This is a genomic window from Aeromonas bivalvium, assembly GCF_046078285.1.
GTDB lineage: Bacteria > Pseudomonadota > Gammaproteobacteria > Enterobacterales > Aeromonadaceae > Aeromonas > Aeromonas bivalvium.
The window spans coordinates 222,590-277,496 of sequence record NZ_JBGXBV010000005.1; the positions used below are offsets into that span (position 1 = coordinate 222,590).

Here is a 54,907-nt window from a genome sequence, read left to right on the forward strand (position 1 = left end):
GCCGTTGCCGACCACAGGGCCGTCCAGACGCTGCAGGTTGCAGTTGACCACGAACACCAGGTTGTCGAGCTTTTCACGCACGGCAACAGTCAGGGCGCCCTTGGCTTCCGGCTCGTCCATCTCGCCATCGCCCAGGAAGGCGTAGACGGTCTGCTCGGCACAATCCTTGATACCACGGTCGGTCAGGTACTTCAGGAAGCGCGCCTGATAGATGGCGGCGATGGGGCCCAGACCCATGGAGACGGTCGGGAACTGCCAGAATTCCGGCATCAGTTTCGGGTGCGGATAGGAGGGGATACCCTTGCCGTCCACTTCCTGACGGAAGTTGTCCAGCTGCTCTTCGGTCAGACGCCCCTCGACGAAGGCACGGGCGTAGATGCCCGGGGAGATGTGACCCTGGAAGTAGACCAGGTCGCCACCGTCCTTCTCGTTGCGAGCACGGAAGAAGTGGTTGTAGCAGACTTCGTAGATGGTCGCGGAGGAGGCGAAGGAAGACATGTGACCGCCCAGGTCCAGGTCTTTCTTGGAGGCGCGCAGCACTATCATCACGGCATTCCAACGGATGATGGCGCGAATGCGACGCTCCATCTCCAGGTCGCCCGGGTAGGCCGGTTCGTCGCTGGCGGGGATGGTGTTGATGTAGTCGCGATTCGCTTTCTCAGCCACTTCCACACCGCTGACGCGGGCTTTCTCGGCCAGTTGTTCAAGGATGAACTGAGCGCGTTGCGGACCCTCTTCACGCAGCAAGGATTCCAGAGAGGCAAGCCACTCCAGCGTTTCTATCGGGTCCACATCGTTCTTCAGGATATCAGACATGGCTGGTTCCTATTGTTATTGCACGGGATGTAAGTTGCGCAAAATTCGACAATAAAGCCTTGTGGGATTAGTTTTCCTGCTGACGGATCCGACGCATGGATCGCTGGATCCGGCTGTCTTCCCTCTGCATATCCAACAAGGTGTCCTCGATAAAGGCCAGGTGCTCATGACAAGCTGTCCTGGCCCGCTCCGGAGCCCCCGACAGGATAGCCTCGATCAGCGACGCACGATGGCGACGGATCTTGGCGACCACTCCCGGACGGCGATTCAAAATCTCGTTATTTCGCAAAATGTTCTGCTCGAGCATGGGGCCCATGGCCCGCAGCAGGTGCAGCAGCACCACATTGTGGGAGGCCTCGGCCACCGCCAGATAGAACTGGGTGACGGCGCTCGACTCACTCGCAAGGGACCCCTGCTGACCCGCCGCCTCGATCGCCGCCTGGGCGGCGCGGATACGCTCGAAGTCTGCCTCGGTTCCCCGCAACGCAGCATAGTAGGCACAGATGCCTTCCAGGGCGTGGCGAAACTCCAGCAGGTCATACTGGGCTTCCGGGTGGGTGCTGAGCAGCTCGAACAAGGGATCGGCGATCCCCTGGCTCAACCCATTTTGCACATAGGTGCCACCGCCCTGACGACGATACAACAACCCGCGAGCCTCCAGACGCTGGATAGCCTCCCGCAGGGAGGGGCGTGACACCTGAAACTGGATGGCGAGTTCCCGCTCGGGCGGCAACTTCTGGCCAGGCTGCAGGCTGCCCTCCAGGATCATGTGTTCCAGCTCGGCGACGATGGCGTCGGCCAATTTGGGTTGGGTAATTCGACGATAGGGCATGGGGCAGCTTTGTTAAATTGGTATTACCAATTTTATGAATGGAGCGAAAATTAGCAGAGGGGCTGGGAAATGTCCACCCAAAATCTGATCTGTATCAAGAAAGTAAACTGCCCATTTGTGGGTAACAAGAAGAAAATATGATCTCACTCATAGAAAATGGTCTGACCAATATTCATGAGCCAGATCACAGACAACATTCCGGCAACAGCCAGAAAAAATGGCTTGTCGGTGCGACAAGCCATTGATCTTAAAAACACAAAGTAGATTTTAACCAAATCAATTTTTGTTGAGCCTCTGGCGATATCGCCGCCAGTCAAAACTCGCGCCCGGATCCGTCTTGCGCCCCGGCGCTATGTCACAATGACCCACCACCCGATCGGCCAGCACGGCGGGAAAGCGGGCCTGGATGGCACTGGTGAGACGGGTCAGCACCTCATACTGGGCATCGCTGTAGGGCAGCTCATCCGTCCCCTCCAGCTCGATGCCGATGGAGTAATCGTTACAGGCCTCTCTCCCCTCCCAGCAAGAGACGCCAGCGTGCCATGCCCGGGCCAGGAAGGAGACATATTGCACCAGCTCCCCATCGCGGCGGATCAGGCAGTGGGCCGAGACCCGCAACTGATGGATGTCGGCAAAGTAAGGGTGGGCGCCCGGGTCAAGTCGGCCAAGAAACAGATCGTCGATAAAGGGACCGCCAAACTGGCCCGGCGGCAGGCTGATGCCATGGACCACCAGCAGGGAGACGTCTTCCGGCCTGGCCCGCTCGTTGTGATGGGGCGACGGCACCTTGCGGGCCTGCTCGCACCAACCCTCTGAATCAATGGAAAATAGTGTGTTAGGCTGGGTCATGGTCTCTCTTGCTCATGGTATTGATGTGCCCGTTACCGTCCCTCGAAGCGGCTCAGCCAGCCCCAGACTCACGACGCCCCGGCCAGAGGGGAGCGCCTGATGGCTGCCCCCGCAATGGCGCGCTGGTTCTGGCTGCTGGCCTGGCTCTCCCTGATGGGGCTGCTGACCCTCTATTTTCATGACAGATCGCAACCCGGAGTCACCGCCAGCGGCGAGCTGCGGCTGCCGATGGATGCCAGCGGCCACTATCGTCTGGAGGGTGCCATCAACGGCCAACCGGTGCAACTGCTGCTGGACACGGGGGCCACTCGTGTCACCATCCCGGCGCAGGTGGCGGCACGACTGGGGATCCGGGCCATGGGCCAGAGCCAGGTCAATACCGCCGCCGGCGCCATCCTGGTCGGCAATGGCCGGATAGAAACCCTGGCGATGGGTCCGCTGACCTTGTACGATCTGGCCGTCTACATCAACCCAGCCGCCACCGGCGATGAGATCCTGGTCGGGATGAATGCCCTCGGCCGGCTGGAGCTGACCCAAAGAGACAGGCAGTTGCTTCTCCGACCCTTGCAGGAATAAAGGCATGTTACAACAGGACATCAGTCGCGCCGTGCGCGCCGCGTTACTCGAAGATTTGGGGGGCGCGCTGACCGCCCAGAACCAACCGGATGCCAGCGCCGACATCACGGCCCAGCTGATCCCGGCGGATCGCCAGGCCAGCGCCCGCGTCATCACCCGGGAAGCCGGGGTTTTCTGCGGCAAGGCCTGGGTGGATGAAGTGTTCGCCCAGCTCGGCGGCGAGGTGAACGTGGAGTGGAAGGTGCAAGATGGAGACCTGCTCTCCCCCGATCAGGAACTGTTTCGCCTCCACGGCCCGGCCCGGGTGCTGCTGACCGGCGAGCGCAATGCCCTGAACTTCGTGCAGACGCTCAGCGGCGTCGCCACCATCACGGCCCGCTACGTGGCCGAGCTGACCGGCACCCAGTGCCGCCTGCTCGACACCCGCAAGACCCTGCCCGGTCTGCGGGATGCCCAGAAATACGCGGTCACCTGCGGCGGCGGCAAGAACCATCGCATCGGCCTGTATGACGCCTACCTTATCAAGGAGAACCACATCCTGGCCTGTGGCGGCATAGTGAAAGCGGTGGACGAGGCCCGTCGTCTCAACCCGGGCAAACCGGTCGAGGTCGAGGTCGAGTCCCTGGCCGAGCTGAGTCAGGCCCTCGATGCCGGCGCCGACATCATCATGCTGGACAACTTCGATGTGCCCATGATGGGCGAGGCGGTGGCCTTGAATGCCGGGCGCGGCGAGCGCCGGGCCAGGCTGGAGGTTTCCGGCAACGTGACCCTGGCCACCCTGGCCGAGTTCGCCGCCACCGGGGTGGACTACATCTCGGTCGGCGCCCTGACCAAGCATGTTCGGGCGCTGGATCTCTCCATGCGCTTTATCTGACCCCCAGCCCCCCGCTTCCCCCACTGACAGGGGGAAGCCCCCTCCTTGCTCCCACCGTCAAAGACACGCCAATCCCAACAGCACCACCTCGTTAGGCGCACGCCAGAGAAAAGTGCATCCCTGATGGCTCCCACTGTCCAAGACACATCAATCTCAACAGCATCACCTCGTTAGGCGCACGCCAGAGAAAAGTGCATCCCTGATGGCTCCCGCCGTCCAAGACACATCAATCTCAACAGCATCACCTTGTTAGGCGCACGCCAGAGAAAAGTGCATCCCTGATGGCTCCCGCCGTCCAAGACACATCAATCTCAACAGCATCACCTTGTTAGGCGCACGCCAGAGAAAAGTGCATCCCTGATGGCTCCCGACGTGCAGAAGACACCCAAGCAGCGCCAATCCCGGCAGCATCCTGTTCTTAGGGCCGTTTCAGGGGAAAGTGGATCCCTGCTGGATCCTGACTTGCAAAAGACGCCATTGGCGCCTTTTCTTTAGGCAAGACCCACCCAAGGCAAAAGGAGCAAGCTGACAGGCCGACTGCATGACAGGGAACCAAAGGAGACTTCTAACCTCCTGATTTTTATCCATTTGCATCACTATTTTGAGACACGTCAACTAATCTGCATGACGCTGTTGCCAAGTACGATGCCTTGACTAAGCTGCCAACAGCGGTGAGGTCACCGCCAGCGTTATCAGGACCCATTTGAAATAAGGACATTGAAGATGAGAAAGCAAACCGGCTTTACCCTGATCGAACTGATGATAGTCGTGGCCATCGTCGCCATTCTCGCCGCCATCGCCCTGCCGGCGTATCAGACCTATACCAAGCGCGCCAAATTTTCGGAGGTAATTGCAGCCACAGGACCAGCCAAGACGGCTGTCGAAGTCTGTGTTCAAGGTTCCACGGATACAGTCAACTCAGCCCTTATGGGTACGTGCGCCTCAGCTGGTAATGCCGCCGTCTCAGGCGCTTTTAATACAACGAATGTTGCTTCAGTCAGCTCCGCAACAAATACCGCAAGCGGCGCTGTCGGCGTCACCATCACCGCCACGGGAACGACAGCGACCTTTGGCTCATCTACCACATATGAGTTAATTGGCAGTGCAAACACAACTACTAGGCAGGTTTTGTGGGCCATATCAGGATCTTGCAAAACAGATGGCCTCTGCTAATCCATGACCTCTAGCCCCCATAGCGGCCTGGCCCTGAGCCTGGCCGCTTCCTCCCTGATCAGTGAGTCCGACTCACACCACTACCTGAGCCAGGCCCGCGCCCAGCGCAAACCCCTGGTCACCTACCTTATCGAGAACCAGATCCTCGCCAGCAAGACGCTGGCCGAGTTCTGCGAGCTGGAGTATGGGGTACCTCTGCTGGATCTTGCCGCCTTCGATCTGGCCGAGATCCCGCAGAAGTACCTCAATCAGAAGCTGATCGAAAAGCATCATGTGCTGCCCATCTACACCCAGGGCCATACCCTCTACATCGCCATGTCCGACCCCACCAATGTGGCGGCGCTGGAGGATTTCGGCTTCAGCTTCGGCCTGCACACCGAGGCCCTGCTGGTCGAAGAGGACAAGTTGAGCCAGGCCATCGCCAAACTGCTGGAGAGCGAGCACGATGCCCTGGGCATGGATGACATCGACGAGGCCGAGATCTCGGCCCTCGAGGTGGCCGACGAGGCCAGCCGCCTCGACGAGCACGTCAATACCGCCGACGACGATGCCCCCATCGTCAAATACATCAACAAGATACTGATGGATGCCATCCGGCAGGGGGCATCGGATCTGCACTTCGAGCCCTATGAGTTCAAGTACCGCATCCGCTTTCGCATCGACGGCATACTGCACGAGGCCGCCACCCCGCCGGTCAACCTGGCCAGCCGCTTCGCCGCCCGCCTCAAGGTGATGGCCAGACTCGATATCGCCGAGCGGCGCCTGCCCCAGGATGGCCGTATCAAGCTCAAACTGTCGCGCAACCGCTCCATGGACATGCGGGTCAACACCCTGCCCACCATGTGGGGCGAGAAGGTGGTCATCCGCCTGCTCGACTCCTCGGCGGCGCGCCTCAACATCGACCAGCTCGGCTTCGATGAGGCCCAGAAGCAGCAATACCTGACCGCCCTTGCCAAGCCCCAGGGCATGATACTGGTGACCGGCCCCACGGGGTCCGGCAAGACGGTCTCCCTCTATACCGGCCTCAACATCCTCAACACCCAGGAGGTCAACATCTCCACCGCGGAAGATCCGGTGGAGATCAACCTGCCCGGGGTCAATCAGGTGCAGGTCAACCCCAAGGCGGGGCTCACCTTCGCCAGCGCATTGCGCTCCTTCCTGCGCCAGGATCCGGACATCGTCATGGTGGGGGAGATACGGGATCTGGAAACCGCCGAGATCGCCATCAAGGCGGCCCAGACCGGCCACCTGGTGCTCTCCACCCTGCACACCAACTCGGCGGCCGAGACCCTGACCCGGATGATGAACATGGGGGTGCCCGCGTTCAACATCGCCTCCTCGGTGACCCTCATCATGGCCCAGCGCCTCGCCCGCAAGCTGTGCGATCACTGCAAGGAGCCCGAGGTCATTCCGGAAGCCGAGCTGTTTACACTGGGGTTCAGCTCCCGGCAGGTCGCCGCCGGGATCCGGCTGTTCAAGCCCAAGGGTTGCAAGGAGTGTACCGGGGGCTACAAGGGGCGGGTCGGCATCTATGAAATCCTGCTGATGTCGGAAAACATTGCCAAGCTCATCATGCAGGGGGCGAATTCGTTGCAGATCGCCGCCATCGCCCAGGAGGAGGGGATGCACACCCTGCGACTATCGGGCCTGGAGAAAGCTCGCCTCGGCGTGACCAGCCTGAGCGAGATCAACCGGATCACCACCAACTAACCCATCACGCCGCCCGCCTGGCGGCCCCATTGCAAGGATGCAAGGATGGCGACCCTATCGAAGAAGCGCAACGTCCCCGCCAAGGTACACACCTTCCGCTGGAAAGGGGTCAACCGCAAAGGCAAGGAGATCTCGGGAGAACTCCAGGCCGAACACGTCAACATGGTCAAGGCCGAGCTGCGCAAGCAGGGAGTCAGCGTCTCGCGGATCAACAAGAAGAGCAACGGCCTCTTCTCCAGGGGCGGTGCCAGCATCAAGCCCATGGACATCGCCGTGGTGAGCCGTCAGCTCGCCACCATGCTCAGTGCCGGTGTGCCCCTGGTGCAGAGCCTGCAAATCATCGCCCGCAGCCATGAAAAATCGAGCATGCGCGATCTGATGGGCCAGATAGCCAGCGACGTCGAGACCGGCACCCCCATGTCGGAGGCCCTGCGCCAGCACCCCAGGCACTTCGACGACCTCTACTGCGATCTGGTGGAGGCAGGTGAGCAATCCGGGGCGCTCGAGACCATCTATGATCGCATCGCCACCTACCGGGAGAAGGCCGAAGCGCTCAAGTCGAAGATCAAGAAGGCCATGTTCTACCCCGCCATGGTGATCCTGGTGGCCATCGTCGTCACCTCCATCCTGCTGCTGTTCGTCATTCCCCAGTTCGAGGACATCTTCAAGAGCTTCGGCGCCGAGCTGCCCATCTTTACCCAGTTCGTCATCGGCATTTCACGCTTCATGCAGGATTGGTGGTATGTCATATTCGGGGGTATCGCCCTCGCCATCTTCCTCTATGTGCGAGCCTGGCGCCGTTATCAGAAGGTGCGTGACAACACCGACAAGTTCATCCTCACCATCCCTGTGGTCGGCATGATACTGCACAAGGCCGCCATGGCCCGCTTCGCCCGCACCCTCTCCACCACCTTCAGCGCCGGCATCCCCCTGGTCGATGCCCTGGTCTCGGCGGCAGGAGCCTCGGGCAACTATGTCTATCGCACCGCCATCCTGGCCATTCGCAACGAGGTGATGGCCGGCATGCAGATCAACGTCGCCATGCGCACCGTGGATCTCTTCCCCGACATGGTGATCCAGATGGTGATGATAGGGGAGGAGTCCGGCGCCATCGACGACATGCTCTCCAAGGTAGCCACCATCTTCGAGCAGGAGGTGGACGATCTGGTGGACGGCCTCACCAGCCTGCTCGAGCCCATCATCATGGTGGTGCTGGGGGTGCTGGTGGGTGGCATGGTGGTCGCCATGTACCTGCCCATCTTCAAGCTGGGCTCCGTCATACACTGACCCCCGACCGACGAGCCTCCCTCGTCGGCCGGATTGCCATGATATACTCGCTCCCCCTGACTAGAGACTCGATACAATCCATGACTGAACTGGCAACTGCCCTGCCCTGGCTCTACCTTGCCCTTGTGTTTCTGTTCTCCCTGACCATAGGCAGCTTCCTCAATGTGGTGATTCACCGCCTGCCCATCATGCTGGAGCGAGACTGGCGGGCCGAGTATCAGGGCTACTTCGAGCCAGAGAAGGCTGCGCCGCCCCAGGCCCCCTACAACCTGATGGTGCCCCGCTCCTGCTGCCCCCATTGCGGCCATGCCATCGGCGCCCTGGAGAACATCCCGCTGCTGAGCTGGCTCTGGCTCAGGGGGCGTTGCCGCGCCTGCGCCGCCCCCATCTCGGCGCGCTATCCCCTGGTGGAGCTGCTGACCGCCCTGCTCTCCGTGGTGGTGGCAAGCCGCCTGCCCGCCGAGCCCGTGCTGCTGGCCTACCTGCTGCTGACCTGGGTGCTCGTCGCCCTGACCTTCATCGACCTGGACAAGATGCTGCTGCCAGACCCCCTCACCCTGCCCCTGGCATGGGCCGGTCTGCTGGTCAATCTGCTCTGGCAACGGGTGCCCCTGGCCGATGCGGTGATCGGCGCCATGGCCGGTTATCTGGTGCTGTGGAGCCTCTATTGGGCCTTCAAGCTGCTGACCGGCAAGGAGGGAATGGGCTACGGGGACTTCAAGCTGCTGGCCGCCCTGGGGGCCTGGCTAGGCTGGCAGGCCTTGCCGCTCATTCTGCTGCTCTCTTCCCTGATCGGCGCCCTGGTCGGACTCGGCCTCATCGCCCTGCGCCGCCATCAGCACGGCAATCCCATCCCCTTCGGCCCCTATCTCGCCCTCGCCGGCTGGGTGACGATGCTCTGGGGCAACGAGATCGGCGCCTGGTATCTGCGCATGGTGCTCTGACCCTTTCCTGGGGCACAATGCCAGACAAACCAGCATCACACTTCGACAGGACACGCCAACCCATGTATGTAGTCGCCATCACGGGCGGGATAGGCAGTGGCAAGACCACGGTCGCCAACCAGTTTGCCGAGCTGGGCATAGAGATCATCGATGCCGATGTGATCGCCCGCGAGGTCGTCGAGCCCGGCATGCCGGCCCTGGCGGCCATCCGCCAGCACTTCGGTGCCGGGGTGCTCGACGAGGAGGGCCGCCTGGACAGGCGCAGGCTGCGCGAGCGGGTCTTCAGCGAGCCCGACGCCAAGGGCTGGCTCAATGCCCTGCTCCACCCTCTTATTCGCCAGGAGATGCAGCGCCAGTGCGCGGCGGCACGCTCCCCCTACTGCCTGCTGGTGGTGCCCCTGCTGGTTGAGAACCGGCTCACCGCCATGGCCGACCGGATCCTGGTGGTCGACGTGGATGAAGAGACCCAGATCACCCGCACCTGCCGACGCGACGGGGTCAGTCGCGCGCAGGCCAAGGCCATCGTCGCCGCCCAGGCGAGTCGAATGGCACGCCTGGCCGCCGCCGACGACATCATAGAGAACCGGGATGGCGCCCCCGAGGCGCTGCGGGAGCGAATTTTGGCCCTGCACCAGACATATCTGGCATTTGCCTCTCAACAAGCCAGGCAAGTGTGAGTACACTAGGCCGGTTTATGGCTGGCCAGGATTAGGCATGATTTACGATTTCCCTCTCAACGAAAAAAGCCGGACCTATCTACGTCTGGAAGCCCTGTTCAACCAGATCCACGACAATCTGACCGGCGAACATCCCTGGTCTCATATCGCCTTCTTCAAGGGGTTGTTCGATCTGCAGGAACTGCTCGAGCGGGGAGACCTGCGCTCGGATCTCATCAAGGATCTCGAGCGGTTGAGCCAGCGGCTCGGCCACTGGGCTGAGCTGCCCGGTGTCGACCTGGAGCAGATCCGGCAGATGCAGCAGGAAAGCAGCCAGCTTTCACGCCAGCTGCTGGGGGCAGCACGCCCCGGCTCTCGCCTGAAAGAGGACAAGTTGCTCAGCTCCATTCGCCAGCGCTTCTCCATCCCGGGCGGCCTCTGCGCCTTCGATGTCCCCCAGCTGCACCACTGGCTGACCACGCCGCCCTCCCTGCGCCACCAGCAGATGGAACAGTGGCTGTGCGACATCCAGCTGCTGATGAGCGCCATCGGCCTCCTGCTGCGGCTGTGGCGCGAGGCGGCCAGTTTCAGCGACCGGGTGGCCAGCAATGGTTTCTTCCAGGACACGGCAGAGAATGCGGAGCTGATCCGCATCCGCCTGCCCCACGCCATGGGGTGCTACCCGACCCTGAGCGGCCACAAGAATCGCTTCGCCCTGCGCTTCCTGCCGACCCAGGATCAGCCCATCGGCGATGTCTCCTTCCAGCTCGCCTGCTGCTAAACTGCGGACGGGAGCCCGGCTCCCGCCCGCCCCCTTCATCTTTTGTCCGCCGAGGAGCCCATGGTCACCAAGGTCAACTGCCCAACCTGTCAAACCCAAGTGGAATGGGGGCCCCAGAGCCCGTTTCGTCCCTTCTGCAGCAAACGCTGCCAGCTGATCGACCTCGGTGAGTGGGCCGATGAAGAGAAGCGGATCCCGGGGGAGATCAACCCGGATCTGCTGCCGGATCCGGATGCCGGCGAGGAGTGGCGCTAGGCGCTGCCGACAACAAAAAAGGGCCCATGGCCCTTTTTTGTTTTACCCTCTCGCCGCGCCCTGCAGCCGCGCGACTATGGGGCCGTTGGCATCGGGAAACTGATACTCGGCCAGCTCCGCCAGCGGTACCCAGCGGCACTCCTGGCCCTCCTTACCAAACGGTTCGCCGCGAAAACGGGTCACCTTCCAGATATCCAGCAGTACCTGCTTCTCCGGGTAGTCGTGATGGAGCTCCATGAAGGGGGCGCAATCCTCGACCCGGATGCCGATCTCCTCCCACAGCTCCCTGTCCAGGGCCGCCAGCAGATCCTCTCCCGCTTCCACCTTGCCCCCCGGGAACTCCCAGCGATCCCCCTGATGGCGATCCGAAGAGCGCTTGGCGATGAAGATGTCACCCCGCTCGTTCTCGATGACGCCGACCGCCACCCATATCCGCTTCTTCTGTTCCATCTCAATCCTCAACCTAAACACGACAACCTGGCGATCCAGGGGGCCAGGCGCCGGGCCTGGCGCTCCCCCTGCGCCGTGAACATATCCTGACCCACATGCTCGCTCCCCTCCGGGGCGGGCAGTGGCCATGGCTGGGCCCCAGGGGGGCTGAAGCAGCGATCCTGGACCAGGCTGCTCTGGCGCAGATAGCGCCACAGACAGTCCCGCAGGAACCACTGGTCGATATTGGGCGTCTCCATGACGCCGGGCCGATAGGCCTCGAGCAGGGGCGCCAGGGGCGGCAATACCCCGGCCACCCCGCCCCACATGCCCGCCAGCACCAGATCGGTGTGGCTCCACCAGTCACGCATGATATGAAACCAGCGCCCCGATGCAAGCCAGCCATCGACGGCGACCCGCTCGCGCACACCCGGCACCGAGTCCACATCCCGCACTAGGAAGCGGCCAACCCCGGGATCATTGGCCACCTGAAAACGCCAGCACAGACGCTGGCGCAGGGACTGGCCATGGGGCTGCATCCGGATTTCGGCGCCCTGCTCCTGCAGGCAGGCCAGCAGCTCCGCCGGCACGCTCTCATCCACATAGAAGCGCAGCCGCCAGCCGGGGTAGAGGTAAGGGGCGGCCAGCACGTTGTCGAGGGCCCCTCTCAGGTAGCGGGGGTTTGCCCCCCACAGGGAGAAGGCGATGACGAAGGGTTTGTCCCCCTGTCCGGCCAGCCAGGCATCCGGCCCCTCTGCCGGCAGTGCCCAGCCCGCGACGGCGTGTCCGGCCGCCTCGTCCTTGAGCCACAGCGCCCGGGTCCCGGCCCGCGCCGCCTCGCCGTGGCGTCCGAGCCTGGCGAGGGAGGTGCAGAGCCCGTCCTGGACCAGGGCGTCTGCCGGATCCCGCGCAGCCAGCTCGGTCAGGTGCGCCACCGCCCTCTCGTGCTGACCCGAGCGCGACAGGCAGACGCACAGGTTGCGCAGCACCTCGTCATTGTCGGGGGCGGCCTCATGGGCCAGGGTCAGCACCTGGGCGGCCGAGGCCGGATCCCCGGACAGGAAGAGGTAATAGGCAAACTGCAGTTGCAGGGGCACCGGCTTGAGCGGTCCCCCGTTCAGCCGTGCCAGCACCCGCTGGATCGCCTCCTGGCGATGGCCCCGCAACCAGTCGCCCTGCGCCTCCCCGTCCCATCCCGTCGGCAGCTTGCTCATCCTCAGCCCTCCTCCTTGATGACCCTCAAATGAATGCACCGCCCGGAGGCGGTGCATTCATCAGCATAGCGCGTCAGGTCAACTGACCGTGACAGTGCTTGTACTTCTTGCCGGAGCCACAGGGGCAGGGGTCGTTGCGACCTATCTTCTGCTCGTCACGCACGAAGGTGGTCCTGGCATCGCCCTCCTCGGCCCCCTCCTGCGCCAGTGGATCCTGGGCGTTGGCATGGGTATAGGTGCGGGGAGCGGCTTCCGCCTGCTGGCGCTGCTGCTCTTCCATCGCCTCCACGTCCCGCTCCTGCACCTGGACCCGGCTCAGTATGCTGACCACGTCGCGCTTGAGGGTCTCCAGCATCTGGGTGAACAGATCGAAGGACTCGCGCTTGTACTCCTGCTTGGGGTTCTTCTGGGCGTAGCCGCGCAGATGGATACCCTGACGCAGGTGATCCATGGCGGCCAGATGCTCCTTCCACAGGCCATCCAGGGTCTGCAGCATCACCGCCTTCTCGAAGTTGCGCAGCACCTCGAAGCCGACCAGCTCTTCCTTGCGGGCATAGAGCTTGGCAGCCTCTTCCAGGATGCGCTCGCGCAGCTTCTCTTCATACAGCTTGTCATCCGCCGCCAGCCACTGCTGGATCGGCAGGACCAGGCCAAAGTCAGAGGCCAGGCGGGTCTCCAGGCCCGGCACGTCCCACATCTCTTCCAGGGACTGGGGCGGAATATATTCGTCGATGACGGCGCCATAGACGTCATCGCGAATGATGCGGATGGTCTCGGAGATGTCGTTGGTTTCCAGCAATTCGTTGCGCTGCTCGTAGACCACCTTGCGCTGGTCGTTGGCCACGTCATCGAATTCCAGCAGGTTCTTGCGGATGTCGAAGTTGCGACCCTCCACCTTGCGCTGGGCATTCTCGATGGCCTTGGTCACCCAGGGGTGCTCGATGGCTTCGCCCTCTTCCATGCCCAGCTTCTTCATCATGCCGGTCACGCGGTCGGAGGCGAAGATCCGCATCAGCTGATCTTCCATGGAGAGGTAGAAGCGGGAGGAACCCGGGTCACCCTGACGACCGGAGCGGCCGCGCAGCTGGTTGTCGATCCGGCGGGATTCGTGACGTTCGGTGCCTATGATGTGCAGGCCACCGGCCTCGAGCACGGCGTCATGACGCAGTTTCCAGGCGGCCTTGATCTCGTTGATCTGTGCCTCGCTCGGAGACTCCAGCGCGGCTATCTCCGCCTGCCAGTTGCCCCCCAGCACGATATCGGTACCCCGACCGGCCATGTTGGTGGCGATGGTGACGGCGCCGGTCTGGCCCGCCTGGGCGACGATCTCCGCCTCCATGGCGTGGAACTTGGCGTTCAACACCTTGTGGGGGATGTTCTCCCTGGTCAGGATGCCGGACAGCAGTTCGGAGTTCTCGATGGAGACGGTACCCACCAGCACCGGCTGGCCGCGCTCGACGCAGCCACGGATGTCCTCGACGATGGCGGCATACTTTTCTTGTGCCGTCAGATAGACCAGGTCGCCCATGTCCTTGCGTACCATGGGACGGTTGGTCGGGATGACCACGGTATCCAGGCCGTAGATCTGCTGGAATTCGAAGGCTTCGGTATCCGCAGTACCGGTCATGCCCGCCAGTTTGTCGTACAGACGGAAGTAGTTCTGGAAGGTGATGGAGGCCAGGGTCTGGTTCTCGTTCTGGATCTTGACCCCTTCCTTCGCCTCGACCGCCTGGTGCAGACCGTCTGACCAGCGACGACCCGGCATGGTGCGGCCGGTGTGCTCGTCGACGATGACGATCTCGTCCTTCTGGACTATGTAGTCGACGTTGCGCTCGAACAGGGTATGGGCCCGCAGACCGGCGTTGACGTGGTGCAGCAGACTGATGTTGGTGGCGGAGAAGAGGGAGTCTTCCTCTGCCAGCAGCCCCTCTTTCTTGAGCAGCTCTTCCACGAAGATCTGGCCGTTCTCGGTCAGCAGCGCCTGGCGGTTCTTCTCGTCCACCGTGTAGTGGCCGTCGCCGGTGTACTCTTCCGAATCTTCCTTGTCCTGCTTGACCAGCAGCGGGATCAGCTTGTTGATCTGGATATACATCGCGGAGCTGTCTTCCGCCGGACCCGAGATGATGAGCGGGGTGCGCGCCTCATCGATGAGCACGGAATCCACCTCATCCACCAGGGCGTAGTTGAGCGGGCGCTGCACCCGCTGCTCGGGCGAAAACGCCATGTTGTCGCGCAGGTAGTCGAAACCGAATTCGTTGTTGGTACCGTAGGTGATGTCGGCGGCGTAGGCGTCGCGCTTCTGGGACGCATCCATGCCGGGCACGTTGCAATCCACGGTCAGGCCGAGGAAGGTGAACAGGGGGCGGTTCGCCTCCGCATCACGCTTGGCCAGATAGTCGTTCACCGTCACCACGTGCACGCCGCGACCGGTCAGGGCATTCAGATAGGCCGGCAGGGTCGCGGTGAGGGTCTTGCCTTCGCCCGTCTTCATCTCGGCGATGCGGTTGGAGTTGAGCACCATGCCACCGATCAGCTGGACGTCAAAGTGACGCATGCCAAAGACCCGGCGAGACGCCTCGCGCACCGTGGCGAACGCTTCCGGCAACAACTGTTCAAGCGTCTCCCCCTGCTCCAGACGCTGACGGTACTCGGCCGTCTTGGCCTGCAGCTCGGCATCGGACAGCGCCTCGAACTGAGGCTCCATCGCATTGATCTGTTTTACAATTTTGCGCAAAGCCTTGAGCGTTCTGTCGTTCCGGCTGCCGATAATCTTGGTAAGCAGTGTGCTAATCATGGGTACCAACTATTTCTGGTTATAAGGTTCCGTCACTGGAACTGGAGAGAAAAAAACCTAACCCCGTCTGGCATTGAGAAATCGACTGGGGTTGACCTGACGACCATCTTTCAACACTTCGTAATGCAAATGAACCCCGGTCGCGCGACCGGTACGTCCCATCAGGGCTATCTTCTGACCCTGATCGACTAGCGTGCCCACCTCCACCAGCAGCTTGGAGTTGTGGGCATAACGGGTCACCAGGCCATTGCCGTGGTTGACCTCCACCATGTTGCCAAATTCCGGGTGACGCCCAGCCCAGCTGACGATCCCCTTGCCGGTCGCCAGTATGGGGGTGCCCGGCTTGCCACGAAAATCCACTCCCTTGTGCATCTTGGCGCGGCCGTTGAAAGGATCGACCCGGCCACCAAACCCCGAGCTGATCCAGACTCGCTCCTGCTGCACCGGCGAGCCAGAGATGAACCCCGCGTCAGTGATATGGTGATTGAGCATGAAAGATTCAAGTACCGACAGCTGTTCTTCGCGGCTGCTGAGCTGTTTGCTGAGGTGGGCCATGGAGCTTTGCAGCTCATCCAGGTTCACCTCGAGATCGGCATCATAGGAGGGGCCGCCCATGGGAGGCAGCTCTTTGAAGTTGAATTCGTCCGGATCGAGATCCGCCTGTTCGGTCAGGCGCTCGCCGAGGGCATTGAGCCGACCGAGCTGGCCCTGCATGGTGCCCACCTGAGCCGCCAGCATGGCGAGCTGTTCACGGGCCTGCTCGGTAGTTTGACTCGCCTGCTGCTGCTCTGCTTGAACCAGCGCCAGCTCGAGGGCAGCCATTTTCTGATGCCAGCTCTGCCATAGCAGGACAGACCCTAGCACCAGAATAGAAAGAAAGAGACCGCCGACCCAGGCCAGACGTTGTTTGGGGAAGTGCAGCTTGCGCCGCTGCTTGCCATTGAGGATCAGGGTAATGCTCATAGAAATCTGTCTTCTCGGTCAGGTGAGGCCAGCAGCCTGCACGGGCAATAAAACCGGGAGATAATCGGTATTAAAGGATGGAATAAACAAATGACAGGACGTCGGCGCGGAGAGGAGACCGACGTCCTGTTGCACAGCTATCAGGCCAGAACCAGACCGTTGTCGTAGTAAGCGATCGGCGCTTTGTCGCCCTCACCCTCGAAGGTCACCAGTTCCCATGCCTCCTGCTGGGCCAGCAGGGCACGCAGCAGCTTGTTGTTCAGGGCATGGCCCGTCTTGTAGGCGCGGAATTCGCCGATGATGCTGCGGTTGCACATGTACAGATCACCGATGGCATCCAGCATCTTGTGCTTGACGAACTCGTCTTCGTAGCGCAAACCATCTTCGTTCAGCACCCGATAGTCATCCAGCACCACGGCGTTTTCCAGGCTTCCGCCCAGGGCCAGGTTCTGGGAACGCAGGTATTCGATGTCACGCATGAAACCGAAGGTACGGGCCCGGCTGATCTCTTTGACGAAAGAGGCGCCGGAGAAATCCAGTACACAACGCTGGTTGCGGCCTTCGAACACAGGGTGCTGGAAGTCGATCTCGAGATCCATTTTGAAGCCGTTGCGATAGGGGTGGAATTCCGCCCACTTGTCGCCGTCTTCAACCCGGATGCTCTGCTTGATCCGCACGAATTGCTTGGGCGCATTCTGTTCACGGATCCCGACTTCCTGCAGCAGGTAGATGAAGGGGTGTGCACTGCCGTCCATCACCGGGATTTCGGGGGCATCAACCTCGACGTAGAGGTTGTCGATCCCCATCCCGGCCAGGGCAGCGGAGAGGTGCTCTATGGTGGAGACACGCACACCGGCCTCATTGACCAGAGCGGTACAGAGTACGGTATCGCGCACCTGGTCGGCATTGGCTGGCAGCTCTACCACAGGATTCAGATCGGTACGCAAGTAAACGATCCCTGTGTTCACAGGTGCCGGACGGAACGTCATCGTGACTTTCCGGCCCGAATGCAGGCCCACACCAGTGGCCTGGACACTCGTTTTCAAGGTTCTTTGTCTAATCATGGGCGTATCCACAGCTAAATTCCGGACCAGATGGTCGTTGACGGGCCATCTTAGCACATTCCTTAAACAACAAACAAACCAGCCTCGTTAGAGGCTTAGTCTGCCTGCTTGCGCAGGAAAGCCGGAATATCGAGATAATCCGGTTCGCGACGAGCTTGCGGCTCGGCGTTCACCACCTTGGCCGGGGCCTCTTCCATCACGCGAGACTGCAGGGCTTCGCTGATCAGAGGCTGACGGGCCGGACGCTCCTGGACCATGTTGTTTTTTACGAGCGTGATGTCGCTCTTGCGCTCGGCACCGATGCCGGTCGCGACCACGGTCACCCGCAGCTCGTCCTGCATCTCCGGGTCGATAACGGTACCCACCACCACGGTAGCGTTCTCGGAGGCGAAGGCCTTGACCGCGTTGCCCACGGTCTCGAACTCTTCGATGGTCATGTCCATGCCGGCGGTGATGTTGACCAGGATGCCACGGGCACCGGCCAGATCCACGTCTTCCAGCAGCGGGCTGGAGATGGCCTTCTCGGCCGCTTCCTCGGCACGGTCGTCACCGGAGGCGGAACCCGTCCCCATCATGGCGGTGCCCATCTCGCGCATCACGGTACGCACGTCCGCGAAGTCGACGTTGATGAGGCCAGGACGGGTGATCAGCTCCGCAATGCCCTGTACCGCACCCAGCAGCACGTCGTTGGCCGCCTTGAAGGCGTCCAGCAGGGAGATGCCACGACCCAGCACCTTCAGCAGCTTGTCGTTGGGGATGGTGATCAGGGAGTCGACGTTCTTGGACAGCTCCTCGATACCGTGGGCGGCGAAGCCCATCCGCTTCTTCCCTTCGAAGGAGAACGGCTTGGTCACGACGGCAACGGTCAGAATGCCCATCTCGCGGGCCACTTCGGCCACGATGGGGGCGGCGCCGGTACCGGTACCCCCCCCCATGCCGGCGGCGATGAACACCATGTCTGAACCGGTCAGCAGCTCGCGCAGTGCTTCCCTGTCTTCCATGGCGGCATCGCGACCCACTTCCGGGTTGGCCCCGGCACCCAGACCCTTGGTGATGCCACCGCCGATCTGCAATGTGGTGTTGGCACTGGAGTTGCGCAGTGCCTGGGCGTCGGTGTTGACGGTAATGAACTCAACACCCTCGATGTTTTGACGAACCATGTGTTCGACGGCGTTACCACCGCCGCCACCCACGCCAATCACCTTGATGACGGCTTCGTCCGTGTGGCTATCCATAAATTCAAACATGTTGTCTCTCCGCTTTATTTGCCTGACTCAGCAAAATCTTTTAGAACTCGCCGCGCAACCAGTTGCTGACCCGTTTGACCAGCCCACCGACGCTTGCCTTGGCGGTGTAATCGTTGCTACTGCCTGTGGATTGATGGGTACGGCCGTATTGCAGCAACCCGACCGCGGTCGAGTAGACTGGTGCCTGCACGTAATCGCTCAATCCGCGCACATTCATGGGTTCACCGACCCGGACCTGGCACTGGAACAACTGCTCTGCGCACTCCACTATGCCTTCGATCTGGGCAGCACCGCCTGTCAGTACTACGCCGGCGGCCAGCTGATGCTTGACCCCCTGCTGTTTCAATTCACTCTGCACCTTCACCAGCTCGTCATTGATCATGGAGAGCAGCTCGGTGTAGCGGGGCTCGATCACCTCGGCCAGGGTCTGCCGTTGCAGACTGCGGGCCGGGCGTCCACCGACGCTGGGCACCTCTATGTTGTCTTCCTTGCTCACCAGGCGGCCGAGGGCGCAGCCGTAGCGCACCTTGATGGCCTCGGCGTCCAGGGGCGGCGTACCGAAGGCGTAGGCGATGTCGCTGGTGACTGTGCTGCCGGCATACGGGATCACCTTGGTGTGACGCAGGGCACCGCCGGTAAACAGCGACATGTCCATGGTGCCGCCACCTATGTCCACCACGCAGACACCCAGCTCCTTCTCGTCTTCGGTCAGCACCGCATAGCTGGAAGCCAGGGCCGAGAAGATCAGCTGATCCACCCGCAGTCCCACCTTCTCCACACACTTCTCGATGTTGCGAGCCATGTCGTTGTGGCAGGTGATCAGGTGCACCTTGGCGGCCATCCGCACCCCGGACAGGCCGACCGGGTTCTTGATGCCCTCCTGATAGTCGATGGCGAACTCCTGGGGCAGCACGTGCAGCACCCGCAGTTCGTCAGACAGACGCACCGACTTGGCGGTATGGATGACGTTGTCCACGTCCTCCTGGGTCACCTCCTCGTCGGAGATGGGCACCATGCCGGTCTCGTTGCGGCAATCGATGTGCTTGCCGGACAGCCCCAGATAGACGGAGCTTATCTGGCAGTCTGCCATCATCTCGGCCTCTTCCACCGCGCGGCGCAGGGACTTGACCACGGAATCCAGATCGTTGACCCCGCCCTTGTCCATGCCGCGGGAGGTATGGCTGCCCATGCCGATGACATTGAGCTCACCGTCCGGCAGCACTTCGCCCACCAGAACCGCCACCTTGGTAGTGCCGATATCCAGCCCGACAATCAGATTTCTATCTGCGGTTTTGGTCATGCGCTTTCTCTTCGTTCTTCTTCCAGCCAACCGCCATCCCGGTGTCGTATCGAAGGTCCACATAAGCCACTTGCTCACGGGGTTCGATGACAGGGAAGACATCGATAAATCGCTGCAGACGGAGCGCCATATCCGAGCGCCCCACAAACAGCTGAATATTGTTATCCAGCGTCAGCTCCCAGCCGTAACGGGGGGTCAGATTGACCGCCTCCAGCTTGTAGCCACGCTCTGCCAGCTGCGCCTCGAACTGACGGCTGGTCTCCAGTACCTTGGCCGCCTGATCATCCGGACCGGACAGCTGCATCAAGGGGCTCTTCACCCTGTTGGGGGCGCTGAACACCTCCCCCTTGGCATTGACGAAGCGGTTGCCGTTCCAGCGGGCCGCCACCGCCTGCTCGGTGAGGTAGACCTTGATCTTGTCGGGCCATTTCTTGCGTACCGACACCTGGGCTACCCAGGGCAGGGCCGTCAAGCGCTCCTGCAGTTCATTCACATCCAGCTCGAAGAAGTTGCGCGGCGCATCGCCATCGAGCACGGCACTGCGCAACTCCTCCGCCTTGATATATTGGTGTTGCCCCTGTACCAGCAAGGCACTGATGGGCAACCGGTTGGCATCTGTCAGCCACTCTTTAACATCCAGCGCGCTCTGGTAGAGCCCCATCATCACCAGGAGGAAAAACATGACCCCTATGATGAAGCCACCCTTGGTGCGCCCTTGTGCCCTTGCCTCCACCCGTCATATCCCCGTAAAACGCGGCCAGGCCGCCTGCCGGGCCGGGTGCGCCATTATATAGGCCCCGGCTTGGCGGTCAAAATACTCATTAGGCCCTCAGGCGCCGGATTTCATGCTCTCTATGCTCAATTTCATCTCCCCCAGACGGCGGGCCAGGGCGCCCACGTTGCCGGCCCCCTGGGTCAGCACCAGATCCCCCTCGCCGATGAGGTCCGCCAGCACGGCGGGCACATCTTCCGGGGTCGCGACAAACACCGGCTCCAGGTTGCCACGGGAGCGGATGGAGCGGCACAGGGCGCGGCCATCGGCCCCCGGGATCGGCTCCTCGCCGGCGGCATAGACCTCCAGCATCACCAGCACATCCACCTTGGAAAGCACATCGGCGAAATCCTCGTAGAGATCCCGGGTGCGGCTGTAGCGGTGGGGCTGGAACACCATCACCAGCCGCTTCTCGGGCCAGCCGGCGCGGGCGGCATTGATGGTCACCTTCACCTCGCTCGGGTGATGGCCATAGTCGTCCACCAGCATGGCCTTGCCACGCCCGGTCTCGAATTCCCCATATTGCTGGAAGCGGCGCCCCACCCCTTCGAACTTGGCCAGGGCATTGATGATGGCCTCATCGCTGACGCCATCTTCGGTCGCGACCGCGATGGCGGCGGCGGCGTTGAGGGCGTTATGCACCCCCGGCAGATTCAGGGTGACGGTCAGCTCGCCGGCATCTTTGCGACGCACCCGGAAGCGGCTGCGGTTGCTGGTCTGCACGAAATCCAGCACCTGCACATCAGCATCGTCGCACAGGCCATAGGTCAGGGTCGGGCGCGCGATCTCAGGCAGCATGCCACGGATCACGGGATCGTCAACACATACCACGGCCAAGCCGTAAAAAGGCAGGTTGTGGAGGAACTCGATGAAGGTGGCCTTCAGTCTGGAGAAGTCGCCGCCATAGGTGTCCATGTGATCCGCTTCGATGTTGGTCACGATGGAGACCATGGGTTGCAGATGCAGGAAAGAGGCATCGCTCTCGTCCGCCTCGGCGATCAGATAGCGACTGCTGCCCAGGCGCGCATTGGTACCTGCGCTGTTGAGCAGGCCGCCGATGACGAAGGTGGGATCCCTGTCCGCTTCGGCATAGATGCTGGCCACCAGGCTGGTGGTAGTGGTCTTGCCGTGGGTGCCTGCGATGGCGATGCCGTGGCGAAAACGCATCAGCTCCGCCAGCATCTCGGCGCGGCGCACCACCGGAATGCGCTGCTCCCGGGCAGCCAGCAGCTCGGGGTTGTCGGCCCTGATGGCGGTGGAGACCACCACCACGCTGGCGCCATCCACATGTTCGGCGCTGTGACCGATGCAGATCTGGGCTCCCAGGCTGGCGAGCCGCTCGGTCACCCCGTTGGTGGCCAGATCCGAGCCGGAGACCTGATAGCCCTCGTTGGCCAGCACCTCGGCAATGCCCCCCATGCCCGCGCCACCTATGCCGATAAAGTGGATGCGGCGCACGCGGCGCATTTCGGGGATCACGGTACGCAGTTTTGCCAGTTCAACCTTGTTCATATTTCTCTCTTTACTCTGCCGCCAGTCCCGCGCTCATCTGCAACGGGTGCTGCGGCCTCAATACATTGAGGGGTAAGACGGCACGGCTTGGCCTGTGCAGTCTTGATCAGCATGCCTTGTCACCGGTGGCGAGCCGTTTGCACTCATCGGCAACCCGCTCTGCGGCATCGACAATGGCGACGCGCCGCGCCGCCTTGGCCATGTTCAGCAATATGTCCCTGCGCCCGGCCAGCCAGGCGAGACGCGCCGCCAGGGTCGCCTGGCTCAGCTCTGACTGGGGCAGAAATTCGGCCGCCCCGCCGTCGACCAGGGTCAGGGCGTTGCGGGTCTGGTGATCGTCCACCGCATGGGGCAGCGGCACGAAGATGGCGGCTACACCGGCGGCGGCCACCTCGGAGACGGTCAGGGCCCCGGCGCGGCACACCACCAGATCGGCCCAGGCGTAGGCATCGGCCATCTCCTTGATGAAGTCGCTCACCTCGGCCTCCTGGCCCAGGGCGGCATAGGCAGCGGCGACGGCGTCCCGGTTGCCCTTGCCGGTCTGGTGACGCACAGCGATGGGCACGCCGGCGGCGGCGACCGCGGCGGGCACCTGTTCGTTGAGCACCCGGGCCCCCAGGCTGCCCCCGATGACCAGCAGGCGCAGTGGCGCGGCCCGGCTGCCGATGCGGCTGGCCGGATCCGGCAGGTTGACCACCTCGGGCCGTACCGGGTTGCCCACCACGGCGGTGCGGCGACTCGGTGCAAATGCCCCCGGGAAGGCCATCAGGACACGACTGGCGATGCGGGCCAACAGCTTGTTGGTCATGCCGGCGGCGGCATTCTGCTCATGGAGCAGCAAGGGGATGCCAGACAGCCAGGCCGCCACGCCGCCCGGGCCTGAGGCGAAGCCCCCCATGCCGAGCACCACGTCCGGCTTGATCGTCTTCAATACCCGACGTGCCTGCAGGATGGATTTGACGATGCGATAGGGGGCCACCAGCAGCCGTTTGAGGCCATTGCCACGCACCCCCTGGATGTCGATGAAGGAGATGGGGTAGCCGTGGGCCGGCACCAGCTCGGCCTCCATCCGGTCGGCGGTGCCGAGCCAGTGGATGCGCCAGCCCTGGGCCCTGAGCCTGTCGGCCACCGCCAAGCCGGGAAACACATGGCCCCCGGTACCACCGGCCATCACCAACAACGTCTTGCTACTCACGCAACCTCCCGCACACGCGCCTGGGCACTGGCCTGACGCAATTCGAAATCGATCCGGATCAACATGCTCACCGCCACCGTCATGATGATGAGACTGGAGCCGCCATAACTGACCAGCGGCAGGGTCAGCCCCTTGGTCGGCATCATGCCGCTGGCCGCGCCGACGTTGACGAAGGTCTGAAAGCTGAACCAGATGCCGATGCCGATGGCCAGATAGCCCTCGTAGAGCTTGTCGGCCACCAGGGCCTGGTGGCCCAGCTTGAGGGCCTTGATCGCCAGGGCAAAGATGAGGAAGAGGGCACCCAGCACGCCGAGGTAGCCCAGCTCCTCCCCCAGGATGGCGAACACGAAGTCGGTGTGGGCCTCCGGCAGGTACTCCATCTTCTGGATCGAGTTGCCGAGTCCCTCCCCCAGCCAGCTGCCGCGACCGAACGCCATCAGGGACTGGGTCAGCTGATAGCCGCTGCCGAACGGATCGGCCCAGGGATCGAGGAAAGAGGTGACCCGCCGCATCCGGTAGGGCTCTGCGATGATCAGGGTCACCACGGCGCTGATCCCCACCAGGATGAGACCGATGAACTGCACCATGCGGGCGCCGGCCAGGAACAGCATGCCCAGCGAGGTGACGAACATCACGATCACCGAGCCCAGATCCGGCTGGGCAAGCAGCAGCACGGCCACCAGAAACAGCACCGCCATCGGCTTCATGAAGCCGATGAAGCGCTCGCGCACCTCGCTCTGGCGCCGCACCAGGTAGCCTGCCAGATAGACGAACAGCGCCAGCTTGCCGAACTCCGCCGGTTGCAGGTTGAAGGGACCGAGCGGCAACCAGCGCACCGAACCGTTGACGCTGCGCCCCACCAGCAGCACCAGCACCAGCATCAGGATGGCCAGCAGCAGCATGGGGCCGTTGTAGTGTTGCCAGCGGGCCATGGGCACCTGCAACACGAACCAGGAGATACCCAGCGCCATCACCAGGAACATGCCGTGGCGCTTGACGAACATGAAGGGATCCCCCGCCAGGGCGATCCCTTCCGGAATGGAGGCGGAGGCCACGATCACCAGCCCCACCGTCATCAGGGAGAGGGCCAGCACCACCAGCTGCCGATCGTAGAGCGCACCCGGCCTGGCGGGAAGCAGGAGCCGCTGCAGCAAGCCGAGGGTCGCGCGCAGGGCGTTCATAAGGCGAGTACCAGCTCGGTGAAACGATCGCCACGGGCTTCGAAGGAGGCGAACTGATCCAGGCTGGCGCAGGCGGGAGCAAGGAGCACCCAGTCACCGGGCCTGGCGTCCCGCGCCGCCTTGGCGACGGCGGCATCCAGGTCCGTCACCCGCTCGGTCTGCTCACCCAGGGCCAGCAGCAGCTCGGCATCCTGGCCGAAGCAGTACATATGATCTATCTGGTGGCCGAGCAGCGCCTGCACCGGGCCGAAATCCTGCCCCTTGCCCTGGCCGCCGGCCAGCAGCAGCAGGCGTCCCTTGACCGATTCCCGCACCCCGGCCACGGCGGCCAGGGTGGCCCCCACGTTGGTGGCCTTGGAGTCGTTGATCCAGCGCACCCCGTTCACCTCGCGCACGAAGCGGGCACGATGGGGCAGGCCCTCGAAGCGGCGCAGCACGGCGAGCTGGGGTTCGCGGGGGATGCCGACCGCATCGCACAGGGCCATGGCCGCCAGGGCGTTGGCCTGATTGTGGGCCCCCACTATCTTCATCTCACTCACCGGGATAAGCGGCTCGCCATGGAGGGTCAGCCAGAGCTCGCCATCGAACTCGCCCCGACCATAGGCATTGCCGTCGAGGCCGAAGCTGCTCCAGAGTTCGCCCACGTCGGGCAGGGTCAGGGCATCGTCCCGGTTGACCAGGATGTGCTGGGAGTGCTGATGGATCTCCTGCTTGGCGGCGCGGTAATCGGCCATGCCGGCATAGCGATCCATGTGATCCTCACTGAGATTGAGCACCACGGAGGCGGCGGCACGCAGACTGTGGGTGGTCTCGAGCTGGAAGCTGGACAGCTCCAGCACGCAGAGATCCATGGGCTGCTTGAGCAGGCTCAGGGCCGGGGTACCTATGTTGCCGCCAACGCCCACCTTGAGCCCCGCCTCGGCGATCATCTCGCCTACCAGGGTGGTGACCGTGCTCTTGCCGTTGGAGCCCGTGATGGCGATGACGGGGGTACTGGTCTCGCGCACGAACAGCTCTATGTCACCGACGATGTCGATGCCACGCTCGGCGGCGGCTTTCAGGGCCGGGGTCGCCAGGGCAATGCCCGGGCTCGCGACGATGAGGTGTGCCTGGGCGAGCAGGGCTTCATCCAGCCCCTCATGCAGTTCGACCCCTGCCGGCAGCTTGTCGCGGCCGGGGGGATTCTTGCGGGTGTCCATCACCAGGGGCGTGACGCCACGGCCGAGGAAGTAATCGACGCAGGAGAGACCGGTTTTTCCCAAACCCAGGATGATGACCATGATCAACGCACCTTCAGGGTGGCGAGACCCAGCAGCACCAGCATCAGGGTGATGATCCAGAACCGCACTATGACCCGCGGCTCCGGCCAGCCCTTCTTCTCGTAGTGGTGATGAATGGGGGCCATGCGGAAGATGCGCACCCCCCGCAGCTTGTAGGATCCCACCTGCAGGATCACCGAGACCGTCTCCATCACGAAGACGCCGCCCATGATCACCAGCAGGAACTCCTGGCGCACCAGCACGGCGATGGTGCCGAGCGCACCGCCAAGGGCCAGGGAACCCACGTCCCCCATGAACACCTGGGCCGGATAGGTGTTGAACCAGAGAAAGCCGAGGCCCGCGCCCACGATGGCGGTACAGACGATCACCAGCTCGGAGGTGTAGGGCACATAGGGAATGTGCAGGTAGTTGGCGAAGTTGACGTTGCCGGTAGCCCAGGCGATGAGGGCAAAGCCTCCCGCCACCATGACGGTGGGCATGATGGCCAGACCGTCGAGACCATCGGTCAGATTGACCGCGTTGGAGGTACCGACGATGACGAAGTAGGTCAGCAGGATGAACATCAGGCCGAGCTGGGGCATCACGTCCTTGAGGAAGGGCACCACCAGCTGGGTCTGGCCGTCGTGGGTCGCGGTGGCATAGAGGAACACCGCCACCCCCAGGGCAACGGCGGATTGCCAGAAGTACTTCCAGCGGGCGATCAGGCCGTCGGTATTCTTGCGCACCACCTTGAGGTAGTCGTCGGCAAAGCCGATGGCGCCGTAGGCACCGAGCACGAAAAGCACCAGCCAGACATAGGGATTGTCGAGACGGCTCCAGAGCAGTACCGAGATGAAGATGGCCGCAATGATCATCAGGCCCCCCATGGTCGGGGTACCCCGCTTGCTGAGGTGGGACTCGGGGCCGTCGTTGCGGATCACCTGGCCGAATTTGAGGATCTGCAGGCGGCGGATGAGGCGCGGCCCCATCCAGAGCGCCACCACCAGGCCGGTGATGATCGACAGGATGGCGCGAAACGTCAGATAGGAGAAGACGTTGAAGAAGGTGAAGTGCGGGGTGAGCAGTTCTGCCAGCCAGACTAGCATGAGGCTTGCTCCTGATGGTCGGCGACCATGTTGACGATATCTTCCATGCGGGAACCCCGCGCCCCTTTCACCAGAATGGCGATGGTTTGTTCTGTCGTGATCATCTGTGCCAGCACGTCATAGAGAGACGCCTTGTTATCGAAATGTCGGCCGCCCGCAGCGTTTGCGGTATGACGGCTCTCCTCGCCGACCGTGAGCACGGCATCCAGCCCGCACGCGCGGGCATGGCGGCCGACCCGGGCGTGCTGCTCGGCCGAGCCCTCACCCAGTTCTCGCATGTCGCCAAACACCAGCACCTTGTAGCCGCCCATGGCGGTCAGGGCATCGATGCCCGCCAGCACGGACTCCACGCTGGCGTTGTAGGTGTCGTCAATCAGGGTCAGGCCACCCCAGCGGCGCACGCAAAAGCGCCCCTTGACCGGTGCCATCTGCTCCAGCCCCGCCTTGACAGAGTCGAGCGAGGCCCCCAGCGCCAGGGTCCCGGCGGCGGCAGCCAGGGCGTTGGCCACGTTGTGACGACCGGGAATGGCCAGGGTCAGGCTCACTTCCCCCTGGGGGGTCACCATGACGAATTCGGCGCACCCTTCCTGATTGAGCACTATGTCGCGGGCATGGAAGGGTTGGCTCTGATCCTCGAGGGAGAAGGCGCAACGGATGCCCTTCTCCCGCCACCTGGGCCAGAACTCGTTGTCGGCATTGACGATGGCGCTGCCGCCCTCGCCCAGCCCTTCGAAGATCTCGCTCTTGGCGTGGAACACCCCTTCCAGGGAGCCGAAGCCTTCCAGGTGCGCGGCGGCCACGTTGTTGATGATGGCGGCATCGGGCCGGGCCAGGGAGGTGGTCCAGGCGATCTCCCCCGGGTGGTTGGCTCCCAGCTCCATCACGGCAAAGCGGTGCTGCGGCTCGAGGCGCAGCAGGGTGAGGGGCACCCCCACCTCGTTGTTGAAGTTGCCGGCGGTGGCCAGCACCTCCCCCTCACAGCGCAGGATGGCGGTCGCCATCTCCTTCACCGTGGTCTTGCCGCAGCTGCCGGTGATGGCCAGCACTTTCGGGTTGATGCGCTCGCGCACCAGCTTGCCGAGGCGACCCAGCCCCTTGAGGCTGTCGGCCACCACCAGCTGGGGGATGGCCAGGGGCAGTTCACGCTCCACCAGCAGGGCAGAGGCCCCCGCCAGCACCGCCTGCTCGCAGAAATCGTGGGCGTCGAACCGCTCGCCGCGCAGGGCCACGAACAGGGCACCGGCGCCCAGGGTGCGGGTATCGGTGCTGACGGCGGTGATCTCGTGATCGCCGCCGATCAGGCGGGCATCGAGCGCCCGGGCCAGTTCGGCAAGCCTGAGGGTCATCATCTGAATGACTCCATTAATGTGTGCAACGCGGCCGCGACGGTTTCCCGGTCGCTGTAGTGCCGCTTGTCTTTGCCAATGATCTGATAATCCTCGTGACCCTTACCGGCCACCAGGATGATGTCCTCTTTGCTCGCCTGCGCCAGCGCCAGCCCTATGGCCTTGACCCTGTCGTGCTCTATGGTCACGGCGCCAGGATCGGCAAGACCCGCCACCATGTCGGCCATGATGCGGGCCGGCGATTCGGTACGGGGATTGTCATCGGTCAGGATCACGCAGTCCGCATGCAGCTCGGCCACGGCGGCCATCATGGGACGCTTGCCGCGATCGCGGTCGCCACCGCAACCGACGATGCACCACAGCCGCCCCTCGCAGTGCACCCGCAGGGCCTGCAGCGCCTTCTCCAGCGCATCCGGGGTGTGGGCATAATCGACCACCGCCAGCGGTGCATCGCCGCCGCCGAAACACTCCATGCGACCCGTCACCCCCTGCAGGCGGGGGGCGGTGGCGATCAGCTGCTCGAACTCGTGACCGAGCACCAGCATGACCCCCATGGCCGCCAGCACATTGCTGACGTTGAAGCGGCCAAGCAAGGGGGCGGATAATACACCATTCCCCCAGCTGGAGTTAATGGCTGAACTGAATCCCTGCTGATGAAATTGGGGATGCTGCGCCGTCAACTGTCGCCCAGGGTGGTTTTCAATCGGGCCATTGGTGCCGAAGGCCACCGCCTGGGGATAACGGGCCAGCCATTCGTGCCCCAGCGGGTCGTCATCATTGATGAGGGCACAGTGCTCATCGACCTGCTTGAGCAGCAGCTCCTTGGCCTCGCCATAGGCGGCCATGGAGCCGTGATAGTCGAGATGATCCCGGCTCAGGTTGGTGAAGACGGTGGCGGCGAAGTGGAGATCTTCTACCCTGTGCTGCACCAGACCATGGCTGGAGACCTCCATGGCCACCAGGCTGGCGCCCTGATCGCGCAGGGCGGCCAGATTGGCCTGCACCTCGAGGGCGCTGCCCGTGGTGTTGGCCGCTTCCGCCAGCTCGCCGAACAGGCCATTGCCTATGGTGCCCATGACGGCCGCCTTGCCGGCCCCCGTCTGCTCGGCGAGCAGGCTGTGCCAGTTGGCCACCAGCAGCGCCGTGGTGCTCTTGCCATTGGTGCCCGTGATGCCTATCAGCTGCAGCGCCCTGGCCGGATCGCCGAAGAAGCGTCCGGCCAGGGCACTGAGCCTGACCGGCAGATCGCCCATGCCGATGCAGGGGATCGCCAGCACAGGGGGCACGAAGCTGCCGTCATCCTCGAACAGCACGGCGCTCGCCCCCTGGGCCACCGCCTGCCCGATGAACTGCCTGCCGTCGGTCTGATGCCCCTTGAGTGCCACGAACAGGCAACCAGGGCCGACTCGTCGGCTGTCGAGCTGCATGTCGGTCAGGGGCAACGCCCCGGCTTCGAGACCGAAGGGGCGCACCAGGGCATCAAGTGTGAGGGACAACGGCGGCCTCCAGTCGGGCGAGTGAGGGGGGCGGCGCATTGGGCACCGCATCGGGACGAATGTTGTAGAGCTGCAGCACGCCGCCCATGGCCTCGGCAAAGGGCGGTGTCGCGACGGCACCGCCGTAGTAGGCCTTGCCCTTGGGTTCATTGACCACCACCACCATGACGAAGCGGGGGTTGCTGGCCGGGGCGAAGCCGGCAAACCAGGCCATGTAGTCCTTGCCATAGCCACCGGCGACAGCGACCTTGGCGGTACCACTCTTGCCGCCGATGCGATAGCCGGGCACCTTGGCCTTGGGAATGGCGTTGTCGACCACGAACTCCAGGGCCTGCATCATGGCCTTGGCATTGTTGTGGTCGATGACCTGCTCACCCTGGGGCGCCTTGTCCACCTTGATGGTGGAGATGGGCACCCGCTTGCCCTGGTTGGCCAGGGTGGCATAGGCCGAGGCCAGCTGCAGCGGGGTCACCCGCAGGCCATAGCCGAACGACAGGGTGGCACGTTCGATATCGGACCAGCGCCGGCGCTGGGGCAGCATCCCCAGGCTCTCGCCGATCAGGCCGCTGCCGGTGTCATTGCCAAAGCCGAACAGGCTGAGGGTGTTGATCATCTCCTGGGCCGGCATGCGCAGGGCGATACGGGACATGCCGATGTTGGAGGAGTAACGCAAGATGTCGAACAGGTTGTTGGCGCTGTGGATGCTGACATCGCGGATCTGCTTGGCCCCGATATAGAGGGGCCCGCCCTGGATGTGGTCCTTCCAGCTCGTCACCCCGGCCTGCAGGGCGCTGAGCAGGATCAGCGGCTTGATGGTGGACCCCGGCTCGTAGGTATCCGTCACCACCCGGTTGCGTACCCGGAAGCTCTGGTACTGACCCCGGTTGTTCGGGTTGTAGGAGGGGGTATTGACCATGGCCAGCACCTCCCCTGTCTTCACATCCAGCATCACCAGGGAACCGGACGTCGCCTTGTTCTCGTCGGTGGCCCGTTTCAGGGCGCGATAGGCCAGGGCCTGCACCCGCTGATCGATGCTCAGGGCCAGGTTGTTGGCGTTCTTGCCCTCCTTGACCACGCCGAGCCGCTCTATGACCCGGCCCTGCCTGTCCTTGCGCACCCGCTGCTCGCCCGGGGTCGCGCTCAGCCACTGATCGTAGCTGCGCTCTATCCCCTCTATGCCATGGCCATCTATGTTGGTCACCCCCACCAGGTGGGCGCTGATCTCCCCCGTTGGGTAGAAACGGCGCGACTCGGGACGCAGGAAGACGCCCCCCAGCTTGAGGCCCTTGATGTATTCGGCCACGGCAGGGGTCACCTGGCGTTGCAGATAGACGAAGCGCTTCTTGGGGTTGGAGATGCGGTGCTTGAGGGTGTTGATGTCGACCTTGAGCACGGCGGAGAGGGCCAGCCAGGCCCGCTCGTTGTGGATGGAGCCTGACTCGTGGACCGTCTTGGGATCGGCCCACACCGCTTCGACCGGCACAGATACCGCCAGCTGCTCGCCGTTGCGATCCGTGATCATGCCGCGCACCGCCTGGGTCGAGGTGGTCCGCAGGGAGCGCATGTCCCCCTCCTGGCGCAACCGGTCCGGGCTTATCACCTGGATCCAGGCCAGACGCAGGATCAAGCCGACAAACGCTATCCCGATGAACAACACCAGGGTGCGAAAACGCCACGGATAGAGTGACGGGGCTTTGGCCTGCGCCTTGGCGGGCGTCTTGCGTTTCATGGTTGGCTGATTACCTTCTCGGTGGTCACCAGGGGGCGAGCCATCTGCAACTTGTCCATGGCCAGTGCCGCCACCCGGGAGTGCTCGGCCAGGGTGCCCTGCTCCAGCAAGAGGTGGCGCCACTCTATGTTGAGCCTGTCCTCCTCGGCCATGAGATCGTTCTGGGTCGAGGTCATGACCCGGGTCATGTTGGTCACCAGGATCACCGCAAAACAGGTGACCAGCACGGCAATGGCCAGGGCCAGCTGCAGCTTGTGGCGCCAGAGGTCCTGAACTATCTCCTTGCCGAGGTGGACGCGAAATTCACTCATGGCTCACTCCGCCAAACGCTCTGCGACCCGCAGCACAGAGCTGCGGGACCGGGTATTTTCGGTGACTTCGTGTTCCGACGGCTTGAGCGCCTTGCCCACCGATTTCAGCTTGCGACCACCGGCCAGCTGGGCCTCGGTCAGGGGGATGCCCCGCGGCACTTCCGGCCCCTTCTCGTGCTTGCGAATGAAGTGTTTGACCAGCCTGTCCTCCAGGGAGTGGAAGCTGATGACGGAGAGGCGCCCCTCTGGGGCCAGGGCCTGCAGGGCGCCATCCAGCGCCGTCTCTATCTCGTCCAGCTCGCTGTTGATATAGATACGGATGGCCTGGAAGCTGCGGGTGGCCGCGTGCTTGCCCTTTTCCTTGCTCGGGTTGACCCTGGCTATCATCTCTGCCAGCTGGCGGGTGCGCACATAGGGCTCGGTCGCCCGATCGTGGACGATGGCGCGGGCGATCTTCTTGGCGAAACGCTCCTCGCCGAAGGTCTTCAGTACCCAGGCGATGTCATCCACGTCGGCCTTGGCCAGCCACTCGGCAGCGCTCTGGCCCGTGGTGGGGTCCATGCGCATGTCGAGGGGGCCGTCCTTCATGAAGCTGAAGCCGCGCTCGGCATCGTCCAGCTGGGGGGAAGAGACCCCCAGATCCAGCAGGAAGCCGTTGACCTTGCCCAACAGGCCGCGATCGGCCAGGTAACCGGTGATCCCGGAGAAGGGGCCGTGCACTATCTCGAAACGGGGATCCTGGATCTTGGCGGCTTCGGCGATGGCCTGAGGATCGCGGTCAATCGCAATCAGACGGCCATTGGGGCCGAGTTTTTGCAAGATGAGACGGGAGTGACCGCCACGGCCAAAGGTGCCATCGACGTAGATACCGTCCGGCTGGATGGCCAGACCTTCGACGGCCTCGTGCAACAGCACTGTGATATGTTCAGCGGCTTGGCTCATTTATAGCGAGAAATCCTGTAAGCGATCCGAGCCGGCCCAGTCATCCTCGGGCAGGCTCGCGATATCGGTATCGATCTGATGTTGCCAGCGGGCTTCGTCCCACAGCTCAAACTTGTTGAGCTGGCCCACCAGCATGATTCTCTTGTCCAGCCCGGCATGGGTGCGCAAGGGCTGGGAGAGCAGAAGACGGCCATTGCCGTCCAGTTCACATTCGGTCGCGTGCCCCAGCAACAGGCGCTGCAGACGGCGCTGCGCGGGATCCATGCTGGAGAGCGTCTTCAGCTTGCGCTCTATCTCCTCCCATTCATGCAGGGGGTACAGCAGCAGGCAGGGGTGGGCGATATCTATGGTGCAGACCAGCTGGCCGTCGCATTCGTCGCGCAGCCAGTCACGGAACTTGGTCGGAATCGCCAGTCGCCCTTTGACATCCAGGCTGATGGCGTGAGCACCACGCAACAAATTAGCCATCCCCAATGAGTAATAAATGGTGGGTCTCTGCCCAGAAAAACCACTTTGATCCACTTTTCTCCACTGTGAAGTTTAAGGACGAGTAAAGGGCTTTTCAAGCAAGGATCCTGATGGCAGGGAACATATTGACGCAGCGTTTGACGGGCTCGGATTAAGCGGGTTGATTTTCCACGAGTTATTTCAGGGAAAGTGCATGCGATTAATTAGAGTCCCCATGAAAGAGGCCCTCGATTCAGGGGGAAATAATAAAGCGATACAGGATCAAGGTACACAGAGCGATGCTCACTCCCACCACGGGATAGATGATATAGCCATCTCCCGCCCGCCGCGCCCGCAGGCAGACGAGACGACAAAGCAGCAAATTATAAAGAATGAGCAGGGCGCTGAGCAGCATATTGGTCGCCAGCCCGAGGCCATCCATATAGAGGATGTAAAGAGCCATCAGCATGAAGTTAATCAAGATGAGATAGAGCAGAAACTTTTGGAGTGTCTTGCCCGCTGTAGGGGGGGTTTTTGCTTGTGGTATCATGCTCATCACATCCTTGAATCCACATGAACAGTCGACTGAAAAGGTCGAAAACTGTTGAGAGTCATCATGTTTTTATTCGCCTTTGGCCTCCCTGGGGAAGCGGCGTCATGAGGGTCATGATGCGATGGCTGCTCTCGCTGGTTATTTTGACACCATCTTGTTGTTATTCTTATCAAAACTACCACTGGCAGGCGGGTTTTCCCACCCCTTTGACGGGGGTGGGCCAGGATCTGGTGCAGGCCCAGGGCGCCTTCTTGCTCAAGCAACAGGATTACCTGCAGCGGCGCCTGGGCCAGGTGCAACCCATGATCCGCTGGGTCGCCAGGCAGGTGGAGGCCAGGCAGCTGCCCGCCCTGCTCAGTTTCGTTCCCCTCATCGAGAGCAGCTACCGGCTGGACGTCGTCTCCCACGCCGGAGCGGCCGGTCCCTGGCAGCTGATGCCCCAGACGGCGAGTCGATTCGGGGTGCCCATCAACGACAGCTTCGATGGCCGATACTCCCTGCCGCTCGCCACCGATGCCGCCCTCACCTATCTCGCCTGGCTGCACCGCCTGTTCGACGGGGACTGGCCCCTGGCCCTGGCGGCCTACAACGCGGGAGAAGGCCGGGTGACCAGAGCCATACTGGCCGCCAACAGCCGCAATCTGTGGGATCTGCCCCTGCCAGAGGAGACCCGCCTCTACGTCGCTCGCCTGCTGGCGCTCTCCCGCGTGCTGCAACACCCTCAGCGCTATGGCTTTGTCCTGCCCCCCTGGCGACAGGGGGCGGAATTGCAGATAGTGTCAGCCCCCCAGGGCTGCTCGCTGCTGGCCTGGGCCCTTGAGAAGGGGGTATCCATGAATGATGCCAGTCGCTGGAATCCGGCCTGGCGTCTGCCACAGGCGCAGGGGGTGAGTCGCTGCCCCATCGCATACAGTCAGAGCGAGGGCCGGCAACCCGGGGAAGAGAAGCTGGTCAGGAAGGGGCCCTTCATCGCCAGCACCATCTCACTGGAGAGCCTGCATGACCCCCTGCTGCTGAAGGCGAGCAAGGGGCTGGATCTGGGGCGGGGCGGGATCAGGCTCGAACGTCTGCCGGATCCGCTGGGGCTGGATCGTCCTGCGGCGCCGCTGCTGCCATGAAACAGTGGCGCCAGTGGCTGAGGACAGGGGTCAGGTCCACCTGGTCGGGTTGCGTCCAGCTGGCGCCATAGAAGCACAGGTGCTGACCTATGGGTCGCCTGTGCATGATCCGGCACTCGAGCCGGATGTTGGGAGCAAGGGAGAGGTTGATGACAGCAGGCAGCAGGAAGCGTGCCGGGGCCAGGAAGCCCACCCCGCCCGGCCCTATGTCCTTGATCACCGCCCGGCCGAGCCGCTTGTCAAACAGCAGGCCGCTGACCAGCAGGCGGGCCGCGATGCCGCAGCTCTGAGTCTCGAGCGGTTCTGAACCATCATGGAGATACCAGCGCGGCACCTTGCGCCTGGGATCCTGCGCCCCTGCCTGGGGGAGCGACTGGTCGGCTTCATCCTTCATCTGGGCATACCTTCCTTGGCCTGCGCCGCCGCGGCCTTGAGTTGTGAGCTGAACAGCTGCTCCAGGCTCTGTTCGGCCTGGCTGCTCATGATCAGCAATTCGATGCGCCGGTTGCGGCTGCCGGTCGGATTGCCCTCATCTTCGAGCATGGTATCGGACATGGCCACCACCTGGGCAATGCGCTGCGGCGGCATGCCGCCGGCCAGCAGCACGCGCCTGGCCATCATGGCGCGATCCGAGGAGAGCTCCCAGTTGCTGTAGTTGTCGTTGGCAAACGGGGTGTTGTCGGTGTGACCCGAGATCATCACCCGGTTCTCGACCCGCTGGAACACGGGGGCCAGCCCCATCAGCAGGTGGCGAAAGAAGGGGCTGATCCTGGCGCTGCCCCGGCCGTACATCTCCCTGTCCTCATTGTCCCGAATGAGGATGCGCAGCCCCTGGGGCACCAGTTGCAGCTCCAGGTTGTTCCTGGCCTGCAGCTGATCCGCCAGGGAGTCGATGACCCCGGCCAGCTCCGCCATCTGCTGCATTCCCTCGACCCGTCCCACCACCAGGTTGCTGTAGTGATCGACCCCCTTCTCGTTGAGGATGCTCTGGCTCGGATCCCTGTGCTTTGGCATCAGCTGGCCATCCTGGGTGTAGACGGGCACCAGCTCCTCCAGCGGCGAAGGCTGCCCCCCCAGATCGACCGGGAAGGGGCTGTTGCGAATGTCGAAGGGGTTGGCCGCATTGTCCAGGATGCTGTAATCACGCAGGTGACTGGCCACCTGCTCCCGCTCCTCCTGATTGGAGACGGCCAGGATCCAGAGCACCATGAACAGGGCCATCATGGCGAGAGTGAAGTCGGCAAACGCCACCTTCCAGGCCCCGCCGCTCTTGGGGGCCGAGTTGCGGCGGTTCTGCCGTTTGACAATGATCTGTTCGTGGTTGCGCATCTACATCGCCTTGTTGGTGACCCAGTCCTCCAGCTCCATGAAGCTGGGTTTGACATCGGGCTCGAGCACCTTGCGCCCGGAGTCGACCGCGAGCAGAGGCTGCTTGCCACGCAACTGGGCCAGCAGGATGGATTTGACGCACATCAATAGCGAGATGCGACGCTTGACCAGATCTTCCATGGCGCTGCTCATGGGCTCGAGCAGGCAGTAACACATGAATATCCCGATGAAGGTGCCGACCAGGGCCGCCGCCACATGCACGCCGATGGCGGTGAGCGGGCCATCGAGCTGCTGCATGGTGATGATGATGCCCATGACCGCCGCCAGTATGCCGAAGCCGGGGCAGGCCTCCCCCGTCTTGTGCAGGGCATGGGCCGGTTTGAGCATCTCCTCCTCGATGGCCATGATCTCCTGCTCCAGCATGGTCTCCAGCTCGTGGGGACTGATCTTGCCCATGCCGAGCAGGCGCAGGTTGTCGATGATGAAGCCCAGCAGCTGGGGATCCTCGGCGATCTGCGGGTACATGAGAAACACCGAGCTCTGCTGCGGATTCTCGATGTGCTCGTCGAGGGCCTTGAGCCCCTTGCTGCGGGTCTCTTCCAGCAGTTGATGCATCAGGGTCAGCAGCTCGCGATAGAGTTCCCGCTCCTCCTTGTTCGGCTTGGCCACCTGCTTGATCTGGCGCCACATCTCGTGGAGTACCTCTTTGGAGTTGCCGATGAACATGGAGCCGATGGCGGCCCCGAAGATGATGACCATTTCGGCGGGCTGCCACAGGGCGAGCAGGCGACCACCGGCCATCATGAAACCGCCCAGCACACACACGAAGATGATGCCAAGGCCTAGCTGTTTTTGCATGAATGCTCCCGCACAACACAAGGTGTCTCGCCACGGGATGTGGCGAGTCATGAATTAGATGGAATCGACCAATTGCTTCTTGAGCTGAAGCACGCACTGCTTGTGCAGCTGACAGACCCTCGACTCGGTCAGGCCGAGCACCAGGGCTATCTCCTTCATGTTCAGCTCATGCTGGTAGTAGAGGGAAAGCAATAACTGCTCCCGTTTGTCCAGGGTGGCGAGCACCTTGGCAAGGGTCATGGCCAGGTCGGCATCGTCAGATTCGGCGCTCGGCGCCCGTCCGCCGTTTTCCAGCCACTCCTCCAGGCTCTGCAAGGCCTCCGCCTGGCTGGCATAGGCGAGCTGGCGCACCTCCTCCACCGAGGTGGCGAGGGCGGCGGCCAGCTCCTGCTCGGTCGGTGCCCGCCCTCCCTGGTTGTGCAGCTCACGCTGGGCCTGGTTGTAGACATGCACCTGCTGGCGCAGCTGGCGGGGGCGCCAGTCGAGGCGACGCAGCTCGTCCAGCATGGCGCCGCGGATCCGCTTGAAGGCATAACTCTCGAACTGCTGATCCGGCTCGCCATCATAGCGGCGCCAGGCCTCCAGCAGCCCAATCATGCCCACCTGCTCCATGTCGTCCTGATCGAAGCTGGCACTGACCTGGCTGCGCAAGTGGCTGGCCGCCCGCTTCACCAGCGGCAGATAACGCATCAGGATGGCCTGCTCCCCCAGGATGGACTCCTTGGCGGCGAAGGCGTTCGGCTGCTCCCAGTGATTCATCGCGGACCTATTGCACCAGCACCTTGGTGATCAGCACTTCGTCCAGATAGGTACGGTAGCCATAGCCCTGCAGCGTGGTGGTCAGCTTGCCGAGCAGCGAACTCTGCAGGGCACTGATGTCCTGCAGCTCCTGGCGCACATTCTCCAGGGTTCTGTGGCTGAAATACTGCACCATGGCATTGCGGATCAGGGGGCTCAGCTCCTCCAGATCGGTCAGCTGCGCCGGGTTATGGGTGACCAGCGCCAGCTCCAGCACCAGATAGTGGGTCTGGGCGCCTCCCTCCAGGCTGATGACGAACCGCTCCATGGGTTTGAACAAGGGGGTCGCACTGAGCTCGGGTTTGGCTTCGGTCAGACCGAGCCAGACGCCAATCTGGTCCCGCTTCAGGTAGGCGCCATAGGCCAGCACCAGGAGCAGGCAGCAGGCCGCCACTATCACCATCAACCACTTGAAAAATCGCCGCATCGTCTCTCGTTACCTTGTTATTCGATTGCTGTCAGACCAGGGTGTTGAGCCAGTCCCGGCCCCGGGTGTCATCCTGAGGGTCGTCCTCCGTCCACTCCCGCCGCCCGGCCAGGATCTCGTCCTGCTGCCAGGCCTGGCGCCGCTCCTGCTCGCCGCCCTGGCCCACGTTGACCTCCACCCCTCCCGCATGATGGGGGGCCAGGCTCATGCGCAGCCGCTCCATCGACTGGATCAGGGCGTCCCGCACCGCCGGACTCGCCGCGTTCAATTGCACGCTGAGCTTGTCCCCCTCCATGCGCACCGTGAGCTCCAGTCGCCCCAGCTCGGGGGGATCCAGCCTGATGTGGGCCTGCTTGATCTGGTGATTGACCTGCATCTCCACCTTGTCACGCAGCACCTCCACCAGCTGCTGCCCCCACTGGGCCGGGTTATCCGCCAGTCTGGCGGGGGCCCATTGGTAGTCGGGCTGTCGGGCCGGCGTGCCGGTGACGAGGGTCGGCGTTTGCGTCCCTTTGACCTCGGCACCCTCCCCCCTGGCCGGTTCGGCGCCCAGGGCGACGAGCAGGGCCGGGGGAAGAGCAGGCGCGGGGCGATGGCTCGCACTGTCGCCAGCCCCGAAGGTGCCTGGGGTCTGTGGGCTGATATGGCCTCCGTCTGCGGCAACAGGTGCGGCCACCGTCTGGCCCAGCTTGAGCCTGGCCTGCAGGGTCTCGAGGGTGAGAGGGGGTGACATGGACGGCGTCGCCTCCCCTGTCAGGGGCGCCCTGGCCTGGGTCAGACCCGGCGCAGGAGTGAAATAAGAGGTATCGGCCACGCGGCGCGAAAAGGCGGCGGCCAGCGCCTCCTCATCGGTCGTCTCCTCCTGCTGGGGGGGCTCCTCCTGCCCCTCTTGCACTGGCAAGGGCTGGGCCAGCGCCGCGAGATCGGCAGGGTCGAGGGAGGGATCGAGGGACTGATAGCCCTGTGTGGCGTCCGCCGATTGGCGGCGATGGATGGCGCCCTGCTCGGCGCCCGCGGCCAGGGCCGCAGGGCTCAGGTTGCGGATCACGCCCATGATTGCGCCTCATCGTAGGCCTGCAGGCCTTCCCGTCCCTGGCTGAGCTGCTGCCAGCTCTGCTCGCGCACCGCCAGCTCGGCCCGGCACTGCTCGAGGGCCTGGCGGTGCCACTCCCTCACCTGTTGACGGGCCGGGAGCAGGGTATGCCAGAGAGGGGCGTTGGCCGCCAGGGTGTTGCAAAACTGCGCCAACCTCTGGTCGGTCAGGCGCACCGCATCCCATTGACCCGCCTGGGCCTGCTGCTGCAACTGTCGACCCAGCCCCAGCAACTGGCGCTGGCGGGTCTCGTACTCGGCACTGGATATGGATGGCTTGCTGACGGGCATGGCAAGGGCCTCAAGAGTGGTACTGCATAGCCACTAGCAAGGAGTGGGCCATAAAATAATGATGAATTATCAATGTATTGGGTCATGGCCAGCGGGTATCTGGGAAGCGCAGCTTCCGCCCGCTTCACCCCTTGTTGACCGCCATGGCTTCCCAGCCATCCTTGAGCTCGAGCAGGATGCGGCGCACCTCGGCAAAGCCCGCCAGGTCATTGCTGACGCTGATCTCGAACAGGCGCTGACCGCAGTAGTCATAGAGACGGTGCAGGTTGGCGGCCAGCTCCCCTCCCTTCTCCATGTCCAGAGCGCTGTCGAGGCCGCCGAGGATCTGCAGGCACTTGTTGATGGCCTGCCCCTTGCGCTCGTACTGCTTGACCTGGATATGGCCCTCGGCCCGCGCCATCTCGTCGAGCAGGCCATCCATCAGCATCAGCACCAGCTGATGGGGGTCGGCACTGGCGGCCTTGGCCTGCGTCGCGGCAAATTGGTAGGCATCATAGCCATCTTGGTGTTCAAACATGGAAGACTCGCTTATTCAGGGTAAAACGCGAACATCGACTCACAGGGAACCCATGGTCTGCATCATCTGATTCATGGTGGTGAATTGATTGAGGTAGCGCTTATACGCGGATTCCATGCGACGATCCAGCGCCTCCATCCGCTCGTCCAGCCGGCGCTGGTTGTTCTCCAGACCCGTCTTGCGCCCCTTGAGCACCCCGTCCCGCCTGGTATAGGGATCCATGGCGTTGCTCATCCGCTTGAGCAGGCCATCATCCCCCATCAGCGCCTTGCCAAGCAGCTCGGGATCCTTCTCCAGCGCCTTGTTGAAGTCGGTCTCGTTGAAGGAGAGCTTGCCTTCCTTGTCGGTCTTGATCCCCAGATTGTGCAGGGTCAGGCCATTGGGCAGATCCCGCACCTTGGCGGCCAGCAGGCTCTTGAGACCGCGCACCCCACTGTCCGAGGCCAGGGCGCCCGGTGACTTGGGATCGCTGGCGGTCATCTTGGCCAGCTCCCCCACCAGCTCGTTGTAGCTGTCGACAAACTGCTTGAGGGAGCCGGTCACGGCCTCGGTATCCTGCCCTATGGTGACCTGCATGGGAGGATCCCCGGCCGCCTGGACCTTGGTCAGCTCCAGCGTGAGGCCATCGACCACATTCTCCAGCTTGTTGCTGGCCGAGGTGATGGTGAGCGGGCTGTCTCCCCCCATCCGCAACTTGGCATCCTGCGCCCTGGTGATATCGGTGCGGGCCGCCAGGGCGGTGGCGAAGGCACTGGCCGGATCGCCGCTGTAGCTCAGGCTGATGGCGTTCTCTTCCCCTGTCTCCTTGCCGGTCAGCACCAGGTTGACCTTGCCATCGGTGCGCACCAGGGTCGCCTTGACCCCGGGGTTGTCCGTGGCGTTGTTGATGTGGGAGACCAGGTCCTTGACGGTCGCCCCCGCCGGCAGGGCCGCCAGATCCACGTTCAGGGTCTTGCCCTTCACCGCCAGGGAGAGGGTGCCGCTCGCCGGCAGGGGATCCGTGTCGCTGTCGAGCTGCACCCCCAGCTGATGGGCCTGGGCCAGCTGCTCGACGAAGAAGCTGTATTGCCCCGAGCTCGCCTTGCCGTTGCTGGTCACCGTCATGAAGCCCTCCTGGGACAGGGTGGCCTTCTGGGCTTGCAGGGTGGAAGCCTTGTTCAAGTCCTTGAGCATGGTCTGGAAGGTGGAGAGCTTGGTATTGAGCGTGCTCAGCGCCGTCTGCTGCGCCTTGACGCTTGCCATCTGGCGATTGAGCAGGGCATCCATGTTCTGACGTTCGGCGGCGATCAGCTGGGAGGCCATGGAGGAGGGATCTATCTGCATCTTGCTACACCCTTGAGACTAGGTTCATCCGGCATGTCGATGGGAAAACACAGGCGTCTGCTTTCCCATGGACAGGCAATAAGAACAGGCTGCCCAAGGGGGCAGCCTGTCATCACCATCAACGCAGCAGGGAGGTCACCATGCCGGTCATCTGGTTGGAGTTGGAGAGCACGGACATGCCAGCCTGCATCAGCATCTGGTTCTTGGTCATGTTGGTGGTCTCCTGGGCGAAGTCGGCATCCATGATGCGGCCGTTCGCCATGTCGGTATTCTCCTTCATGTTGGAGAGGTTGTTCACCGTGTGCTCCAGACGGTTGATGTTGGCACCGAACTGGGAGCGAGCTGTCCCGATGGCGTCCAGGGCATCTTCCATCTTGGTGATCTGCGCATTGAAGTCAGTGGACGCCAGGGCGCTCGCCGCCACGTCGGCGGTGGCCAGATCGGTGGTCGCCGTGGTGATGGCGGTGTTGACCGCCTTGACGTTGGTGTCGGCCTTGACGTCCAGCTTCTCGGCGGCGGTGCCACCGATCTGGAAGGTCACAGTGCCAGCTTCGAACTTGCCACCGGCACCGATCAGGGCCTCACCACCAAAGCGGGTGTTATCGCTGATGTTCTTCAGCTCGGCGGTCAGCTCCTTCATCTCGGTACCTATGGCCAGACGGTCTTCCGCACTCGCGGTGCCGTTGGCGCCTTGAGTCGCCAGATCCTTCATGCGCTGGACGATATTGGTCATCTCGTCCATGGCCCCTTCGGCGGTCTGCATCATGGAGACGGCGTCCTGGGCGTTGCGCATACCCACTTTCTGGCCGTTGGACTGGGCCTGCAGGCGGGTGGCCATCTGCAGACCGGCGGCGTCATCGGCCGCGGAGTTGATGCGCAGGCCGGTACCCAGGCGCTGCATGGCGGTGCCCAGCATCTTGTTGGTGGTGTTGAGCTGGCTCTGAGTGGTCAGAGAGGCGAAGTTGGTATGAATGGACAAACCCATGATCTATTCCTCGAAGAAGGCTGCAACCGCAGCGGATAACCGTACGAAGAAGAGAAGCGACAGATGCGATGCAAGACTTGAATGGATGACTGAAAAAATGCGGGAAAAGCGGAAACGGACAGGAAGGGAGGAAGAGGAAAAAGGCACTCATCCAGGGGATGAGTGCCACGGCCATCAACGCAGCAGGGAGGTCACCATGCCGGTCATCTGGTTGGAGTTGGAGAGCACGGACATGCCAGCCTGCATCAGCATCTGGTTCTTGGTCATGTTGGTGGTCTCCTGGGCGAAGTCGGCATCCATGATGCGGCCGTTCGCCATGTCGGTGTTCTCCTTCATGTTGGAGAGGTTGTTCACCGTGTGCTCCAGACGGTTGATATTGGCACCGAAGGAGGAACGGGCGCTGCCGATGTCTTTCAGGAAGGTTTCCATCTCTGTGATGGCGGCGGAAGCCTTGGTCTGATCACCGATACCGGCCTTCAGAGCGGCGCCATCCAGGCCAGAACCACCGGTAGAACCGGTCACCTTCTTCAGGTCGGTGGAGATGTCGACGCTCAGGGTCTCGGCGGCGGTGCCACCGATCTGGAACTTGACGGCACCCTTCTCGAAGTTGCCTGCGCCTTTCTTCAGCAGGGACTGGCCACCGAAGGTGGTGTTGTCTGTGATGTTGGCCAGTTCCTTGGCCAGTTCACCGAACTCGGCGTCCAGGGCGGTGTAGTCTTCGGCGCTGGTGGTGCCGTTGGCACCCTGGGTGGCCAGATCCTTCATGCGCTGGACGATATTGGTCATCTCGTCCAGGGCACCTTCACCGGTCTGCATCATGGAGACGGCATCCTGGGCGTTGCGCATGCCCACTTTCTGGCCGTTGGACTGGGCCTGCAGGCGGGTGGCCATCTGCAGACCGGCGGCGTCATCGGCCGCGGAGTTGATGCGAAGGCCGGTACCCAGGCGCTGCATGGCGGTGCCCAGCATCTTGTTGGTGGTGTTCAGCTGGCTCTGAGTGGTCAGAGAGGCGAAGTTGGTATGAATGGACAGACCCATGGTCGTTTCCTCGAGTGAGATGCTGCCGGGCAGCTGATTGGTTGACTCCACTCAAGAGCGACCGTCCAGAGGGGAAAATGAAATGGCGATCGCTCTTTTTTAAAATTTTCCACCGCCCCCTGTCGCCACCACCTCGTCACTTCGGGCACCCTTCTTGCAGTGCCTGGGCCACAGAGATCGATGCGGGCAGCCACCCGCTCGACCATGAGGTCCACGCCGCCCAAGGAGAAAAGATGGCCCACACCCTGCTGACCCCCAGGTATTACCAGCAATTTCAATGTATCGGCGATCGATGCGAGGACAACTGCTGCCATGGCTGGACCATTTCCATCGACAAGCAGACCTATCGCCACTACGTCAGCCACCCTGACCAACTCATCCAGAGCACGGCCAAACAGCATATCCAGAAGGTGAAAAAATCCAACGATCACTGGGGCACCATCCGCATGAACGAGGCGGGGGCCTGCCCCTTCCTCGACGGTGTCGGCCTGTGCAATGTCCACAAGCAGGCGGGCCCCGAGGCCCTCAGCCAGACCTGCAAGAGCTACCCCAGGCTGCAAAGCCAGTTTGGCGAGCAACACAGGCGCAGCCTGGTGCTCTCCTGCCCGGAGGTGAGCCGCCGGGTGCTGCTCGATCCCCAGGCCATGGCGATGGAGGCGACCCCCTTCACCGGCAAGGGCAAGCCCAGGGCCGTCCCCCCAGCCCTGGCCTCACTGCACATGCTGAGCATCGATGTGTTGCTGGCGGACGCCATGACGGTGGAGGAGCGGCTCTGGCTCATCGGCATGCTGATCCACAGGGATGAGAGCCAGGTATCGAACCAGACCTTCCTCGCGCAGATGGTGCCCATGATAGAGCAGGGCCAGCTCGCCACGGCGTTCGCCCAGCTCCCCTTCATCGGCAAGATCCAGTGGTGGGCGCTGCGCACCCTCACCCATCTGCTGATGCTCAACAACCAGAACCAGCAGCGGCGCGGGCGCGCGACCATGACCCGCTGCCTGGAGACCATCAACCGGGTGCTGGAGGGAGAGTTCGATGAGGCAAAGCTCGCCAGCCTGCACCAGTGCTGGCACGAGCGGGTCGCCCCCTTCCTGGCAGAGCGTCCCCATATCCAGCAGAATCACCTGCTCTATTACGTCTACCATAACCAGTTCCCCGCCAAGGAGCAGAGCCCGCAGCTGGCCTATCGCCTGCTGATCGCGGACTACTTCCTGCTGCGCAGCTATCTGTGCCTGCTGGCCATGGGGGATGCCCCCTTGACCGAGGGGGATGTGACGGATCTCTTCTACAGCTATCACACGGTTCGCCAGCACAACGCCAGCTTCCTGAGCACCCTGGAGCAGGGATTGGAGGCATCGGGTCTCGCCAGCGATCTCACCCTCTACGCCTTGCTCAAGACGGGCTGACCCGGGCGCCGGAAACGACAACACCCCGGGTCACGGGGTGTTGTGGGATCAGCGGGCGCACGAGGGGATCAGGCCAGCAGGGCCACCACGTTCTGGCGGGAGACATTGGCCTGGGCCAGCAGGCCCGCCATGGTGCCGGCGAATCCCCCCTCCTTGAGCTGGGCATTGAGTCGGCTCTGCAGCTGCTCGAGTTCCTCCAGCTTGAGGCTCTGGCTGCGGGATTTTACCCGGTCAAGCTGCTGCACCATCTTCTGGCGAAATTGCTTGAGCTCGCGCACCGACTGCTCTATCTCGCCGAGCAGCTTGTGCAGGCGACGCTGCTCCTGGCGGATCTCGCCGCGACCAAGCCCCTCCCCCAGCAGACCTAGCTGGCCTGGCTGCTGCTTGAACCGCACCGGCACAGGGTTGCCCGCCGGGATGCGGATCCCCTCGCCGCTGATGAGCACGGGTTCGTCCAGCTTGCGTTTGTGCGCCTGTGGCAGACTCAGCTCCAGCTTGCCCTGCTCGTTCAGCCTGGCCTGGATCTGCTCCCTGGCCAGGGCGGTGTCGAGCCGGCTGATCACTTCCTGGCCCTGGGCACCGGCCGGAATCATGACTTCCACCGCGCTGTTGCTGACGGGAAAGGCCAGTACCAGTCGCTCGGCCGTGGGCTTGGCGGTCAGCAGTTCCAGATGCTCGGCCCCATAGCGCACCCGGCTGTCGTCCTTGCCGAGCAGCCTGGGTTTGAGTTCGTCGGTGAGGGGGGCGTTCGCCCCGGTCAGACGCTCCTCGAGGGCGCGCAGGCGCTGCACTATCTCACCGCCGGCGCTGGTGGTCTGGGAGAGCTGGCGCTCCAGCCGCTTGAGCTCGCCCCACACCTGGCTGAGGGCCTGCTCGCCCCCCTGGGCATGGGCGATGCGCTGCTGGGCCGTTCCGATCAGCGCCCAGCGCTCCAGGCGCGCCACATTGGGCTGACGCTCCATGGCCCCCTGCTGGCGCGCCTTGCCCTTGCCCTGGACCGATGACTGTCCGCGCAACTTGAGCTGGGCAGGGGCCTCGGCCACTGCGCCCGATCGGGTCTGCTGGATCTGCATCTTGGGTCCTTACTGGTGTCAGGGAATGTAGTTGAACAGGCTGAGGCCATTGACCTTGGCAAAGGCCTGCTGCTGCACCTGCAGCGCCATCAGCACATGGGCCTGCTTGGTCACCGCCTCGGCATAGTCGAGGGACTCTATCTGATTGCTCACTTCCTTGCTATAGAGGGTCTTCTCGGCATGGCCTTCGTCTATCTGGTCGAGCAGGTTGATGCGGGCCCCTATGCCGCTCACCATCTGGCTGATCTCGTCTTGCAGGTGCTGGCTGCGATCCAGCATGGCCCCCGCCTCGGCGTTGACATCGCCGGTCGAGGTCTCCAGCAGGGTCACCAGATCGTCCAGCTGCTTGAAGAAGTCGCCGCCCTGGATGAAGAGGCTGTCGGCGGTGTGATTGATGCCCACCGTCACCCCCTTGGCCACCACCACCTCCCGCATCAGGGCGTCCCCCTGATACTGGTAGTTGCCGCCGGCATCCTTGACGATAGCGGTCTTGTCGACCTGGCTGCCGGCGAACAGGCTGGAGCCGCTCTCGTTGCGGCCATTGGCCAGATCCAGCAGACCATCCTTGATCACTGCCAGCTCGCTGGCCACCGCGGCCCTGTCATCGGGGGACATGCTGCCGTTGGCCGCCAGCTGGGTCAGATCCCGCAACCGCATCAGCATGTTGGTCATGGTATCGAGCTGCTGCTCCCCCTGGGAGAGCTGGCTCTTGGCATTGAAGATGTTCTTCTGATACTGGGCCATGGCCGTCTGCTCCTTGTGCAGCCCCTGCAGGCGCACGCTGCCGATGGCATCGTCCGAGGGTTGCAGGATCCGCTTGTTGCTCGCTATCTGGCGGTCGAGCCGGGCATAGTCACCGAAGCCCTGTTGCAGGTTGCCGAGCATGCTGAGCTGGATCTGGTTGGTACTGACGCGCATGGAGAATTCCTCAGAACATGTTCAGGAAAAGGTGAAGAGCGGGTATTTGCTGATGCTGACAATCATGGAGCTAGCCTCAGAACATGTTCAGGAGAGAAGTGAAGAGTTGATCCGAGGTACTGATCACCTTGGCATTGGCCTGGTAGGCCTTGGTATAGGCCATCACCTTGACCCCCTCTTCGTCCGTGTTGACGCCGCTGACACTGCTCAGCTTGAGGGAGAGCTGCTGCTCCAGATTCGCATTGGCATCCAGCTCGGCCTTGGCCTGGCCGCTCTGTACCGCCATCTTGCCGAGCAGGCTGCCGTAGGCGTCGTACTGGCCATCCTTGATGGTGAGCAGCTCCTGCAGGTTGCGGTTGTCCCCCTGACCGCCCCCCGCCTGGGCGAAGGCGAGATCGTCCCCCTTGAACCCGGCGGCCAGCTTGAGGGTACCGGCGGGATCCAGGGGGTCGTAGACGAACAGCGCCTTGCCCGCGCCGCCATTGAGGTCGATGCCGTTCATCTGCTTGGCGTTGAACTCATCGGCCAGCTTGCTGGCGATCTGGCCCAGCTCGTCCCGGGTCGGGCGCAGCACCTCGACCCGATAGGCCAGGATCCCGGCCAGGGTACCGCCACCGAGCTGGGGAACCTCGAACGTCTGGGGCCCGAAATGGAGGGAGAGGGTGTCCCCCTTGATGGAGAGGGTGCTGCTGCTCGCCCCCAGTACCAGGGGTTGACCCTGGGGCAGGCTGAGGGCCACCGAGCCATCGCTCTGGCGATTGACCCTGACTTCCATCAGGGTGGAGAGCTCGCGGATCACCTGATCCCGGCTATCTTCCAGCACAGAAGTGTTGACCCCCTTGGAGGCCTGGTCGCCGATCTGCTTGTTGAGCTCGGCCACCTGGCTCAGGTAGCTGTTGACCTGGCTGACGCTGCCGTTGAGCTGATCGTCTATCTGCTTCTCCTGGGTGAGCAGGCTCTCGCTCAGCTGGTTGAAACGGTTGGCCAGCGCCCCCGCCGAGCTGACGATCTGGCTGCGCTGGGCCGGGGTTTCCGGGCTGTCCAGGGCGGCGCTGAGGGAGGAGAAGAAGCTGTCGAGCCCCTTGGCGATGTTCATGGACTCGCTGCCGAGCAGCTGCTCCGTGGTGTTGATGTACTGATGGAAGGCGTAAGAGGAGCCGAGGGTGGAACCGGCCCGCCAGTGCTGGGCCACCAGGTAGTCATCGGTGATCCGGCGCACCCCGACCACTTCCACCCCCATGCCGTTGTCCAGCCGGCCGAAACCGGACAGGCTGCCCATCATGGCCTCCTGGCGCGAATAGCCTGTGGTGTTGGCGTTGGCGATGTTCTGGGCGCTGACATTCAACGCTATCTGGGCGGCGTTGAGACCACTGAAGCCGATATTGAGCAGTGACATCTGTCAGCTTTCCTTATGTTGGCAGTTGGGGGAGGAGGGGCCTGGCATCGCCTCAGCCCGGCTTCTTCATCCGGGTCAGGGGCTGCTGGAAGGCGGCCAGTCCCTGCTCCTGTGAAGCGACCAGGGTGTCGGGATTCTTTAATGCGGGATCCAGTTGCCTGACCATCTGCTCCTTGAGCCCCAGGCCGCCGCGTTGCACCAGACTCATGGCGAGCTGGCTGTCATACATGTCGCGGTAGAGCCCCTCCCCCTTGATCAGCTTGTCATCCTCATCCTGCAAGGCATCGGTGGCGGCCCGCATGTGCTTGAGCACGGTCTGCAGGAAACCCACCTCGAACTGGCCGGCGGCGGCGTCGAGGGCGGCCCGCTGGTCCGGGTTGCTCTTGATCTGCTGCAACTCGTTGAGATCCTGATAAAAACCAGGTTCGGACGTGATTTTAGTCATGATAAATCCTCAGATGACCACCAGTTCGCCTTCGAGGGCACCCGCCTCATCGAGGGCCTGCAGTATGGCCATGACGTCATCCGGGGTCGCCCCCAGGGAATTGACCGCCTTGACGATCACCTCGAGGGAGGTGCCTTCCGGCCAGACAAACATGTTGTTGCGCTCCCGATCGACCTGGATCTGGGAGTTGGGGGTGGTGGTGGTCTGGCCGTTGGAGAAGGCATTGGGCTGGCTCACCGTCTGGCTCTCTCCTATGGTGACCGTCAGGCTGCCATGGCTGACCGCCGCCTTGCGCACCTTGACTCCCTGCCCCATCACCACGGTGCCGGTGCGGCTGTTGAAGACCACCCTGGGCCGCTCCTTGCCCAGATCGATCTGGATGTCCTCAAGCAGCGCCATGAAGGAGATGCGCTGGCTCTCGTCCTTGGGGGCGGCAAGCTGGATACGTCCGGCGCTCACCGCCTTGGCAACGGGGCCGAGCTGGCGGTTGATCTCCCGTTCCACGTTGCGCGCGGTACGAAAGTTCGGCTGATGCAGGTTGAGGGTCACCTCGGGCTTGCTGGCGAAGTTGTTCACCGCCTCCCGCTCTATGATGGCGCCGTTGGGAATGATGCCCGCGGTCGGCACATTGATGGTGACGGACGAGCCGGACTGCCCCTCCGCCTTGACCCCGGCCACCACCAGGTTGCCCTGGGCGACCGCGTAGACCTCGCCATCGATGCCGCGCAGGGGGGTGAGCAGCAATGAGCCGCCCCGCAGGCTCTTGGCATCGCCGATGGAGGTGACGGTCACGTCCACCAGCTGCCCCTTGCCCGCCAGGGCGGGCAGGGTCGCCTGCACCGAGACCGCGGCCACGTTCTTGAGCTTGGGGTCTATGTCGTCGGGCAGTTGCACCCCGAACTGCTTGAGCATGTTGGTCATGGACTGGCCGGTAAACTTGACCTGGCTGCGATCCCCCGTGCCCGAAAGACCCACCACCAGGCCATAGCCCACCAGCTGGTTGGTACGCAGCCCCTGCACGTCCACTATGTCGAGCAGGGCGCGCTTGCTGGGGGCCGCCGTGGCCAGCAGGGGCAGCACGAGACAGCAGAGGGTCAGAAGCAACTTGTTCATAGGGGTCCTCAAAATGGCGCGAAGGCGGAGCTGAAGAAGCGGCTCAGCCAGCCCATCTGATTGCTGTCGGCCAGGGCGCCACGCCCGGCATAGGTGATGCGGGCATCGGCGATGCGCTGGGAAGAGATGCGGTTGCTCTGATCGATATCCTCGACCCGCACCATGCCGCCGAGGCGCACATACTCATCCCCCTGGTTGAGGCGGATCCACTTCTCGCCGCGAATGCCGAGCACGCCGTTGGGCATCACCTCGGCCACGGTGACCGTGATGGCGCCGGACAGGGTGTTCTGCTGGCTGGAAGTGGCGCCGCCATCGAAGTCGCGATCCGCGCTCAGGGTCGCCCCCCAGTCGGGCCGGGACACGCCGCCGATGGAGGGGGCCGGCACATTGAGGCTGCTGCTCTTGCTGGTACTGGTGTTGGCCTTCTTGCTGGACTGGGTTCGCTCCTCCAGCATGACGGTCAGTATGTCGCCGACCCGGTAGGCCCGCCTGTCCTGGAACAGGGTGAACATATAGTTGTCGCGATAGAGGCTGCCATCCTCGCCGCTGGCCACCGCGGGCAGGTTGGGGCGCGACGGCGCCCACTGCTCTTCACCCGGCTCGGGGGCGCGCAGCTCATAGGTGGCGCAGCCACCGAGCAGCAGCACCAGCCAGAGACTCTGCCTTAACACGCTCATCATCACAGAGCCTGGGTCACGAACTTCAGCATCTGGTCCGCCGCCGAGACCACCTTGGCGTTCATCTCGTAGGCGCGCTGGGTGGTGATCATGTCCACCATCTCCTCCACCACGTTGACGTTGGAACTCTCCAGGGTGTACTGCTTGATGGCCCCCATGGCATCTTCACCCGGTACCCCTTCGATCGCCTCGCCGGAGGCCCCGGTGGCCCGGTACAGGTTGCCCCCCAGGGCCTCCAGTCCGGCCGGGTTGGCGAAGTTGGTCAGGGTGATACGGCCAAGCTCCACGTTCTCCTGCTGACCCGGCAGGGTGGCGCTCACTGTGCCGTCCGTGCCGACGGAAATCTTGGTGGCATTGTCCGGGATCTGGATCTGGGGCAGCATGGGCAGGCCATCCGCGTTGACCAGCAGCCCTTCGGCGCTGCGATGCCACTGGCCATTGCGGCTGTAGGCGGTCTCGCCATCCGGGCGCTCTACCCCGAAGAAACCGGCCCCGACCACCGCCATGTCCAGCTCCTGATTGGTGTTCTGGAACTGGCCCGAGGTGAACACCTTCTGGGTGCCGACCACCCGCACGCCATTGCCCATCTGGATGCCGATCGGCGCCAGATTCTGCTGATCCTGCTGGGCACCCGGCTGGCGTTGAACCTGATAGAACAGATCCTCGAAGGCCACCCGATCCCGCTTGAAACCGACCGTGTTGACGTTGGCCAGGTTGTTGGAAATGCTGGCCATCTTGGCATCCTGTGCCGACAGCCCCGTCTTGCTGACCCATAATGCTGCGTGCATCGTCTCTCTCCACTGCGTTCATGAGGAGCCGGTCCCTGACCGGATCCGAAATGGCTGGCCCCGGGGTCAGCCCTGCCCCGAGATGAGGCGGGCGCCCTGGCGGGCCTGGTCGTCCGCCGTCTTCATCAGCTTGACCTGCAACTCGAAGTTGCGGGTCAGCGCCATGCTGCCGATCAGTTCGTCGACCGCGTTGACGTTGGCCCCCTCCAGGAAGCCGGAGGCCATCACCACGTTCTCGCTCGCCTCGGCCTCCCCCCCCTGGCGCAGGCGAAACAGGCCGTCCGTGCCCTTGACCAGTTCATTGGCCGCCGGGTTGACCAGCTTGAGCCGTCCCACGTCGAGGCGGGCGCCGCCACCCGGGGGCGTGATGCTCAGGGAGCCGTCGTTGCCGAAACTGAGATCCCGGTAGGCCGGCACCACCAGCTCGCCGCCATCCCCGAGCACGGGTCGGCCATTGAGGCTGAGCAGGCCATCGGCGTCCACCTCCAGATTGCCGGCCCGGGTATAGGCTTCGGTCCCGTCCGCCGTCTGTACCGTCAGAAAGCCTTCCCCGCGCACGGCCACGTCCAGCTTGCGCCCGGTCTGCATCAGGGCGCCGGCCCGAAAGTCGGTGCCCGCCTGCTCTTCCCGCGCCATGACGCGGCTCTGGTAGCCATCCCCGCTCAGGGCGTAGGCCGAGACCCGCTCGAAGTCGGCCCGAAAGCCGGTCGTGTTGAGGTTGGCCAGGTTGTTGGCCCGGATCTGCTGGGCCAGCAACGAGTGCTGGGCGCCGGACATGGCGGTGTAGATTAGCTTTTCCACGGGTTAGCCTCAGAAGGAGTTGAAGAGCACCTGGGTCATCTTGTCCGCCGAGCTGATGCTCTTGGCGTTCGCCTGATAGTTGCGCTGTGAGGTCATCAGGTTGACCAGCTCGCCGGTCAAGTCCACGTTGGAGCCCTCATAGGCTCCCGAGGTGAGCGAGCCCAGGGTGCCGCTGCCCGGCGCCCCGATCACCGGCTGGCCGGAGGAGAAGGATTGCTGCCAGCTGGTGTTGTTGGTCTGCAACAAGCCGTTGGGGTTGGCGAAGCTTGCCATCACCACCTGGCCCTGCAACAGGCTCTGGCCATTGGTGAAGGTGGCGTAGAGACCGCCATCGGGATCGATGCGCACCCCGGTCAGATCCCCCGAGGTGTAGCCATCGGACTGGTTGCGGCTGACGTTGAAGTCGGAGGCATACTGGCTGAACTTGGTCAGCCCTATCTCCAGGCTGATGGGGTCGGCACCGGCCGGGGTGAGCGCCAGGGTTGCCTTGTCGGCGCCGCTGCCCACCGCATCGAAGGTGCCGTCGGTGTTGAACTTGAGGTTGGTGCTGGCGCCGTTGACGGCCCCATCCACCGTGTAGTGCACCTGCCAGTCGTTGCTGCCCACCTTGACGAAATACTGGGTGACCGTGTGTTCCGTGCCCAGGGAGTCAAATACCTTGCTGGACTGGGAGAAGTTGTAGCTCTCCGCCTTGGCCGGATCGAACGGATTGAGGGCCGTGTCTATGTTGCTGGCATCCGCCTTGAGGTTGCCGACAAACTCCAGTGAGGTGGACGCCTTGGCGGGCAGGCTGCCGGTGCCGACCTGCAGATCCCCGACCACGCCGGTCTGCAGCTGGCCCGCGCCATTGACGGTATAGCCTTGCAGCCGATCGCCGTTCGAGGTGGTGAGGTAGTTGTTGGCGTCGCGCTGGAACATGCCGGCCCGGGTGTAGGAGGTCTGGCCGTTGCCATCCTTGAGCTGGAAGAAGCCGTTGCCGGAGATGGCCAGATCCAGGCCGCGACCGGTGCGCATCACGTCGCCGTTGCGATCGAAGTTCTGGGAGACGTTGTTCATCTCCACACCGCCCGCCTGACCGCCACCATAGATGGCGGCAAACTCGGCTCGGCTCGACTTGAAGCCCGCCGTGCTGACGTTGGCCACGTTGTTGCTGATGACGCTCAATTCCTGGTTCACGGCGCGCAGGCCGCTCAGTCCGATACTAAAAGACACAGTGTCGCTCCTATGGGCTTATGCCGATTTGCCAAACTGGATGGCACTGAACAGGGGGACTTCCCCGACGCCCGCCACCTCTAACATGATTTCGCCGGTGCCGGGCAATGTGACCCTGTCCACCGTGCTCGAGACATAGTGCTTGCTCTGCACCGTCGCCCCGTCCAGGGAGGCCTTCACCTCAAAGCTGTACTCCCCCGCTGGCAGCACGGACAGGTCGTAATCCATGCCCCCCGCCTTGGTCTCGCCCCAGGAACGGGTCTGGACCAGGGTGCCGTGCTGGTCGAACACCTTGAGTTCGACCAGATCGGCGGCACCCGCCAGCTCGATCTGGCCTCGCACCGCCTTCTCCTCCCCCTGCTTGAGGGTGGCGGTCGGTACCATGACGTCGCGGCCGATCAGATCCGTGCTCTGCAAGACCTGCTGGGTATCCATCATGGCGATGGACTTCTGCTGCAACACCTTCAGCTGCTCCACCCCTTCCACCATGCTGAACTGGGCCAGCTGGGTGACATATTGGGAGCCATCGAGGGGGTTGGTGGGGTCCTGGTTCTGCAGCTGGGCCACCATCATCTGCAGGAATTCGTTGCGCAACTGCATGCCGCCGCTGGCCGTGCCGTTGCTGGCGATGCCGTTGTCTGCGGTCTGGCTGGCGCCGCGGGCCGTGTCCAGGCTATTGACCTGAGGCAGGCTCATGGTCAGGCCTGCCCGAGGCGCAGCAGACCCTGCTGCATGCTGGAGATGCGATTGATCACCTCGACCGAGGTTTCAAATCCCCGGGAGGCGCTCATCATGTCCGCCATCTCCTCCACCGCATTGACGTTGGAGTAGTAGACGAAGCCATCGTCATCGGCCAGGGGGTTGGTGGGCTCGAGCCGCTTCTCGACCTGGCGGTCCGACTGGACTATCCCGGCGATCTGCACCTGGGCTGCTCCCAGGCCATCGGCTTCCTGTACCCGCTGGTAGAGGGTGGAGAAGACCGGCTTGATGGCGCGAAACGCCTCCTCTTCCCGCCCAGCGACACTGTCGACGTTGGCCAGGTTGGAGGCGACGGTATCCAGGCGAACCGTTTGTGCCCGCATCGCGCTGCCGGCGATGTCATAGATGCGATTGAACGACATGATTAGCGGCCCTCGATCGCCTTGGCGATCCCGGTGATTTTCATATTGAGGAAGGTCAGACTGGTCTGAAAGTCGGTGGCGTTGTTGGCGAACTTGCTCTGCTCGACGCTGAGTTCGGCCGTGTTGCCATCCATGGAGACCTGATAGGGAATGCGGTAGAGGGGCTGCTGCATCGCTTGCTGCAGATTGCCGGTGGCGATGGCGCTGCCCTCTTCTTTGGCCGCCACCTGTTGTGCAACCCGCCCCAGGATGCTCTTATAATCCACGTCCCTGGCCAGATAGCCCGGGGTATCCACATTTGCCAGGTTGCCGGCGAGGATACGCGCCCGATCCGCCCGCACATCCAGGGCATAAGGATGTACCCCCAGCGCACTGTCAAATGAGATACTCATGCTTCATCCTCTCGTCAGCGAAATAGTCAGACCCGTGCAGGCCATATCAAGACTCATGCCAATCGTGAAAAAGCACCGCAATCGCCCCCTGACGCCGCGCCGGTTCACCCCGGCGTCATGGCGAGGGGAAGCTGGGTTTCCCGGCAGGAAGTGGGGTGTCATGCTGATGCTGCTGC

The 54,907-nt window shown here is 63.1% G+C and carries 58 protein-coding genes (2 of these 58 cut by a window edge); 12 read left to right on the forward strand and 46 right to left on the reverse strand.

The genetic code is table 11. The features are described from left to right. The 3 genes from aceE to ampD all read right to left on the reverse strand — a co-directional run. A protein-coding gene (gene aceE, locus ACEUCR_RS13695) for a pyruvate dehydrogenase (acetyl-transferring), homodimeric type (protein WP_042001736.1) crosses the window boundary here: on the reverse strand, nucleotides 1–816 show its 5' end (the start). The gene continues 1,845 nt to the left of window position 1, outside the view; 816 of the gene's 2,661 nt are visible here — the first part of the coding sequence; it begins with the start codon at nucleotides 814–816; its stop codon lies beyond the left edge, outside the window. A 67-nt stretch (nucleotides 817–883) separates the two neighbouring features. After that, entirely contained in the window at nucleotides 884–1,648 is a 765-nt protein-coding gene (gene pdhR / locus ACEUCR_RS13700) for a pyruvate dehydrogenase complex transcriptional repressor PdhR (RefSeq protein ID WP_042001733.1), read from the reverse strand. 276 nt (nucleotides 1,649–1,924) lie between these two features. Continuing rightward, nucleotides 1,925–2,497 (reverse strand): 1,6-anhydro-N-acetylmuramyl-L-alanine amidase AmpD, encoded by a 573-nt coding sequence (gene ampD / locus ACEUCR_RS13705; protein WP_042001730.1) that lies wholly within the window; start codon nucleotides 2,495–2,497, stop codon nucleotides 1,925–1,927. Nucleotides 2,498–2,611: 114 nt separating this feature from the next. Here ampD and ACEUCR_RS13710 point away from each other — a divergent pair, with 114 nt between their 5' ends. The 9 genes from ACEUCR_RS13710 (at nucleotide 2,612) to yacG (ending at nucleotide 10,753) form a co-directional block, all read left to right on the forward strand. Beyond that, entirely contained in the window at nucleotides 2,612–3,073 is a 462-nt protein-coding gene (locus ACEUCR_RS13710) for a retropepsin-like aspartic protease family protein (protein ID WP_408774937.1), read from the forward strand. Nucleotides 3,074–3,077: 4 nt separating this feature from the next. Continuing rightward, nucleotides 3,078–3,947, forward strand: coding sequence for a carboxylating nicotinate-nucleotide diphosphorylase (nadC, locus tag ACEUCR_RS13715; RefSeq protein WP_408790830.1), 870 nt, complete (start codon nucleotides 3,078–3,080; stop codon nucleotides 3,945–3,947). A 723-nt stretch (nucleotides 3,948–4,670) separates the two neighbouring features. Continuing rightward, nucleotides 4,671–5,120: a pilin gene (locus tag ACEUCR_RS13720; RefSeq protein WP_408790832.1), complete on the forward strand. Its 450-nt coding sequence runs from the start codon at nucleotides 4,671–4,673 to the stop codon at nucleotides 5,118–5,120. A gap of 3 nt (nucleotides 5,121–5,123) precedes the next feature. After that, the gene (gene tapB / locus ACEUCR_RS13725; protein ID WP_111873099.1) at nucleotides 5,124–6,830 is read left to right on the forward strand and encodes a PilB family type IVa pilus assembly ATPase TapB; all 1,707 of its coding nucleotides are present in this window, start codon (nucleotides 5,124–5,126) and stop codon (nucleotides 6,828–6,830) included. Nucleotides 6,831–6,875: 45 nt separating this feature from the next. Further along, a complete protein-coding gene (locus tag ACEUCR_RS13730; RefSeq protein WP_042001718.1) occupies nucleotides 6,876–8,117 on the forward strand; it encodes a type II secretion system F family protein in 1,242 nt (413 codons plus the stop codon). Nucleotides 8,118–8,197: 80 nt separating this feature from the next. Then, nucleotides 8,198–9,061 carry a prepilin peptidase gene (locus ACEUCR_RS13735; protein WP_408790835.1) on the forward strand — a complete coding sequence of 288 codons (864 nt, stop codon included), beginning with the start codon at nucleotides 8,198–8,200 and terminating at the stop codon, nucleotides 9,059–9,061. A gap of 62 nt (nucleotides 9,062–9,123) precedes the next feature. Further along, complete coding sequence (gene coaE, locus ACEUCR_RS13740; protein ID WP_408790837.1) at nucleotides 9,124–9,738, forward strand: dephospho-CoA kinase; 615 nt, start codon at nucleotides 9,124–9,126, stop codon at nucleotides 9,736–9,738. Between the two features lie 37 nt (nucleotides 9,739–9,775). Next, nucleotides 9,776–10,498: a cell division protein ZapD gene (zapD, locus tag ACEUCR_RS13745; protein WP_042001709.1), complete on the forward strand. Its 723-nt coding sequence runs from the start codon at nucleotides 9,776–9,778 to the stop codon at nucleotides 10,496–10,498. 60 nt (nucleotides 10,499–10,558) lie between these two features. Continuing rightward, nucleotides 10,559–10,753, forward strand: coding sequence for a DNA gyrase inhibitor YacG (gene yacG, locus ACEUCR_RS13750; protein WP_042001707.1), 195 nt, complete (start codon nucleotides 10,559–10,561; stop codon nucleotides 10,751–10,753). A gap of 42 nt (nucleotides 10,754–10,795) precedes the next feature. Here the strand turns inward: yacG and mutT are convergent, their stop codons facing one another. The 20 genes from mutT to ACEUCR_RS13850 form a co-directional block, all read right to left on the reverse strand. Continuing rightward, the gene (gene mutT, locus ACEUCR_RS13755) at nucleotides 10,796–11,203 is read right to left on the reverse strand and encodes an 8-oxo-dGTP diphosphatase MutT (RefSeq protein ID WP_042001705.1); all 408 of its coding nucleotides are present in this window, start codon (nucleotides 11,201–11,203) and stop codon (nucleotides 10,796–10,798) included. An 8-nt stretch (nucleotides 11,204–11,211) separates the two neighbouring features. Further along, a complete protein-coding gene (locus ACEUCR_RS13760) occupies nucleotides 11,212–12,396 on the reverse strand; it encodes a tetratricopeptide repeat protein (RefSeq protein ID WP_408790840.1) in 1,185 nt (394 codons plus the stop codon). A gap of 73 nt (nucleotides 12,397–12,469) precedes the next feature. After that, nucleotides 12,470–15,190: a preprotein translocase subunit SecA gene (gene secA, locus ACEUCR_RS13765; RefSeq protein WP_392441348.1), complete on the reverse strand. Its 2,721-nt coding sequence runs from the start codon at nucleotides 15,188–15,190 to the stop codon at nucleotides 12,470–12,472. Between the two features lie 57 nt (nucleotides 15,191–15,247). Next, a complete protein-coding gene (locus ACEUCR_RS13770; RefSeq protein WP_042001699.1) occupies nucleotides 15,248–16,153 on the reverse strand; it encodes a M23 family metallopeptidase in 906 nt (301 codons plus the stop codon). 140 nt (nucleotides 16,154–16,293) lie between these two features. Further along, on the reverse strand, nucleotides 16,294–17,217 hold the full coding sequence (gene lpxC, locus ACEUCR_RS13775; RefSeq protein ID WP_042001696.1) for a UDP-3-O-acyl-N-acetylglucosamine deacetylase: 924 nt from the start codon (nucleotides 17,215–17,217) through the stop codon (nucleotides 16,294–16,296). Between the two features lie 95 nt (nucleotides 17,218–17,312). Continuing rightward, nucleotides 17,313–18,464 (reverse strand): cell division protein FtsZ, encoded by a 1,152-nt coding sequence (gene ftsZ, locus ACEUCR_RS13780; RefSeq protein WP_042001693.1) that lies wholly within the window; start codon nucleotides 18,462–18,464, stop codon nucleotides 17,313–17,315. A gap of 40 nt (nucleotides 18,465–18,504) precedes the next feature. Continuing rightward, nucleotides 18,505–19,764, reverse strand: coding sequence for a cell division protein FtsA (ftsA, locus tag ACEUCR_RS13785; protein ID WP_042001690.1), 1,260 nt, complete (start codon nucleotides 19,762–19,764; stop codon nucleotides 18,505–18,507). Further along, on the reverse strand, nucleotides 19,745–20,497 hold the full coding sequence (locus ACEUCR_RS13790) for a cell division protein FtsQ/DivIB (protein ID WP_042001687.1): 753 nt from the start codon (nucleotides 20,495–20,497) through the stop codon (nucleotides 19,745–19,747). The genes ftsA and ACEUCR_RS13790 overlap by 20 nt, the downstream gene beginning before the upstream one ends. Nucleotides 20,498–20,593: 96 nt before the next feature. After that, nucleotides 20,594–22,048: a UDP-N-acetylmuramate--L-alanine ligase gene (gene murC / locus ACEUCR_RS13795; protein WP_042001685.1), complete on the reverse strand. Its 1,455-nt coding sequence runs from the start codon at nucleotides 22,046–22,048 to the stop codon at nucleotides 20,594–20,596. A gap of 106 nt (nucleotides 22,049–22,154) precedes the next feature. Further along, on the reverse strand, nucleotides 22,155–23,243 hold the full coding sequence (murG, locus tag ACEUCR_RS13800; protein WP_258955568.1) for an undecaprenyldiphospho-muramoylpentapeptide beta-N-acetylglucosaminyltransferase: 1,089 nt from the start codon (nucleotides 23,241–23,243) through the stop codon (nucleotides 22,155–22,157). Next, nucleotides 23,240–24,424 carry a cell division protein FtsW gene (ftsW, locus tag ACEUCR_RS13805; RefSeq protein ID WP_042001679.1) on the reverse strand — a complete coding sequence of 395 codons (1,185 nt, stop codon included), beginning with the start codon at nucleotides 24,422–24,424 and terminating at the stop codon, nucleotides 23,240–23,242. The genes murG and ftsW overlap by 4 nt, the downstream gene beginning before the upstream one ends. Then, on the reverse strand, nucleotides 24,421–25,704 hold the full coding sequence (gene murD, locus ACEUCR_RS13810; protein ID WP_408790844.1) for a UDP-N-acetylmuramoyl-L-alanine--D-glutamate ligase: 1,284 nt from the start codon (nucleotides 25,702–25,704) through the stop codon (nucleotides 24,421–24,423). Before murD ends, ftsW begins: the two co-directional genes overlap by 4 nt. A 2-nt stretch (nucleotides 25,705–25,706) precedes the next feature. After that, nucleotides 25,707–26,789: a phospho-N-acetylmuramoyl-pentapeptide-transferase gene (mraY, locus tag ACEUCR_RS13815; RefSeq protein ID WP_111873093.1), complete on the reverse strand. Its 1,083-nt coding sequence runs from the start codon at nucleotides 26,787–26,789 to the stop codon at nucleotides 25,707–25,709. After that, on the reverse strand, nucleotides 26,783–28,138 hold the full coding sequence (locus ACEUCR_RS13820) for a UDP-N-acetylmuramoyl-tripeptide--D-alanyl-D-alanine ligase (RefSeq protein WP_408790847.1): 1,356 nt from the start codon (nucleotides 28,136–28,138) through the stop codon (nucleotides 26,783–26,785). The genes mraY and ACEUCR_RS13820 overlap by 7 nt, the downstream gene beginning before the upstream one ends. Next, nucleotides 28,135–29,631 carry a UDP-N-acetylmuramoyl-L-alanyl-D-glutamate--2,6-diaminopimelate ligase gene (gene murE / locus ACEUCR_RS13825; RefSeq protein ID WP_408790850.1) on the reverse strand — a complete coding sequence of 499 codons (1,497 nt, stop codon included), beginning with the start codon at nucleotides 29,629–29,631 and terminating at the stop codon, nucleotides 28,135–28,137. Before murE ends, ACEUCR_RS13820 begins: the two co-directional genes overlap by 4 nt. After that, nucleotides 29,615–31,360: a penicillin-binding transpeptidase domain-containing protein gene (locus ACEUCR_RS13830; protein ID WP_111873090.1), complete on the reverse strand. Its 1,746-nt coding sequence runs from the start codon at nucleotides 31,358–31,360 to the stop codon at nucleotides 29,615–29,617. Before ACEUCR_RS13830 ends, murE begins: the two co-directional genes overlap by 17 nt. Continuing rightward, nucleotides 31,357–31,671, reverse strand: coding sequence for a cell division protein FtsL (gene ftsL / locus ACEUCR_RS13835; protein WP_042001660.1), 315 nt, complete (start codon nucleotides 31,669–31,671; stop codon nucleotides 31,357–31,359). The genes ACEUCR_RS13830 and ftsL overlap by 4 nt, the downstream gene beginning before the upstream one ends. A gap of 3 nt (nucleotides 31,672–31,674) precedes the next feature. Further along, nucleotides 31,675–32,613 (reverse strand): 16S rRNA (cytosine(1402)-N(4))-methyltransferase RsmH, encoded by a 939-nt coding sequence (gene rsmH / locus ACEUCR_RS13840; protein ID WP_042001657.1) that lies wholly within the window; start codon nucleotides 32,611–32,613, stop codon nucleotides 31,675–31,677. Then, on the reverse strand, nucleotides 32,614–33,072 hold the full coding sequence (gene mraZ, locus ACEUCR_RS13845; protein ID WP_042001653.1) for a division/cell wall cluster transcriptional repressor MraZ: 459 nt from the start codon (nucleotides 33,070–33,072) through the stop codon (nucleotides 32,614–32,616). It lies immediately after the preceding gene. A 241-nt stretch (nucleotides 33,073–33,313) separates the two neighbouring features. Further along, complete coding sequence (locus ACEUCR_RS13850) at nucleotides 33,314–33,610, reverse strand: hypothetical protein (protein ID WP_392441333.1); 297 nt, start codon at nucleotides 33,608–33,610, stop codon at nucleotides 33,314–33,316. Nucleotides 33,611–33,828: 218 nt separating this feature from the next. On the opposite strand from ACEUCR_RS13850, the gene ACEUCR_RS13855 reads away from it, so the two are divergent. Continuing rightward, nucleotides 33,829–34,731, forward strand: a complete 903-nt coding sequence (locus ACEUCR_RS13855) for a lytic transglycosylase domain-containing protein (protein WP_408790974.1) — start codon at nucleotides 33,829–33,831, stop codon at nucleotides 34,729–34,731. On the opposite strand, the gene ACEUCR_RS13860 is transcribed toward ACEUCR_RS13855, so the two are convergent. The 11 genes from ACEUCR_RS13860 to lafA (ACEUCR_RS13910) form a co-directional block, all read right to left on the reverse strand. Beyond that, on the reverse strand, nucleotides 34,667–35,125 hold the full coding sequence (locus ACEUCR_RS13860; protein WP_408790852.1) for a hypothetical protein: 459 nt from the start codon (nucleotides 35,123–35,125) through the stop codon (nucleotides 34,667–34,669). The genes ACEUCR_RS13855 and ACEUCR_RS13860 overlap by 65 nt on opposite strands. Further along, the gene (gene lafU / locus ACEUCR_RS13865; protein WP_042001647.1) at nucleotides 35,122–36,060 is read right to left on the reverse strand and encodes a lateral flagellar motor protein LafU; all 939 of its coding nucleotides are present in this window, start codon (nucleotides 36,058–36,060) and stop codon (nucleotides 35,122–35,124) included. The genes ACEUCR_RS13860 and lafU overlap by 4 nt, the downstream gene beginning before the upstream one ends. Further along, nucleotides 36,061–36,918 carry a lateral flagellar motor stator protein LafT gene (gene lafT / locus ACEUCR_RS13870; protein WP_392441328.1) on the reverse strand — a complete coding sequence of 286 codons (858 nt, stop codon included), beginning with the start codon at nucleotides 36,916–36,918 and terminating at the stop codon, nucleotides 36,061–36,063. Between the two features lie 54 nt (nucleotides 36,919–36,972). Further along, entirely contained in the window at nucleotides 36,973–37,677 is a 705-nt protein-coding gene (lafS, locus tag ACEUCR_RS13875) for a lateral flagellar system RNA polymerase sigma factor LafS (RefSeq protein WP_408790857.1), read from the reverse strand. A 7-nt stretch (nucleotides 37,678–37,684) separates the two neighbouring features. Beyond that, complete coding sequence (gene lafF, locus ACEUCR_RS13880) at nucleotides 37,685–38,143, reverse strand: lateral flagellar basal body-associated protein LafF (RefSeq protein ID WP_042001637.1); 459 nt, start codon at nucleotides 38,141–38,143, stop codon at nucleotides 37,685–37,687. Between the two features lie 31 nt (nucleotides 38,144–38,174). Further along, nucleotides 38,175–39,197 carry a flagellar hook-length control protein FliK gene (locus ACEUCR_RS13885; RefSeq protein WP_408790860.1) on the reverse strand — a complete coding sequence of 341 codons (1,023 nt, stop codon included), beginning with the start codon at nucleotides 39,195–39,197 and terminating at the stop codon, nucleotides 38,175–38,177. After that, entirely contained in the window at nucleotides 39,188–39,526 is a 339-nt protein-coding gene (locus tag ACEUCR_RS13890) for a LafX (protein ID WP_392441320.1), read from the reverse strand. Before ACEUCR_RS13890 ends, ACEUCR_RS13885 begins: the two co-directional genes overlap by 10 nt. 124 nt (nucleotides 39,527–39,650) lie before the next feature. Further along, the gene (gene lafC / locus ACEUCR_RS13895) at nucleotides 39,651–40,043 is read right to left on the reverse strand and encodes a lateral flagellar export chaperone LafC (protein WP_042001628.1); all 393 of its coding nucleotides are present in this window, start codon (nucleotides 40,041–40,043) and stop codon (nucleotides 39,651–39,653) included. Nucleotides 40,044–40,082: 39 nt separating this feature from the next. Further along, a complete protein-coding gene (gene lafB / locus ACEUCR_RS13900) occupies nucleotides 40,083–41,366 on the reverse strand; it encodes a lateral flagellar capping protein LafB (protein ID WP_392441317.1) in 1,284 nt (427 codons plus the stop codon). A gap of 118 nt (nucleotides 41,367–41,484) precedes the next feature. Next, nucleotides 41,485–42,351: a lateral flagellin LafA gene (lafA, locus tag ACEUCR_RS13905; RefSeq protein WP_408790863.1), complete on the reverse strand. Its 867-nt coding sequence runs from the start codon at nucleotides 42,349–42,351 to the stop codon at nucleotides 41,485–41,487. 174 nt (nucleotides 42,352–42,525) lie between these two features. After that, a complete protein-coding gene (gene lafA / locus ACEUCR_RS13910) occupies nucleotides 42,526–43,389 on the reverse strand; it encodes a lateral flagellin LafA (RefSeq protein WP_408790866.1) in 864 nt (287 codons plus the stop codon). A 233-nt stretch (nucleotides 43,390–43,622) separates the two neighbouring features. Between lafA (ACEUCR_RS13910) and fliB the strand changes: the two genes are divergently transcribed. Further along, nucleotides 43,623–44,795, forward strand: coding sequence for a flagellin lysine-N-methylase (fliB, locus tag ACEUCR_RS13915; RefSeq protein WP_408790869.1), 1,173 nt, complete (start codon nucleotides 43,623–43,625; stop codon nucleotides 44,793–44,795). Between the two features lie 68 nt (nucleotides 44,796–44,863). Here fliB and ACEUCR_RS13920 read toward each other — a convergent pair whose 3' ends face one another. The 12 genes from ACEUCR_RS13920 to lfgB all read right to left on the reverse strand — a co-directional run bounded on the left by ACEUCR_RS13920 (nucleotide 44,864) and on the right by lfgB (nucleotide 54,731). Then, nucleotides 44,864–45,868: a hypothetical protein gene (locus ACEUCR_RS13920; RefSeq protein WP_408790871.1), complete on the reverse strand. Its 1,005-nt coding sequence runs from the start codon at nucleotides 45,866–45,868 to the stop codon at nucleotides 44,864–44,866. Between the two features lie 18 nt (nucleotides 45,869–45,886). After that, nucleotides 45,887–46,786: a lateral flagellar hook-associated protein LfgL gene (gene lfgL / locus ACEUCR_RS13925; protein ID WP_408790874.1), complete on the reverse strand. Its 900-nt coding sequence runs from the start codon at nucleotides 46,784–46,786 to the stop codon at nucleotides 45,887–45,889. Nucleotides 46,787–46,862: 76 nt separating this feature from the next. After that, entirely contained in the window at nucleotides 46,863–48,182 is a 1,320-nt protein-coding gene (gene lfgK / locus ACEUCR_RS13930) for a lateral flagellar hook-associated protein LfgK (protein WP_392441302.1), read from the reverse strand. A gap of 52 nt (nucleotides 48,183–48,234) precedes the next feature. Further along, on the reverse strand, nucleotides 48,235–48,627 hold the full coding sequence (locus tag ACEUCR_RS13935) for a rod-binding protein (protein WP_042001610.1): 393 nt from the start codon (nucleotides 48,625–48,627) through the stop codon (nucleotides 48,235–48,237). A gap of 9 nt (nucleotides 48,628–48,636) precedes the next feature. After that, nucleotides 48,637–49,740, reverse strand: coding sequence for a lateral flagellar basal body P-ring FlgIL (gene fgIL, locus ACEUCR_RS13940; protein WP_408790878.1), 1,104 nt, complete (start codon nucleotides 49,738–49,740; stop codon nucleotides 48,637–48,639). An 8-nt stretch (nucleotides 49,741–49,748) separates the two neighbouring features. Next, complete coding sequence (flgH, locus tag ACEUCR_RS13945; RefSeq protein ID WP_042001604.1) at nucleotides 49,749–50,420, reverse strand: flagellar basal body L-ring protein FlgH; 672 nt, start codon at nucleotides 50,418–50,420, stop codon at nucleotides 49,749–49,751. Further along, nucleotides 50,420–51,205 (reverse strand): lateral flagellar basal-body rod protein LfgG, encoded by a 786-nt coding sequence (gene lfgG / locus ACEUCR_RS13950; protein WP_042001600.1) that lies wholly within the window; start codon nucleotides 51,203–51,205, stop codon nucleotides 50,420–50,422. Before lfgG ends, flgH begins: the two co-directional genes overlap by 1 nt. Nucleotides 51,206–51,271: 66 nt before the next feature. Beyond that, a complete protein-coding gene (gene lfgF, locus ACEUCR_RS13955; RefSeq protein WP_408790882.1) occupies nucleotides 51,272–52,006 on the reverse strand; it encodes a lateral flagellar basal-body rod protein LfgF in 735 nt (244 codons plus the stop codon). Nucleotides 52,007–52,015: 9 nt separating this feature from the next. Next, nucleotides 52,016–53,218, reverse strand: a complete 1,203-nt coding sequence (gene flgEL / locus ACEUCR_RS13960; protein ID WP_408790884.1) for a lateral flagellar hook protein FlgEL — start codon at nucleotides 53,216–53,218, stop codon at nucleotides 52,016–52,018. A gap of 18 nt (nucleotides 53,219–53,236) precedes the next feature. Continuing rightward, nucleotides 53,237–53,914, reverse strand: a complete 678-nt coding sequence (locus ACEUCR_RS13965; protein ID WP_408790887.1) for a flagellar hook assembly protein FlgD — start codon at nucleotides 53,912–53,914, stop codon at nucleotides 53,237–53,239. A 2-nt stretch (nucleotides 53,915–53,916) separates the two neighbouring features. Further along, entirely contained in the window at nucleotides 53,917–54,339 is a 423-nt protein-coding gene (gene flgCL / locus ACEUCR_RS13970; RefSeq protein ID WP_042001588.1) for a lateral flagellar basal body rod protein FlgCL, read from the reverse strand. A 2-nt stretch (nucleotides 54,340–54,341) separates the two neighbouring features. Continuing rightward, the gene (gene lfgB, locus ACEUCR_RS13975) at nucleotides 54,342–54,731 is read right to left on the reverse strand and encodes a lateral flagellar basal body rod protein LfgB (protein ID WP_042001585.1); all 390 of its coding nucleotides are present in this window, start codon (nucleotides 54,729–54,731) and stop codon (nucleotides 54,342–54,344) included. A 160-nt stretch (nucleotides 54,732–54,891) separates the two neighbouring features. On the opposite strand from lfgB, the gene flgA reads away from it, so the two are divergent. Then, nucleotides 54,892–54,907, forward strand: the beginning of a protein-coding gene (gene flgA / locus ACEUCR_RS13980) for a flagellar basal body P-ring formation chaperone FlgA (protein ID WP_408790897.1). Its footprint extends 686 nt past the window's final position; only the first 16 of its 702 coding nucleotides appear in the window; its start codon is at nucleotides 54,892–54,894; its stop codon lies off the right edge, out of view.

What these genes read in the sequence shown, in the direction of transcription:
- pdhR (WP_042001733.1), bottom strand. Translation starts at nt 1,648, where the DNA reads ATGCCCTATCGTCGAATTACCCAACCCAAATTGGCCGACGCCATCGTC.
- ampD (WP_042001730.1), bottom strand. Translation starts at nt 2,497, where the DNA reads ATGACCCAGCCTAACACACTATTTTCCATTGATTCAGAGGGTTGGTGC.
- ACEUCR_RS13710 (WP_408774937.1), top strand. Translation starts at nt 2,612, where the DNA reads ATGGCGCGCTGGTTCTGGCTGCTGGCCTGGCTCTCCCTGATGGGGCTG.
- nadC (WP_408790830.1), top strand. Translation starts at nt 3,078, where the DNA reads ATGTTACAACAGGACATCAGTCGCGCCGTGCGCGCCGCGTTACTCGAA.
- ACEUCR_RS13720 (WP_408790832.1), top strand. Translation starts at nt 4,671, where the DNA reads ATGAGAAAGCAAACCGGCTTTACCCTGATCGAACTGATGATAGTCGTG.
- tapB (WP_111873099.1), top strand. Translation starts at nt 5,124, where the DNA reads ATGACCTCTAGCCCCCATAGCGGCCTGGCCCTGAGCCTGGCCGCTTCC.
- ACEUCR_RS13730 (WP_042001718.1), top strand. Translation starts at nt 6,876, where the DNA reads ATGGCGACCCTATCGAAGAAGCGCAACGTCCCCGCCAAGGTACACACC.
- ACEUCR_RS13735 (WP_408790835.1), top strand. Translation starts at nt 8,198, where the DNA reads ATGACTGAACTGGCAACTGCCCTGCCCTGGCTCTACCTTGCCCTTGTG.
- coaE (WP_408790837.1), top strand. Translation starts at nt 9,124, where the DNA reads ATGTATGTAGTCGCCATCACGGGCGGGATAGGCAGTGGCAAGACCACG.
- zapD (WP_042001709.1), top strand. Translation starts at nt 9,776, where the DNA reads ATGATTTACGATTTCCCTCTCAACGAAAAAAGCCGGACCTATCTACGT.
- yacG (WP_042001707.1), top strand. Translation starts at nt 10,559, where the DNA reads ATGGTCACCAAGGTCAACTGCCCAACCTGTCAAACCCAAGTGGAATGG.
- mutT (WP_042001705.1), bottom strand. Translation starts at nt 11,203, where the DNA reads ATGGAACAGAAGAAGCGGATATGGGTGGCGGTCGGCGTCATCGAGAAC.
- ACEUCR_RS13760 (WP_408790840.1), bottom strand. Translation starts at nt 12,396, where the DNA reads ATGAGCAAGCTGCCGACGGGATGGGACGGGGAGGCGCAGGGCGACTGG.
- secA (WP_392441348.1), bottom strand. Translation starts at nt 15,190, where the DNA reads ATGATTAGCACACTGCTTACCAAGATTATCGGCAGCCGGAACGACAGA.
- ACEUCR_RS13770 (WP_042001699.1), bottom strand. Translation starts at nt 16,153, where the DNA reads ATGAGCATTACCCTGATCCTCAATGGCAAGCAGCGGCGCAAGCTGCAC.
- lpxC (WP_042001696.1), bottom strand. Translation starts at nt 17,217, where the DNA reads ATGATTAGACAAAGAACCTTGAAAACGAGTGTCCAGGCCACTGGTGTG.
- ftsZ (WP_042001693.1), bottom strand. Translation starts at nt 18,464, where the DNA reads ATGTTTGAATTTATGGATAGCCACACGGACGAAGCCGTCATCAAGGTG.
- ftsA (WP_042001690.1), bottom strand. Translation starts at nt 19,764, where the DNA reads ATGACCAAAACCGCAGATAGAAATCTGATTGTCGGGCTGGATATCGGC.
- murC (WP_042001685.1), bottom strand. Translation starts at nt 22,048, where the DNA reads ATGAACAAGGTTGAACTGGCAAAACTGCGTACCGTGATCCCCGAAATG.
- ftsW (WP_042001679.1), bottom strand. Translation starts at nt 24,424, where the DNA reads ATGAACGCCCTGCGCGCGACCCTCGGCTTGCTGCAGCGGCTCCTGCTT.
- murD (WP_408790844.1), bottom strand. Translation starts at nt 25,704, where the DNA reads ATGGTCATCATCCTGGGTTTGGGAAAAACCGGTCTCTCCTGCGTCGAT.
- mraY (WP_111873093.1), bottom strand. Translation starts at nt 26,789, where the DNA reads ATGCTAGTCTGGCTGGCAGAACTGCTCACCCCGCACTTCACCTTCTTC.
- ACEUCR_RS13820 (WP_408790847.1), bottom strand. Translation starts at nt 28,138, where the DNA reads ATGATGACCCTCAGGCTTGCCGAACTGGCCCGGGCGCTCGATGCCCGC.
- ACEUCR_RS13830 (WP_111873090.1), bottom strand. Translation starts at nt 31,360, where the DNA reads ATGAAACGCAAGACGCCCGCCAAGGCGCAGGCCAAAGCCCCGTCACTC.
- ftsL (WP_042001660.1), bottom strand. Translation starts at nt 31,671, where the DNA reads ATGAGTGAATTTCGCGTCCACCTCGGCAAGGAGATAGTTCAGGACCTC.
- rsmH (WP_042001657.1), bottom strand. Translation starts at nt 32,613, where the DNA reads ATGAGCCAAGCCGCTGAACATATCACAGTGCTGTTGCACGAGGCCGTC.
- ACEUCR_RS13850 (WP_392441333.1), bottom strand. Translation starts at nt 33,610, where the DNA reads ATGATACCACAAGCAAAAACCCCCCCTACAGCGGGCAAGACACTCCAA.
- ACEUCR_RS13860 (WP_408790852.1), bottom strand. Translation starts at nt 35,125, where the DNA reads ATGAAGGATGAAGCCGACCAGTCGCTCCCCCAGGCAGGGGCGCAGGAT.
- lafU (WP_042001647.1), bottom strand. Translation starts at nt 36,060, where the DNA reads ATGCGCAACCACGAACAGATCATTGTCAAACGGCAGAACCGCCGCAAC.
- lafT (WP_392441328.1), bottom strand. Translation starts at nt 36,918, where the DNA reads ATGCAAAAACAGCTAGGCCTTGGCATCATCTTCGTGTGTGTGCTGGGC.
- lafS (WP_408790857.1), bottom strand. Translation starts at nt 37,677, where the DNA reads ATGAATCACTGGGAGCAGCCGAACGCCTTCGCCGCCAAGGAGTCCATC.
- lafF (WP_042001637.1), bottom strand. Translation starts at nt 38,143, where the DNA reads ATGCGGCGATTTTTCAAGTGGTTGATGGTGATAGTGGCGGCCTGCTGC.
- ACEUCR_RS13885 (WP_408790860.1), bottom strand. Translation starts at nt 39,197, where the DNA reads ATGGGCGTGATCCGCAACCTGAGCCCTGCGGCCCTGGCCGCGGGCGCC.
- ACEUCR_RS13890 (WP_392441320.1), bottom strand. Translation starts at nt 39,526, where the DNA reads ATGCCCGTCAGCAAGCCATCCATATCCAGTGCCGAGTACGAGACCCGC.
- lafC (WP_042001628.1), bottom strand. Translation starts at nt 40,043, where the DNA reads ATGTTTGAACACCAAGATGGCTATGATGCCTACCAATTTGCCGCGACG.
- lafB (WP_392441317.1), bottom strand. Translation starts at nt 41,366, where the DNA reads ATGCAGATAGATCCCTCCTCCATGGCCTCCCAGCTGATCGCCGCCGAA.
- lafA (WP_408790863.1), bottom strand. Translation starts at nt 42,351, where the DNA reads ATGGGTTTGTCCATTCATACCAACTTCGCCTCTCTGACCACTCAGAGC.
- lafA (WP_408790866.1), bottom strand. Translation starts at nt 43,389, where the DNA reads ATGGGTCTGTCCATTCATACCAACTTCGCCTCTCTGACCACTCAGAGC.
- fliB (WP_408790869.1), top strand. Translation starts at nt 43,623, where the DNA reads ATGGCCCACACCCTGCTGACCCCCAGGTATTACCAGCAATTTCAATGT.
- ACEUCR_RS13920 (WP_408790871.1), bottom strand. Translation starts at nt 45,868, where the DNA reads ATGCAGATCCAGCAGACCCGATCGGGCGCAGTGGCCGAGGCCCCTGCC.
- lfgL (WP_408790874.1), bottom strand. Translation starts at nt 46,786, where the DNA reads ATGCGCGTCAGTACCAACCAGATCCAGCTCAGCATGCTCGGCAACCTG.
- lfgK (WP_392441302.1), bottom strand. Translation starts at nt 48,182, where the DNA reads ATGTCACTGCTCAATATCGGCTTCAGTGGTCTCAACGCCGCCCAGATA.
- ACEUCR_RS13935 (WP_042001610.1), bottom strand. Translation starts at nt 48,627, where the DNA reads ATGACTAAAATCACGTCCGAACCTGGTTTTTATCAGGATCTCAACGAG.
- fgIL (WP_408790878.1), bottom strand. Translation starts at nt 49,740, where the DNA reads ATGAACAAGTTGCTTCTGACCCTCTGCTGTCTCGTGCTGCCCCTGCTG.
- flgH (WP_042001604.1), bottom strand. Translation starts at nt 50,420, where the DNA reads ATGATGAGCGTGTTAAGGCAGAGTCTCTGGCTGGTGCTGCTGCTCGGT.
- lfgG (WP_042001600.1), bottom strand. Translation starts at nt 51,205, where the DNA reads ATGCACGCAGCATTATGGGTCAGCAAGACGGGGCTGTCGGCACAGGAT.
- ACEUCR_RS13965 (WP_408790887.1), bottom strand. Translation starts at nt 53,914, where the DNA reads ATGAGCCTGCCTCAGGTCAATAGCCTGGACACGGCCCGCGGCGCCAGC.
- flgCL (WP_042001588.1), bottom strand. Translation starts at nt 54,339, where the DNA reads ATGTCGTTCAATCGCATCTATGACATCGCCGGCAGCGCGATGCGGGCA.
- lfgB (WP_042001585.1), bottom strand. Translation starts at nt 54,731, where the DNA reads ATGAGTATCTCATTTGACAGTGCGCTGGGGGTACATCCTTATGCCCTG.